53 protein-coding genes and 2 pseudogenes are annotated in these 54,330 nt (G+C 73.4%); 30 read left to right on the top strand and 25 right to left on the bottom strand.

Annotated elements, in window-relative coordinates; translation table 11 throughout:
• Both LE181_RS04850 and LE181_RS04845 read left to right on the top strand, forming a co-directional pair.
• A partial coding sequence (locus tag LE181_RS04850; protein ID WP_225659830.1) for a DUF397 domain-containing protein occupies window positions 1-167 on the top strand: 167 nt, incomplete at its 5' end.
• A gap of 4 nt (window positions 168-171) precedes the next feature.
• Window positions 172-372, top strand: coding sequence for a DUF397 domain-containing protein (locus LE181_RS04845; protein WP_225659822.1), 201 nt, complete (start codon window positions 172-174; stop codon window positions 370-372).
• Here LE181_RS04845 and LE181_RS04840 read toward each other — a convergent pair.
• Both LE181_RS04840 and LE181_RS04835 read right to left on the bottom strand, forming a co-directional pair.
• On the bottom strand, window positions 335-763 hold the full coding sequence (locus tag LE181_RS04840) for a MarR family winged helix-turn-helix transcriptional regulator (RefSeq protein WP_225659820.1): 429 nt from the start codon (window positions 761-763) through the stop codon (window positions 335-337). The genes LE181_RS04845 and LE181_RS04840 overlap by 38 nt on opposite strands.
• A gap of 14 nt (window positions 764-777) precedes the next feature.
• Entirely contained in the window at window positions 778-1,641 is an 864-nt protein-coding gene (locus tag LE181_RS04835) for an NmrA/HSCARG family protein (RefSeq protein ID WP_225659818.1), read from the bottom strand.
• Between the two features lie 98 nt (window positions 1,642-1,739).
• On the opposite strand from LE181_RS04835, the gene LE181_RS04830 reads away from it, so the two are divergent.
• Entirely contained in the window at window positions 1,740-2,228 is a 489-nt protein-coding gene (locus LE181_RS04830; protein WP_225659816.1) for a MarR family winged helix-turn-helix transcriptional regulator, read from the top strand.
• 32 nt (window positions 2,229-2,260) lie between these two features.
• Here LE181_RS04830 and LE181_RS04825 read toward each other — a convergent pair whose 3' ends face one another.
• Window positions 2,261-3,217 carry a GlxA family transcriptional regulator gene (locus LE181_RS04825; RefSeq protein ID WP_225659815.1) on the bottom strand — a complete coding sequence of 319 codons (957 nt, stop codon included), beginning with the start codon at window positions 3,215-3,217 and terminating at the stop codon, window positions 2,261-2,263.
• A gap of 80 nt (window positions 3,218-3,297) precedes the next feature.
• Here LE181_RS04825 and LE181_RS04820 point away from each other — a divergent pair, with 80 nt between their 5' ends.
• Window positions 3,298-4,230: an NADP-dependent oxidoreductase gene (locus tag LE181_RS04820; protein ID WP_225659828.1), complete on the top strand. Its 933-nt coding sequence runs from the start codon at window positions 3,298-3,300 to the stop codon at window positions 4,228-4,230.
• Here the strand turns inward: LE181_RS04820 and LE181_RS04815 are convergent.
• The gene (locus tag LE181_RS04815) at window positions 4,227-4,778 is read right to left on the bottom strand and encodes an RICIN domain-containing protein (RefSeq protein ID WP_225659814.1); all 552 of its coding nucleotides are present in this window, start codon (window positions 4,776-4,778) and stop codon (window positions 4,227-4,229) included. The two genes, LE181_RS04820 and LE181_RS04815, sit on opposite strands and share 4 nt — an antisense overlap.
• A gap of 153 nt (window positions 4,779-4,931) precedes the next feature.
• On the bottom strand, window positions 4,932-5,141 hold the full coding sequence (locus LE181_RS04810; RefSeq protein WP_225659813.1) for a hypothetical protein: 210 nt from the start codon (window positions 5,139-5,141) through the stop codon (window positions 4,932-4,934).
• A gap of 261 nt (window positions 5,142-5,402) precedes the next feature.
• Between LE181_RS04810 and LE181_RS04805 the strand changes: the two genes are divergently transcribed.
• Window positions 5,403-5,897 (top strand): cupin domain-containing protein, encoded by a 495-nt coding sequence (locus LE181_RS04805; protein WP_225659812.1) that lies wholly within the window; start codon window positions 5,403-5,405, stop codon window positions 5,895-5,897.
• Between the two features lie 26 nt (window positions 5,898-5,923).
• On the opposite strand, the gene LE181_RS04800 is transcribed toward LE181_RS04805, so the two are convergent.
• The 6 genes from LE181_RS04800 to LE181_RS04775 all read right to left on the bottom strand — a co-directional run bounded on the left by LE181_RS04800 (window position 5,924) and on the right by LE181_RS04775 (window position 9,818).
• Window positions 5,924-6,346, bottom strand: coding sequence for a hypothetical protein (locus LE181_RS04800; RefSeq protein ID WP_225659811.1), 423 nt, complete (start codon window positions 6,344-6,346; stop codon window positions 5,924-5,926).
• A 58-nt stretch (window positions 6,347-6,404) separates the two neighbouring features.
• Window positions 6,405-6,980 (bottom strand): nucleoside deaminase, encoded by a 576-nt coding sequence (locus LE181_RS04795; RefSeq protein WP_225659810.1) that lies wholly within the window; start codon window positions 6,978-6,980, stop codon window positions 6,405-6,407.
• A 44-nt stretch (window positions 6,981-7,024) separates the two neighbouring features.
• The gene (locus tag LE181_RS04790; protein WP_225659809.1) at window positions 7,025-7,465 is read right to left on the bottom strand and encodes a GNAT family N-acetyltransferase; all 441 of its coding nucleotides are present in this window, start codon (window positions 7,463-7,465) and stop codon (window positions 7,025-7,027) included.
• A 99-nt stretch (window positions 7,466-7,564) separates the two neighbouring features.
• Window positions 7,565-8,116 (bottom strand): DinB family protein, encoded by a 552-nt coding sequence (locus LE181_RS04785; protein ID WP_225659808.1) that lies wholly within the window; start codon window positions 8,114-8,116, stop codon window positions 7,565-7,567.
• An 80-nt stretch (window positions 8,117-8,196) separates the two neighbouring features.
• Complete coding sequence (locus tag LE181_RS32410; protein ID WP_225659806.1) at window positions 8,197-8,880, bottom strand: response regulator; 684 nt, start codon at window positions 8,878-8,880, stop codon at window positions 8,197-8,199.
• A 119-nt stretch (window positions 8,881-8,999) separates the two neighbouring features.
• A complete protein-coding gene (locus LE181_RS04775; RefSeq protein ID WP_225659804.1) occupies window positions 9,000-9,818 on the bottom strand; it encodes a response regulator transcription factor in 819 nt (272 codons plus the stop codon).
• A gap of 222 nt (window positions 9,819-10,040) precedes the next feature.
• On the opposite strand from LE181_RS04775, the gene LE181_RS04770 reads away from it, so the two are divergent.
• The 19 genes from LE181_RS04770 (at window position 10,041) to LE181_RS04680 (ending at window position 27,218) form a co-directional block, all read left to right on the top strand.
• The gene (locus tag LE181_RS04770) at window positions 10,041-11,000 is read left to right on the top strand and encodes an LLM class flavin-dependent oxidoreductase (protein WP_225659802.1); all 960 of its coding nucleotides are present in this window, start codon (window positions 10,041-10,043) and stop codon (window positions 10,998-11,000) included.
• Between the two features lie 122 nt (window positions 11,001-11,122).
• Window positions 11,123-12,199, top strand: a complete 1,077-nt coding sequence (gene mpaB / locus LE181_RS04765) for a daptide biosynthesis RiPP recognition protein (RefSeq protein ID WP_225659800.1) — start codon at window positions 11,123-11,125, stop codon at window positions 12,197-12,199.
• 7 nt (window positions 12,200-12,206) lie between these two features.
• Window positions 12,207-13,019 (top strand): daptide-type RiPP biosynthesis methyltransferase, encoded by an 813-nt coding sequence (mpaM, locus tag LE181_RS04760; protein WP_225659798.1) that lies wholly within the window; start codon window positions 12,207-12,209, stop codon window positions 13,017-13,019.
• Complete coding sequence (mpaD, locus tag LE181_RS04755; RefSeq protein WP_225659796.1) at window positions 13,016-14,344, top strand: daptide-type RiPP biosynthesis aminotransferase; 1,329 nt, start codon at window positions 13,016-13,018, stop codon at window positions 14,342-14,344. Before mpaM ends, mpaD begins: the two co-directional genes overlap by 4 nt.
• Complete coding sequence (gene mpaC / locus LE181_RS04750) at window positions 14,344-15,555, top strand: daptide-type RiPP biosynthesis dehydogenase (RefSeq protein ID WP_225659795.1); 1,212 nt, start codon at window positions 14,344-14,346, stop codon at window positions 15,553-15,555. Before mpaD ends, mpaC begins: the two co-directional genes overlap by 1 nt.
• A 77-nt stretch (window positions 15,556-15,632) precedes the next feature.
• Window positions 15,633-15,806 (top strand): daptide-type RiPP, encoded by a 174-nt coding sequence (locus tag LE181_RS04745; RefSeq protein ID WP_225659793.1) that lies wholly within the window; start codon window positions 15,633-15,635, stop codon window positions 15,804-15,806.
• Between the two features lie 89 nt (window positions 15,807-15,895).
• A complete protein-coding gene (locus tag LE181_RS04740; RefSeq protein ID WP_225659791.1) occupies window positions 15,896-16,057 on the top strand; it encodes a daptide-type RiPP in 162 nt (53 codons plus the stop codon).
• 46 nt (window positions 16,058-16,103) lie between these two features.
• Window positions 16,104-16,262, top strand: a complete 159-nt coding sequence (locus LE181_RS04735; protein WP_225659789.1) for a daptide-type RiPP — start codon at window positions 16,104-16,106, stop codon at window positions 16,260-16,262.
• 59 nt (window positions 16,263-16,321) lie between these two features.
• Window positions 16,322-16,477, top strand: coding sequence for a daptide-type RiPP (locus tag LE181_RS04730; protein WP_190110179.1), 156 nt, complete (start codon window positions 16,322-16,324; stop codon window positions 16,475-16,477).
• 140 nt (window positions 16,478-16,617) lie between these two features.
• Window positions 16,618-16,812 (top strand): hypothetical protein, encoded by a 195-nt coding sequence (locus LE181_RS04725; protein WP_225659788.1) that lies wholly within the window; start codon window positions 16,618-16,620, stop codon window positions 16,810-16,812.
• Window positions 16,809-17,564: an ABC transporter ATP-binding protein gene (locus LE181_RS04720; RefSeq protein ID WP_225659787.1), complete on the top strand. Its 756-nt coding sequence runs from the start codon at window positions 16,809-16,811 to the stop codon at window positions 17,562-17,564. The genes LE181_RS04725 and LE181_RS04720 overlap by 4 nt, the downstream gene beginning before the upstream one ends.
• Window positions 17,557-18,300, top strand: a complete 744-nt coding sequence (locus LE181_RS04715) for an ABC transporter permease (protein WP_225659786.1) — start codon at window positions 17,557-17,559, stop codon at window positions 18,298-18,300. Before LE181_RS04720 ends, LE181_RS04715 begins: the two co-directional genes overlap by 8 nt.
• A gap of 15 nt (window positions 18,301-18,315) precedes the next feature.
• Entirely contained in the window at window positions 18,316-19,977 is a 1,662-nt protein-coding gene (gene mpaP / locus LE181_RS04710) for a daptide biosynthesis intramembrane metalloprotease (protein ID WP_225659785.1), read from the top strand.
• Window positions 19,978-20,033: 56 nt separating this feature from the next.
• The gene (gene lanKC / locus LE181_RS04705; protein WP_225659784.1) at window positions 20,034-22,592 is read left to right on the top strand and encodes a class III lanthionine synthetase LanKC; all 2,559 of its coding nucleotides are present in this window, start codon (window positions 20,034-20,036) and stop codon (window positions 22,590-22,592) included.
• A gap of 1 nt (window position 22,593) precedes the next feature.
• Window positions 22,594-23,673 (top strand): glycosyltransferase family 2 protein, encoded by a 1,080-nt coding sequence (locus tag LE181_RS04700; protein ID WP_225659783.1) that lies wholly within the window; start codon window positions 22,594-22,596, stop codon window positions 23,671-23,673.
• Window positions 23,670-24,737: a glucose-1-phosphate thymidylyltransferase gene (locus LE181_RS04695; protein ID WP_225659782.1), complete on the top strand. Its 1,068-nt coding sequence runs from the start codon at window positions 23,670-23,672 to the stop codon at window positions 24,735-24,737. Before LE181_RS04700 ends, LE181_RS04695 begins: the two co-directional genes overlap by 4 nt.
• A gap of 47 nt (window positions 24,738-24,784) precedes the next feature.
• Window positions 24,785-25,753, top strand: a complete 969-nt coding sequence (gene rfbB / locus LE181_RS04690) for a dTDP-glucose 4,6-dehydratase (RefSeq protein ID WP_225659781.1) — start codon at window positions 24,785-24,787, stop codon at window positions 25,751-25,753.
• The gene (gene rfbD / locus LE181_RS04685; RefSeq protein ID WP_225659827.1) at window positions 25,750-26,637 is read left to right on the top strand and encodes a dTDP-4-dehydrorhamnose reductase; all 888 of its coding nucleotides are present in this window, start codon (window positions 25,750-25,752) and stop codon (window positions 26,635-26,637) included. Before rfbB ends, rfbD begins: the two co-directional genes overlap by 4 nt.
• Window positions 26,625-27,218, top strand: coding sequence for a dTDP-4-dehydrorhamnose 3,5-epimerase family protein (locus tag LE181_RS04680; protein WP_225659780.1), 594 nt, complete (start codon window positions 26,625-26,627; stop codon window positions 27,216-27,218). The genes rfbD and LE181_RS04680 overlap by 13 nt, the downstream gene beginning before the upstream one ends.
• Window positions 27,219-27,279: 61 nt before the next feature.
• On the opposite strand, the gene LE181_RS04675 is transcribed toward LE181_RS04680, so the two are convergent.
• The 4 genes and pseudogenes from LE181_RS04675 to hrcA all read right to left on the bottom strand — a co-directional run bounded on the left by LE181_RS04675 (window position 27,280) and on the right by hrcA (window position 31,931).
• Window positions 27,280-28,029: a 16S rRNA (uracil(1498)-N(3))-methyltransferase gene (locus tag LE181_RS04675; RefSeq protein WP_225659778.1), complete on the bottom strand. Its 750-nt coding sequence runs from the start codon at window positions 28,027-28,029 to the stop codon at window positions 27,280-27,282.
• A 66-nt stretch (window positions 28,030-28,095) separates the two neighbouring features.
• Window positions 28,096-29,161 (bottom strand): annotated as a pseudogene (locus LE181_RS04670) (nitronate monooxygenase).
• Between the two features lie 613 nt (window positions 29,162-29,774).
• A complete protein-coding gene (dnaJ, locus tag LE181_RS04665) occupies window positions 29,775-30,914 on the bottom strand; it encodes a molecular chaperone DnaJ (RefSeq protein WP_225659777.1) in 1,140 nt (379 codons plus the stop codon).
• On the bottom strand, window positions 30,915-31,931 hold the full coding sequence (hrcA, locus tag LE181_RS04660) for a heat-inducible transcriptional repressor HrcA (protein ID WP_190110165.1): 1,017 nt from the start codon (window positions 31,929-31,931) through the stop codon (window positions 30,915-30,917).
• A gap of 221 nt (window positions 31,932-32,152) precedes the next feature.
• Between hrcA and LE181_RS04655 the strand changes: the two genes are divergently transcribed.
• Both LE181_RS04655 and LE181_RS04650 read left to right on the top strand, forming a co-directional pair.
• Window positions 32,153-32,896, top strand: a complete 744-nt coding sequence (locus tag LE181_RS04655) for an MBL fold metallo-hydrolase (protein WP_225659775.1) — start codon at window positions 32,153-32,155, stop codon at window positions 32,894-32,896.
• A gap of 30 nt (window positions 32,897-32,926) precedes the next feature.
• Window positions 32,927-33,760: a DUF3097 domain-containing protein gene (locus LE181_RS04650; protein ID WP_225659773.1), complete on the top strand. Its 834-nt coding sequence runs from the start codon at window positions 32,927-32,929 to the stop codon at window positions 33,758-33,760.
• 108 nt (window positions 33,761-33,868) lie between these two features.
• Here the strand turns inward: LE181_RS04650 and hemW are convergent, their stop codons facing one another.
• From hemW to lepA, 4 genes are all read right to left on the bottom strand, one after another.
• The gene (gene hemW, locus LE181_RS04645; RefSeq protein WP_225659771.1) at window positions 33,869-35,101 is read right to left on the bottom strand and encodes a radical SAM family heme chaperone HemW; all 1,233 of its coding nucleotides are present in this window, start codon (window positions 35,099-35,101) and stop codon (window positions 33,869-33,871) included.
• A gap of 31 nt (window positions 35,102-35,132) precedes the next feature.
• Window positions 35,133-37,001 carry a SpoIIE family protein phosphatase gene (locus LE181_RS04640; RefSeq protein ID WP_372458241.1) on the bottom strand — a complete coding sequence of 623 codons (1,869 nt, stop codon included), beginning with the start codon at window positions 36,999-37,001 and terminating at the stop codon, window positions 35,133-35,135.
• Between the two features lie 147 nt (window positions 37,002-37,148).
• Window positions 37,149-39,038, bottom strand: coding sequence for an AMP-dependent synthetase/ligase (locus LE181_RS04635; RefSeq protein ID WP_225659769.1), 1,890 nt, complete (start codon window positions 39,036-39,038; stop codon window positions 37,149-37,151).
• Between the two features lie 221 nt (window positions 39,039-39,259).
• Entirely contained in the window at window positions 39,260-41,122 is a 1,863-nt protein-coding gene (lepA, locus tag LE181_RS04630) for a translation elongation factor 4 (RefSeq protein ID WP_225659767.1), read from the bottom strand.
• A 210-nt stretch (window positions 41,123-41,332) separates the two neighbouring features.
• Between lepA and rpsT the strand changes: the two genes are divergently transcribed.
• Entirely contained in the window at window positions 41,333-41,599 is a 267-nt protein-coding gene (gene rpsT / locus LE181_RS04625) for a 30S ribosomal protein S20 (RefSeq protein WP_225659765.1), read from the top strand.
• A gap of 362 nt (window positions 41,600-41,961) precedes the next feature.
• On the opposite strand, the gene holA is transcribed toward rpsT, so the two are convergent.
• Window positions 41,962-42,948: a DNA polymerase III subunit delta gene (holA, locus tag LE181_RS04620; RefSeq protein ID WP_225659763.1), complete on the bottom strand. Its 987-nt coding sequence runs from the start codon at window positions 42,946-42,948 to the stop codon at window positions 41,962-41,964.
• Window positions 42,949-43,002: 54 nt separating this feature from the next.
• Here holA and LE181_RS04615 point away from each other — a divergent pair, with 54 nt between their 5' ends.
• A complete protein-coding gene (locus tag LE181_RS04615; RefSeq protein WP_225659824.1) occupies window positions 43,003-43,296 on the top strand; it encodes a hypothetical protein in 294 nt (97 codons plus the stop codon).
• A gap of 143 nt (window positions 43,297-43,439) precedes the next feature.
• Here the strand turns inward: LE181_RS04615 and LE181_RS04610 are convergent.
• The 5 genes and pseudogenes from LE181_RS04610 to leuS all read right to left on the bottom strand — a co-directional run.
• Window positions 43,440-45,854 (bottom strand): annotated as a pseudogene (locus LE181_RS04610) (ComEC/Rec2 family competence protein); the annotation flags it as partial.
• On the bottom strand, window positions 45,851-46,768 hold the full coding sequence (locus tag LE181_RS04605) for a ComEA family DNA-binding protein (protein ID WP_225659762.1): 918 nt from the start codon (window positions 46,766-46,768) through the stop codon (window positions 45,851-45,853). The gene LE181_RS04605 and the pseudogene LE181_RS04610, both read right to left, overlap by 4 nt.
• A 121-nt stretch (window positions 46,769-46,889) precedes the next feature.
• Window positions 46,890-47,735 (bottom strand): DegV family protein, encoded by an 846-nt coding sequence (locus LE181_RS04600; protein ID WP_225659761.1) that lies wholly within the window; start codon window positions 47,733-47,735, stop codon window positions 46,890-46,892.
• Window positions 47,736-47,804: 69 nt separating this feature from the next.
• Window positions 47,805-48,572 carry a hypothetical protein gene (locus tag LE181_RS04595; RefSeq protein WP_225659759.1) on the bottom strand — a complete coding sequence of 256 codons (768 nt, stop codon included), beginning with the start codon at window positions 48,570-48,572 and terminating at the stop codon, window positions 47,805-47,807.
• A 200-nt stretch (window positions 48,573-48,772) separates the two neighbouring features.
• The gene (leuS, locus tag LE181_RS04590; protein WP_225659758.1) at window positions 48,773-51,622 is read right to left on the bottom strand and encodes a leucine--tRNA ligase; all 2,850 of its coding nucleotides are present in this window, start codon (window positions 51,620-51,622) and stop codon (window positions 48,773-48,775) included.
• Between the two features lie 290 nt (window positions 51,623-51,912).
• Between leuS and LE181_RS04585 the strand changes: the two genes are divergently transcribed.
• Complete coding sequence (locus tag LE181_RS04585) at window positions 51,913-52,662, top strand: ferric reductase-like transmembrane domain-containing protein (RefSeq protein ID WP_308103068.1); 750 nt, start codon at window positions 51,913-51,915, stop codon at window positions 52,660-52,662.
• Window positions 52,659-54,182, top strand: a complete 1,524-nt coding sequence (locus LE181_RS04580) for an NADH-quinone oxidoreductase subunit NuoF family protein (protein WP_225659756.1) — start codon at window positions 52,659-52,661, stop codon at window positions 54,180-54,182. Before LE181_RS04585 ends, LE181_RS04580 begins: the two co-directional genes overlap by 4 nt.
• Window positions 54,183-54,330 lie beyond the last annotated feature (148 nt).

Here is a 54,330-nt window from a genome sequence, read left to right as displayed (position 1 = left end):
GCGAAGAGGCATCTTCATGCGTCTACGTCGCCGCAGCGCCCAGGGGCGCAATACACCTCCGCGAGAGCGACGCCCCGAACGCCGTTCTCACCACGACGCCGGACAGACTCCGCCCCCTCATATCCGCCCTCAAGGCTGGCAGCCTCGACCGAGCCCTGGTGCACTGACGCCATGAGCTCACCCAAGTGGCAGAAGTCCTCGTACAGCGAAGCGGCTTCCTCTTGCCTCTACCTAGCCGCAGGCACGACCGGCGCAATCCACCTCCGCGAAAGCGACACCCCCGACACCGTCCTCACCACCACCCCCGGCAGACTCCGCCCCCTCATATCCGCCCTCAAGGCTGGCAGCCTCGACCGAGCCCTGGTGCACTGAGGTTGCGAGTCATCCGCTCCAGCACACGCACAGCCGTCCGGTACTCCTCCGGCGAGATACCGTCCGTGCACAGCGCGCGGAACGCGTCCACGCGCTCGGCGACCTCGGTCAGGCGCCGACGCCCGCCAGGGGTGAGGGCCAGTCGGCCGGGCGCAGGGCGGGTCGCCCAGCCGTCGGCCAGGACCGTCTCGATGGCTACGGCCAGCACGGAACGGTCCGCATTGGCGGCGAGAGCCGACAAAACACCCGCATCAGTGGCCTCCCCGGCATCCTGGACGACGTTCAGGACCTGCCACGCGAGCCGCGTGAGGCCGAACTCCCCCAGCATGGCGTCCATGTACCGCGTAAGGGCCTTGTCGGTGCGGTTGAGCCAGTAACCGATGGGCTTCATCGAAGGGTGCTCCCTCAGGACAGGAGGGCGGGCCAGTCCTGGGCGGCGGCCCAGTCGGCGAAGGTGTGCCAGCCGACCTCGGGGTAGTCGCGGCGCAGACCGGCGACATCCACGTCGAGGCCGGCCGCGGCGAAGTAGTCGAACATGGCGGCCAGGTCCTCCGACCGGCTCCGGACGTAGTCCAGCGGCACCTCGCGGTGGGCGACCGGGCGACCGAGGGCAGCCGCCAGGGCATCGGCGATGCCGGCCGGGGTGAGCTCGTCCGAGGCGATGTCGATGCGACGGCCGGCGAACTCGTCGCGGCGCTGCAGAACGAGGGCCGCGAAGGCGCCGATGTCGGCGGCAGGGATCAGGGTGAGCGGCTGATCCGTCGGCATGGGCCAGGCGAAGGTGCCGTCGCGCAGCCCGTCGAGGGTCCAGCCGCCGGCGTAGTTGTCCATGAAGGCCGCGGGGGCGATCACCGTCCAGGGCACGCCGGCCGCACGCAGGTGCTGCTCGATGGCGTGCTTGCTCTCGTAGTGCGGGACGCCGGTGCCGCGGTCGGCGTGGGCGGCGGAGGTGAAGACCACGTGGCCGAGACGGGCGGCCGCCGCGGCGTCGACGAGGGCCTTGCCCTGGCGGGTCTCGGTGGCGATGCCGGTGCCGAAGGGGGTGGTGACCGCGAAGAGGGAGTCCGCTCCGGCGAGGGCGGCGTCGAGGGAGGCCGGGTCGTCGAAGTCGGCGTGACGGACGTCGGCGCCGAGGGCGCGCAGGGCGTCGGCGGCGGGCGAGTCGGTCCGGCGGGTGAGCGCGCGGACGCGGTGGCCGGCGGTCAGCAGGGCGCGGGCGGTGGCCCCGCCCTGGGCTCCGGTGGCTCCGGTGACGGCGACGGTGAGCATGGAAGTGTCCCCCCTGGACTAGAGTTGCTGCGTGACGCATTAGCTGCGCCACGCAGAAGATTAGGGGACATTGCTGCGTCGCGCAGCGAATTTGGAGTGTGATCCAGGTGACAGAGCCGCGCCGGGCCCGGCTGTACGAGGAGTTGTCGAAGGAGTCCCGCCGCTACCTGGCGGCGTACGTGCTGTTCAACCAGGCCGTCGCCGATCACCTGGGGCTCCACCCGACGGATGTGCAGTGCCTGAGCCTGCTGACGGCGGAGCCCGGCCCGTTCACCGTCCGGCAGATCGCCGACATGACGGGGCTGACGACGGGCTCGGCCACCCGGCTGGTGGACCGGCTGGAGCGCGGGGGCTACGTCATGCGCGCCCCCGACCAGGAGGACCGCCGCCGGGTGCTGGTCAGCCCGGTGCCGGAGCGCATCGCCCGGGTCACCGCGGTGTGGGACGACCTCGGCGAGGCGTGGCAGGGGCTGCTCGACGAGCACACCGACGACGAACTGGAGGTGATCACCCGCCACATGCGGCGGGCGCACGACCTCAGCCACGCGCAGATGGAGCGTCTGCGGTCGCGGCCGAAGCCGGAGTGAGCCGCCCGACGGGCGACGGGGCGACGGGCCCGTCAGGCCCGGAACGTGCGGCGGTAGGCACCCGGGGAGACCCCGATCGCGGCGTGCAGCCGCTGCCGCAGCGTGGCGTCCGTGCCGAAGCCGACGCGTTCGGCGATGCGGGAGACGGGCAGGTCGCTGCTCTCCAGCAGGTGGCGGGCCAGGTCGACGCGCTGCTGGGTCAGCCACTGGCCCGGGCTGAGGCCCACCTCGGCGCGGAAGTGCCGGGTGAACGTGCGGCGGCTCATGCCCGCGTGCCGGGCGAGGTCGGTCAGCTGGAGCGGTTCGTGCAGGCGGTCCAGGGCCCAGGCGCGGGTCGCGGACGTTCCGGCGTCGAAGCTCTGCGGCACGGGCCGCTCCACGTACTGGGCCTGGCCCCCTTCCCGCTGCGGGGGGACGACGCAGCGCCGGGCCACCTGGTTGGCGACGGCGCTGCCGTGGTCCCGGCGGATCAGGTGCAGGATCAGGTCGATGCCGGCCGCGGCGCCCGCCGAGGTGAGGATGCGGCCGGCGTCCACGAACAGCACGTCGGGCGCGAGCTCGACCTCCGGGTAGAGCCGCTGGAAGCGGGCGGCCTCGTACCAGTGCGTGGCCGCGCCCTTGCCGTCCAGGAGCCCCGCCGCCGCCATCACGAACGTGGCGATGCAGATGCCCACGATGCGGGCGTCCGGCCGGATGAGGGCGAGCGCCTCGGCGGTGCGGCGCGGCAGGGCGTCGCGGTCGACGATCTGGCCGAAGTTCTCGGAGGCGGGGATGACGACGGTGTCGGCCGTGGCGAGCACCGACGCGTCGTGCTCGACGGCGATGGAGTAGTCGGCGTCCGTCCTGACCGGCCGGCCGTCCAGGGAGCAGGTGATCACTTCGTAGAGCGGCTGCAGGTCGGGGTCGGTGGCGACGCCGAACAGCCGCGCGGCGAGGCTCAGCTCGAACGGGATGACGCCGTCCAGCGCCAGGACCACTACACGATGCATGGCCCAATGCTTGCACATCGTGGCCCCCGGGCCACTGTTTTCCCAGGTCGTGGTCGACGGAGCATGGGCGCATGCACAAGATGAAGGCAATCAGCCAGAACACGTACGGCGGTCCCGAGGTCCTGCAGGCGGTCGAGATCGACCGCCCGCAGCCCGGGCCCTCGCAGGTGCTCGTCCGCGTCCGCGCGGCGGGCATGAACCCGACCGACTGGAAGCACCGCCGGTTTCCGGGCTTCCTCGACCGGTTTCCCCTGGTGCTCGGCTGGGACGTCTCCGGCGTCGTCGAGGCCGTGGGCATGGGTGTGACGATCCACAAGCCGGGCGACGAGGTCTTCGGCATGGTGCCGTACCCCTACGGGGCCGGCACGTTCGCCGAGTACGTGGTCGTCCCGGCGCGGGCCCTGGTCCGCAAGCCGGAGGGCGTCGACCACGTGCAGGCGGGCGCGGTCCCGCTGGCCGCGCTGACGGCGTGGCAGGCCCTGGTGGACACGGCGGACCTCCGGCCGGGCCAGCGGGTGCTGATCCACGCGGCCGCGGGCGGCGTGGGCCACCTCGCCGTGCAGATCGCCAAGGAGCGGGGCGCGTACGTGATCGGTACGGCCAGCGCCCCCAAGCACGCGCTGCTGCGGGAGCTCGGCGTCGACGAGGCGGTCGACTACCGGAACCAGGACTTCACGGAGATCGAGCCGGTCGATGTGGTCCTGGACACGATCGGCGGCGACACGGCCGCCCGTTCCCTCGACGTCCTGAAGCCCGGCGGGCAGCTGATCACCATCGCCATCACGTCGATGCCCGCGGACCTCCCCGCACGTGGCGCCGAGCGCGGCATCGAGGTGACGCCCGTTCTCGTCGAGGCCGACCAGGGAGGCATGCGCGCCATCGCGGACCTGATGGCCGCGGGGAAGCTCAAGCCCGTCATCGAGGCCACGTTCCCGCTGGAGCAGGCCGCCGAGGGCCACGCGCTGGGCGACACGAACCGGGTCGCCGGGAAGGTCGTCCTGACCCTCCCCTAGGCCGGGGAGATCTTCCACATCTGGTTGTTCCCGCCCCAGCAGGTCCAGTTGTGGACGTTGGCGCCGTTCACATTGCCACGGCGGGTGTCCACGTCCAGGCACTTGCTGTTGTGCCGTGACACCACGTAGTAGTAGCCATCGCCGATGTAGTCCAGTTTCCACTGCTGGTTCGCACCTCCCCAGCAGTGGTACTGGTGCACGTTGCCCCCGAAGTCGCCGTCGGCCTTGCGGGTATCGACGTCCAGGCACTTACCGCTGTGCTGAGCGGTGAGGTAGTAGTAGCCGTCACCGGTCGGTGTGAGCTTCCAGCGCTGGTTGGCGACGCCCACACAGTCCCACTGATGGATGTTCGCCTCGTCCAGATTGCTGCCACCCGCTACATCGAGGCACCGGCCGCTGTAGCGGGAGGTGAAGACGCTGTACGTATCGAGCGACCGCCCCTCGGCGGCGGGTCTCGCACCGGAGGTCGCAGCGCTGGCCACTCCCATGGTCCCCAGCGTTGCGGTCAGTGTTGCAACGGCGACGACGCCCCACCTGCGTTCGCGCATGAGCCTCACCCTTCTCGACAGACCATTCAGCGTCACAGTGGCCTGGGGAAGCGTCGCCCGGCAGCGCCGAAACCAGTCGAAGTGCAGCGCGGGGAAAATCCGTCCCGAGGGGCAGGTGTGTGCACGCACCTGCCCCTCGGCGTCGGGTACGGCTCAGAGGACCGGCGCCAGGGAAACGGGCAGGCTCACGAGCTGGCCACCCAGTGCGCCCACCGCGACAAGGGAGTTGGCGTGCCCCGTGACGAGATCGCCCAAGAGGCTCACGTCGGCGTCCGCCTGCGCCGGGGTCGCCAGTACGGCACTCCCCAACGCCAGCATGAGGGTGGCGGCGGCAATCGTTGCGATGCGGCGGACAGGCTTCATTCGCGGACTCCTCGTCTGCAGGGGCACGATCCGCGAGCGCCCTACCCCCGGAGGGCCGGGGCCCACGCCCCGCGTGCGCGCATGCGCTGCACCGCGCGCCGTGGCGCCGGAGGCCGGCCCGGGCCCGTACGAGGGGGCACAGCACCCCAGAATTGACCTTCGTTTTCCGGTGGGAATTGCACCCTTCACCGGGTCTTCCCGGTTCCTAGAGTGGTGATCACCACGAGGGCAGACGCCCCGTCCGGAACAAGGAGAGCCCTCATGACCAGCAAGAACAGCGACTTCGCCCCCGTCCTCACCCGCGCTGCGGAAGCCGAGGTCACGCGCGACCCCAGCAGCGTCATCACGCTGCTGGCCGACTCCGACACCACGGGCGGTCTGCTGACCAGCTACCGCTCCACGTTCGCCGAGGGAGCGCCCGGCGCGCCGGCCCACTTCCACACCCGGGCCGCCGAGATGTTCTACGTCATCGACGGCTCACTGCAGGTGCTGCTGGACCAGGAGATCAAGGTGCTGAACGCCGGCGACTTCCTCCTCGTACCGCCGCGCACCCACCACGCCTTCGCCGCCGCGCCGGGCTGCGAGGCCGACGTCCTGATCACCTTCACGCCCGGCATGGCGCGCTTCGACTACATGCGCCTGCTGAACCGGGTCATGCGCGGCGAGGCGAGCCCGCAGGAGATCAGGGACTCCTCCGAGCGCTTCGACAATCACTACGTCGACAGCCCGGTGTGGAACGCCGCCCTCAACGCGTGAGCGGGCGACGGCCCCACGCGCTGCCGCTACCGGCAATAGGCGTGCGCGGTGGCGACGATGGGCGTCGCCTGCTTGGGCGTGAGGTCGAGTTCCCGCATCGTCTTCTTGGCCTGGTCACCGAGGGCCTGACCGCGGGCGGCGCAGAACGCGTCGCCGTGCTCGACGAGGACGTCGTCGCTGATGCGGTCCAGGTCCGGGTAGTTCTTCCGCAGGGTCCGGAGGTAGACCTCGCGCATCGGCCCCGTCAGCCGGCGCGCCTCGGCCGGGCTGTCCGACGGACTTCCGGAGGGAGCGGCGGCGGGCGTCGAGGCAGCCGCCGAAGCGGACGCCGACGCGGAAGCCGACGCCGCCGGGGCACTGGAGCGGCTGTCACCGGATGCGTCGCACGCCGAGGCCCCGAGAGCGGCGGCCGTCAGGCAGAGGGCGAGCAGGGGCAGGCGCTTGTACATGAATCTCCAGATCCACAGATATACACAGATACACAGGGAAAGCAGAGAACATTCTCCCCTATGTCCGGTAGAGCGGATCCGTGAGCCCGGCCCGTACGTCGTGGGCCAGTGCCGGGTGCGGCAATCCGCGCGTCCTGCGGACGAGTTCGTCAACGGAGACGTCGATCTGAGGCATCCCCCAGGCGATGAGCTTGGCCACCGACGTGCCGTACGCGATGCCGCGGACTCCGCCCCACAGCAGGGCGCCCGCGCACATCGCGCAGGGCTCGGCGGTGGTGACCACGACGTGCCCGGACAGGGCGAGGCCGTCCGCTGCGGCCAGGCGCACGAGGTTCGTCTCCGCGTGAGCCGTGGGGTCACCGCTCTCGGTGGTGTTCCCGGCCCCGGGCCCCACCGCACCGGTGGCCGCGTCGACGAGCACCGCGCCGAAGGGCCACTTCACCGACGACCGGGCGTACTCGACGGCCGCGGGCATCGCCCGCCGGACCGCCGCCCGCAGCTGCGGCGGCCAGTCCCCGGTCCAGCCGGTGCCGGCGCTCGCGGCGGGCGCGAGCGGCAGCGGAGCGGCGGCAGCCCCGGCCGCGGCCGTCGTGAGGGTCAGGAACGTTCGCCGCGACGGGGTGAGGGAGGTCACGGCGTCACCCTAGGCCGTACCGGGGCCGTCCGGGCAGAGCGCCGCTACGGGTGCGTCGTCAGCGACTTGAACAGGTACACGTCGGCGTGTCCGCCCGGCACGCCCGGCACGCGGCCGACCTCCGTGTAGCCGTGCCGCTGGTAGAAGCCCGGGGCCTGGAAGGTGTACGAGGAGACCATCACCCGGTCGCAGCCGCGGCGCACGGCCTCCGCTTCGGCGGCCCGCAGCAGCTTCGCGCCCCAGCCGTCGGCGCGGCTGGACTCGCGCACCCAGAGCAGGTCGATGCCGCACAGGCCGCCCCAGGTCCAGGCGGTGAGGCCGCCGATCAGCTCGCCGTCCTCGTCGGTGACCTTCACGGACAGCTCGCCGTGCGGGGCGTGGCCGGTGGCGGCTTCGTTGAAGTCGTCGAGTTCGTTCTCCAGGCGCGCGGTGAGGCCGGCGTCGCCGTCACCGACGGCCAGGACCGGCTTGTGCACAGTCGTCATGGTCCGCAGTAAGGCACACGGCACGCGACGGACGCCACCCCAATTCCTGCGTCCGGGATTCCTGCGTCCGGGCCGGGGTGCGTTCCGCGCTCCCCGCGCCTACATCCCCACGCGACCGTCGATCCGTTCGCGCAGCAGGTCGGCGTGGCCGTTGTGGCGGGCGTACTCCTCGACCAGCACCAGCACCTCGCGCAGGGAGAGCTGCCCGTGCCAGGGGTCCCGGCACGTGACGTCGAGGGTGGGCGCCTCGGCGACGAACCGTTCGCTGAAGGCGACTTCGTCCCGCCACGCCCGCCACGCCTCGGCGACGACCTGGGGGTCGGGCACCGCGCCGTCGAAGTCGCCGTCGGGGTCGTTGTCGGAGCGGAAGAGCGGCGGCACGTCCTGCAGGGACAGCCGCCGCCGGAACCAGATCCGCTCCACCTCGGCCATGTGCCGCACCAGCCCCAGCAGCGACATCGTCGACGGCTCGACGGCCCGCCGTGCGAGCTCGTCGGCGCCGAGGCCGGCGCACTTCAACTCCAGCGTGAGGCGCTGGCACCGCAGGAACTCGACGAGCGTGGCCCGCTCCCCCGCCGGGGAGGTCCCGCCCTCCCGCGGATCGTCCTCGGCCTCGACGAACCTCTGCGCGCGCTGCCTGGGGCTGCCCATGCGGTCCATCGTGACCGACACATCACCCGCCCGGCCAGACCTCGTCGGCCCGAACGATGGGGGGGACGGCACCGGCCGGATCACGCCACCGCCGCCGCCAGACCCGCTGCGCTGGCCATCACCGCCGCCTGCACGCGGTTGTTGACGCCCAGCTTGGCGTAGGACGCCTTCACGTGGTCCTTCACCGTGTTGGTGCTGAGCATCAGCATGCGGCTGATCTCGGTGTTCGACATGCCCGCCGCCAGCAGTGCGAGGACCTCCTGTTCGCGGCCCGTCAGGCGTGGGGCCACCGGGCGGGTGGCCCGGGAGGGTGCGGGGGCGGGGGGTGCCGCCGGGGTCGTCCAGGGGCTGTCGTCGTGCATCGCGGCCGCCGCCGTGCGGGAGAGGATGAAGCCTCCCGAGGCCAGCAGGCAGACGGCGTGGACGAGTTCGGACGTCGTGATGTCCTTGACGAGGTACGCGGCCGCCCCCGCGCCCAGCACGGCGTTGATCTGGTGGCGTTCGGCGCCGGCGGTCAGGGTCGCGACGGCCGGCGGGTGGTCGAGGGAGCGGATGGCCTTGAGGACGGCCGGCCCGTCGGGGCCGTCGGCGGCGAAGAGTTGGAGGTCCAGGAGGACGACGTCCGGCCGGTGGCGTTCCACCGCCTCGACCGCGCCCAGGCCGTCGCAGACCACGGGGACCTCCATACCGGGTTCACCCTGAAGGATCTCCCGAAGCCCCGAACGCACCAAAGCCTCATCACTGATGACAATTACCCGTATCACAGGCTCCCCCGAGCGTGCCTTTGATTGGCCGAAGTCAATCGAACTTTACCATCACTTTGCATGACTCCTCGGCCAAGGAGCCTGCGAATGCCAGGTCTTGCGCCCTGTGCGCCCTACCGCTAGGCGGCCGCGAGCGCCGGCGCGGGCGGTGCGCCCGCCCCGGTGAGGCCCGCCTGCCAGGCGATCGCCGCCGCGCGCACGCGGTTGTCCGCGCCCAGCTTGGTGAGGACTCCGCCCACGTGGTTCTTCACCGTCTCCGCGCTGATCACCAGCCGGTCGGCGATCTCCCGGTTGGACATCCCGTCCGCCAGCAGCACCAGAACTTCCCGCTCCCGTGGTGTGAGAGAGGCAAGTCGCGGGCATGCGGACTCGCACGGCACCTGAACCCCTTCCGCCACCCCGGTCACAGAGGAGGACGAGGAAGACGGGGAGGACCCGGTCCGTACGACGCCTGCCGCCACGACACCCGACGCCTGCGCGAGAGCCGATGCCCCCGCAAGACCCGATGCCTGCGCAAGGCCCGTTGCCTGCGCTATGCCTGACGCCGCCGTGCACGCCTCCGGTTCCACTCCGGCGCACGCCAATGCGCGCACCGCGTGCAGCAGTTCCTGCGGGTCGCTCCCGCGGCCCAGGCAACCGGCCGCCCCCGCCGCCAGTGCGCGCGCTCTGTGGTCGGCAGAGACGGGCACGGGCGTGAGGAGGAGCACCTTGGGCGCGGGCGTCAGTTCCCGCAGGCGTTCGATCAGGGCCAGGCCGTCGGTCTCCCCCGACGGTCCGGCACTCAGGAGAACCACGGCGGGGCGTACCGCCGCCATGCGGGCGAGCGCCTGGCCGCTCCCGCCCTCCGCCACGACGCTCAGCGTCTCGTCCGTCTCCAGCACGGCCCGCAGGCAGGCACGGAAGAGCACCTCGTCATCGATTATCGCGGTCCTTATCACGCTGCGATCCCCCTCGCTTGTGATCACGCACATCTCCCACGTCGGCGTGGTGGGAGCGAGAGTAGCGGACGCTCATCCTCCTCTACCTCCCCCCGGAGGGTGGGGCTCCGCCTAACCGACCCCCCGATCGAGGGGGAACAAACCCCCAGGTCAGGGGGTAGTGGCAGAGCTTGCCCGGACAGCAGGATGGAGTCATCGCCCCACCCGAACGGATTTCAACCGATGACCGCCTACTCAGTCCTTATGCCCTTTCTGCCCCGTCGGCCGGAGCAGGTCCTGCCGTACGCGGCGATGGTGCACTGGACCCACGCCGAGCGGCTGTGGCAGGGTCAGGCGCTCATGGTCGAGCCGCACCAGGGCTTCGCCTACGCGGCCGGCGCCGGCTTCCGGGTGCCGGTCGGACTGGGCGTCACGCTCATGCCGCTGCGGCACCCGTACGAGGCGGCCCTCCAGGCCCGCTCGGTGGCCCTGACCACCGGACACCCGGTGGTCGCGGGCTTCGGCCCGGGGGCACGGCCCTTCCAGCAGAGCCTGCTGGGCGCGCCGTACCGCAGCCCGCTGACGCTGGCCCGCGAGTACCTCACGGCGGTGCGCGGACTGCTCGACGGGAAGACGGTCGAGTCCCAAGGGGAGTACTTCTCCGGCCACATGGCCCTGCCGCCGTTCCCGGCGCCCAAGGTCGAGGTGGGACTCGGGGTGCTGCGGCCGGGCATGGCCCGGCTCGCCGGTGAGGTGGCCGACCGGGCCATCACCTGGCTGACGCCGGCCTCCTACCTGCGCGACACCGTCGTCCCGGCGATGACGGAGGGCGCCGGGGCGGCGGGCCGCACGCGGCCCAGGCTGACGGCCATGGTGCCGCTGGCCCTCGCCCGCCCCGGCCGCAACGCCGCCGAACTGGCCCTGGCCAGCAACGGGGCGCACATGAAGGGCCCGCACTACATCGACATGCTCCGCAGGTCGGGCATCGACGTCACCGGGACGGACGAGAAGGCCAACGCCGAGGCGCTCGTCGCCGGCGGGGCGTTCCTCTACGGGGACCGGGACGAGCTGGCCGTCCAGCTCAAGGCGTACGAGGAGGCCGGCGTGGACGAGATCGTCCTGAACGTCACCGGCGTCTGCAACGCCCAGGGCCCGCAGGCCGCGATGGACGAACTCAAGACTCTGCTGGCCGCGTTGGCCTGAACCACCCGCTCCTGCACGGCACCACCGGCACCGAGCACGTACGTCGACCCGGCGCATCCCGCGAGCAGTGCGACTTCCGCACGCTCCGCGAGGCGATGTGCTGCACCACGAAGGGGGAATCAATGTCCGAGATCAAAGAACGCCTGATGTCCTGGGCCACGGGCCGGACCGTCCCGGGGACGGCCACCGCCGCCGCGACGGACGGCAGTTGCCGCACCGTCGTCCTGGAGAGCGCCGAGCACCTGGAGCAGCTCCTCGCCTCGGACGTCGTCGGTCCGGGCACCACGGTCCTCGCCCCCGAAGGGGCCACGGCGGACGACGGCACCGCCGGCGCGGTCGTCGCGTACGGCGGCTCGGCCGCCGAGTCCGGCGCCGAGTTCTCCCTCGGCACCGACTTCTACCTGCAGGTGCAGAGCTACGGCATCAGCGGCTACATGTCGGTGATCGGCCCCACCCTGGTCCGCATCGCCGACACCGCGGACTTCGAGGCGTACGTGGCGGACGCCGAACTGGCCCGCCAGGACGGCACGTTCCCCGAATTCCTCACCTCCCCCGTCATCCAGCTCGCCGACCTGCCGGCCCTCGGCACCGGGCACGCCGGCTCCGGTCCTGCGCTGCGGCTGTACGTCGCGGCGACGGGCGCCGTCTCCACCTCCCCCGGCGGCCTCCCCCTGGGCACGGCGGGCGACGGCCTGGCCGCACTCACCGCACGGTGGCAGCAGCTCAACGACGACGCCGGACACCCCTGCGCGGTCAGCCTCGGCACGGCCGTACCGGAGGAGATCCGCACCGCCGCGCTGGCACAGCGCCCGTGGCTCGGCCGCTACCTCGCCGCGCTCGACGCCCTGCGGAACCTGGCCGGCCGCCAGGTGACCGGCGTGCGCGTCTCCGGCTTCGGCGGCCGGTCCGTACCGGCGCTCGCCGACGTCACCGACCCTGCGGACGCCACCGGCACCGACGTGCCGCTGCTGCTGTGGACGGACGAGGCGGCCTACGTCTACGCGCCGGAAACAGACCGGATGCTCGGTCTGCGACGGGAGGCCGTCGCGCTCGTCGAGCCGCTGCTGGTCGCCGGTTCCGTCGAGGCCGCGGCCGCGTACGCGGACCGGGAGGCGCTGGAGCAGGTGGAGCGGGCGTTCGCCGACGCGGGCGTGCCCCTCACGGCCCGCACCCCCGCACTCGCCACGGCCGGACGGTGACCCGGCCATGACCACGATCACCACGACCATTCCCGGGCGCGCCGGCGAACTGCTGGCGGCACTCGGTGACCGCGCGGTCCTGCACGACATGTACGACCCGTACGGCTCGCAGGTCTACCACGGGCTGTCCCAGCACGGCGATCACGAGATCCGCGAGCTGCTGGGCATCATCCGGCAGCTGCCCGGGCCGGTCCTGGACCTGGCGGCCGGCTCCGGCCGGCTGACCATGCCCTTCCTGGCCATGGGCCGCGAGGTGACGGCGCTGGAGCTGTCGCCGAGCATGCTGGAGCTGCTCGGGGCCCGCCTGGACACCGCACCGGCGGCGCTGCGCGAGCGGTGCACGGTGGTCCCGGGCGACATGAGCGACTTCTCCCTCGGCCGGCGCTTCGGCGCGGTCGTCCTGGGCACCACCACCGTCTCGCTGCTGGACGAGGCCGGCCGGCCCGGCCTGTACCGCTCGGTGCGCGAGCACCTGGTGGAGGGCGGCCGGTTCCTGCTGTCGACCGTGGAGATGGACGCGGCACGGTCCGGCGAGAACGAGGCCGAGATGATCGTCCCCGCGGGCGAGTCCACCCTCCGCATGTTCGAGTACTGGGCGCCCGGCGACGCCGCGCGCACCGTCACGGTCTTCCCCGGCGAGCTCGACGAGGCCGGCGAGGGCGAGGTGCACGTGTGCACCACCACCATCGGAGTCCTGCCCGCCGACCGGCTGGAGGCCGAACTCGCGGAGGCCGGCTTCGCCGTGCGCGCCCGGCATCCGCTGCCCATGGCGGGCGTGCGCCACCCGAGCGTGCTGCTGGAAGCGGAGGTCATCGCATGACGGACGACGGCATGACGAACGACATCATGACGGAGCCCCCCGCGTCCCCGCGGACGATGCATCCGCTGTGGCCCTCCCTCCTCGCCCCGGAGCTGCAGGGCAGCGACGAGCTGTGCGCGGTGTCGGCGGAAGGCGTCCGCGTCCGCTTCACCGACGGCCGGGAACTGCTCGACGGCTCCAGCGGCCTGTGGAACACCAACATCGGCTACGGCAATGCGGCCATCGCCGACGCGGCCGCCCGCGCCCTGCGCGACGCCTCGTACCTGAGCGTCTTCCGCTACGAGAACGTCCACGCCCGTGAGGCCGCGACCGCCCTGCTCGACGTGTGCGGCGCCGACCACTACGGACGGGTGCTGTTCTCGACGTCCGGCGGCGCGGCCAACGACCTGGCGATGAAGGTCGCCCGGCACTACCACGCCCTGCGCGGCGAGGAGCGGCGCAAGGTCGTCGTCGGCCTGCGCGGCAGCTACCACGGCCTGACCTACGGCAGCTTCGGGCTGACCGGCGAGAACCTGGGCCAGCAGCTGTACGGTGTGGACCAGCGGCTGATCCGTCACGTGACGCCCAACGAGCCCGGCGACATCGCCGAGCTGATGAAGCGTCAGGGCTCGCAGGTCGCGGCCGTCGTGGTCGAGCCCGTGCTCGGCAGCGGCGCGGTGCCGCTGACGGAGGAGTACGTCGCCGAGCTGCTGCGGCTGCGCGAGGAGTACGGCTTCCTGCTGGTGGCCGACGAGGTGGCGACCGGCTTCGGCCGGACGGGTTCCTTCTTCGCCTCCCAGGAGTGGGCCGGGCAGCCGGACCTGCTGATCGCGTCCAAGGGGCTGACCAACGGCACCAGCGCGGCGGCCGTCGTGGTCGCCGCCCGCTCGGTGGCGGCCGCCTTCGAGGACGGCGGGGCGGTCCTGACGCACGGCGAGACGCAGGCGGGCACGCCCGTCACCTGTGCGACGATCCTCGCCACCATCTCCGAGATGCGGCGCCTGGACGCGGTGGCGAAGGGCAAGCGGCTGGCCGCGCACCTGGACACCCTGCTGTCCGGGCTGGTCGCCTCGCACCCGCTGGTGGCGGACACGACGGGCCTCGGCCTCTTCCGCTCGCTGCGGCTCCTCGGCGCCGACGGCTCACCGCTGCCGCAGGCAGAGGTGCCGGCGCTGGTCGCGGCGATCCGGCGGGCGGGTGCGATCGTGCACCCGGGCGTCAACGGCGTCCAGCTCTTCCCGGCCCTGACCTACACCGAGGCGGAGCTGGCGGAACTGCTGGAGTGCATCCTGGCGGGGCTGGCCGCGCACGTCGCGGGCACCGGGACGCGGGCCGGAGCGCGCTAGTGAGCGACGACACCGGCGGGGCCACCTCGCTGCTGTACGGCTGTGCGACGTTCGGCCGCTGGCTCGCGGGGCGGGAGGAGCGCAGGATCACCCTGCTCGTCGACTCCGCCCTCGTGGACACGGACGTCGTCGCGACGGTCCGCACGCTGGTGGCGTCGCCGGGCCGGCACACCGAGCTCGTCCCGCTGAGCGGGCCGGGCGACGTGGACAGCGTCCTCGCCCTGGCCGGCCGGCTGGACGGCAGCGAACTGGTCGTCGGCATCGGCGGCGGCTCGCTGCTGGACCAGGCGAAGCTGGCGACGGTGGCCCGGGACGACCGCGACGTGCGCACCCGCCTCTCGCTGCCGCAGCGCAGCGGGCTGGTCGTCCTGCCGGAGTTCACCGGCCGGGGGCTGCCGCTGGCGGCGGTCCCCACCACGGTGGGCACCGGCACGGAGGTCAGCGGGGTGGCCTGCCTCGCGCACCCCGGCGGCAAGCGGCTGGTACTGGGCATGTCCCTGCAGCCCGAGGTCGCGGTGCTGGACGCGGCGGCGACCGCCACCCTGCCCGGCGAGCTGCTGGCCGAAGGGGTGCTGGAGGCGCTGTTCCGGGTGACGAGCCCGTACATCGGCGACCACCGGGCCACGCCGACGGAGGACGCGCTGGTCGAGACCGTCGCCGAACGCCTGGTGACGCTGGGGCACGCCCTGGCGGCCGCCAGGGCGGCGGCGCCGCCGCAGGCCCCCGTGGCCGATGCCGCGCTGCGGCTGGAGATCGCCAAGGTCAGCGGCCTGAGCCACAACGCGTGGCTGCACCACGGCCGCGACCCGTACGCGGTCAAGGGCTGGCTCCTCGCCAACGAGCTGTCGTGGGCGCTGGGCGTACGCAAGATGACGGCCGTGGCCGCCCTCCTGCCGCCCCTGTGGCGGGCCATCTCGGACGACGAGGACCGGCTCGGATCGGCGGCACGGCTGGAGCGGTTGTGGTCCCGGCTGCGGACGGCCGGACCCGAACCGCTGCCGGCCGAACCGGCGGCGGGCGTCCGGGCCCTGATCGACGCCTGGCGCGTGGACGGCCGTCTGACGGCCGACGCCGCCGCGCTGGACGCCGTCGCCCGGCGGACGGTGCGGGCCTGGGGCGCCGGACTGCCGATGCTCGGCGGGCTCACCGCCGGCGACGTGCGCCGGCTGCTGGCGGCCGCCGTGCACGCCGGCCCCGCCGCCGGCGCATAAGACTTCCGTGCCCCGACGGGGCGCGGATGAATACGGGACCCGACGGGTCCCGACGGAAAAGGGAAAGGGGAAGAACTATGCAGAACGAGCGCGTCGCCACGGCGACCGAGACTGCGGTCAACCTGGAGCTGGGTCTCCAGGAGCTGGAGGCCATGGAGGCCCCGGGCTTCTGGTCCACCGCCGGTGGCGTCGCCACGGGCATCGGCGTGGTGTCGATCGTCGGCTACGCCGCGGTTTCCCTCGCCACCTGATTCCCCCCGGCCGGCCGGCCGTCATGCGGTGAATGCCGCTGCGGGCCGGCCGGCCCGAATACCCCGAACGTCAGGAAAGGAGGTGTGACATGCAGGAGAACTTCCCCATGGAGGCCGCCGGTTTCGAGCCGGTTCTGGAACTCGGTCTTCAGGAGCTGGAGGCCATGGAGGCCCCGGGCTGGTGGACCGTCGGTGCCGTGGCCAGTGCGGTCGGCAGTGCCGCTCTGAGCATCGCGTCCGTCATCACCTGACGCATTCGGGTGGATCAACCCACGGAAAACACAAGGGGGGTGTGACATGCAGGAAATTTCCCTTCAGGAGACGGCCGCCTTCGAGCCGGCTCTGGAGCTGGGCCTCCAGGAGCTGGAGGCCATGGAGGCGCCGGGCTGGTGGACGGTCGGCGCGGCCGCGGTGACGAGTGCCGCCGTCGGCATCTCGATCAGCATCGCCACCTGAGGCGCCTGATCCATCGGTTGTTTTCCGTTTTCGACTGAAACATAGAAAAGGAGCGTGACATGCAGGAGAACAAGTTCGAGCAGGAGCTGGAGCTCGGTCTGCAGGAGCTGGAGGCCATGGAGGCCCCTGACTTCTGGTCCGGTTTCAAGCAGGGCGCGACGATCAGCCTCGGCTCCCTCGTGCTCTACAGCACGGTCGCCTCGATCGCCACCTGAGCCGTCACCACGCGGTTCGTCACCCGGTCCTCCCAAGGACCTGTGTGTGATTAATGTTTGACACCGGGGTTCCGCGGCAACGATGTGCCGTTGCCGCGGAACCCCGCAAGCACTGAACGCGAGAAGCAGAAGGATTCGATATGAGCGACAACCAGCAGAACCGGCAAATGAACGTAAAACTCTGTATCGCGTCCATGATTCTCGTGTTGGTGCTTCTGGTCGGGAATGCCGTGTTCACCGGCCTCGCCCAGTGGATTTTCCTCGCCGTGATGGCCGTCGCCATCATCGGCTGCGTCGGCCGTGTCGTCGCGAATATCCAGGCGGACCGCCGATGACCGGCGACGCCGTCGTCGAACTCCGCGGCCTGACCAAGCGGTTCGGCACCATGACCGCGGTGGAGGACGTCTCCTTCGAGGTGCGCTCCGGCCGCATCGTGGGCCTGCTCGGCCGCAACGGCGCGGGCAAGACGACCTCGCTGCGCATGCTGCTCGGCCTGATGCTCCCCACCTCGGGCACGGCCACCGTCTTCGGCCACCGCTACCAGGACCTGCCGCGCGCCGCCCACCGGGTCGGCGTCAGCATGGACGGCATCAACCCGCTGCCGGGCACCACCGCCCGCCGCGAACTGCGCATCTGGGCCCGCTCGCTGGGGCTGCCGGCCGCGCGCGCGGACGAGGTGCTGGGCCAGGTCGGGCTGGACGACCGGGCCGACCGGAAGGTCAAGGGCTATTCGACGGGCATGAAGCAGCGCCTGGCCCTGGCCACCGCCCTGCTGTCCGACCCCGAGCTGCTGGTGCTCGACGAGCCCGCCAACGGCCTCGACCCCGACGGCATCCGCTGGCTGCGCACGATGCTGCGCTCGCTGGCCGACGAGGGCCGCACCGTGCTGGTCTCCAGTCACCTGCTGGCCGAGATCGAGCAGACCGTGGACGACGTGGTCGTCGTGCAGCGCACCCTGCGCTACGCGGGGCCGCTGAGCGACCTCACCTCCGATGGCACCGAAAGCCTGGAGGATCGTTTCTTCTCGCTGGTCGGCTCCCCCTCGGGCGCCACCGGCACGACGGCCAAGGAGCGCGTCGATGCGTGACCTGCTTCCCGCCGAGTGGATGAAGGCGTGGGCCGGCCGGACCTGGCTGATCTGCGCGGCATCCGGCTCCTTCATGTCGCTGCTGGCGTCCCTCGGCTACGCCAGCGACACCGACAAGAAGATCACCGAGCAGCACATGGACCTCGCCACCATCACCAATGACTCGGTGCGTGCGTGGATGATGACCTTCCTGTTCGCCTCGCTCTTCGGTGCGATCTTCGTCGTCCGCGAGTACACCGCGGGCACCATCGGCCGCTCGGTCCTGCTGAGCGGCACCCGTAGCCGCCTGTTCGCCGCCAAGGCGCTGGTGGGCACGGCGATGGGCGCGCTGTCCGGACTGCTCGCCGTCGCGCTGGCGTTCGCCGCCACCTACGGCGCACTCGCCTCGAACGGCCACAGCCCGGAGATCACCCGGGAGACCTGGCTGATCGCCGCGGGCATCTTCGCCTGCAACGTGCTCGCCGGCCCCTGGGGCGTCCTGTTCGGCTGGATCATCCGGCACCAGGTCGGCGCCGTGACGACGCTGCTCGCCCTCACGCTGATCGTCGACCCGGCCCTGCAGCGGCTGGTCCCCGACGTCGGCAAGTTCCTGATGACGATCGCCATGAGCTCGGTGTACCGGGACGGCAAGCCCGAACTCCTCTCGGAGCCCATCGCGTTCCTGGTCATCGCCGGCTGGCTGGCCGCCGCCTGGTTCGGCGCCCGCAAGCTGTTCCTCACCCGCGACATCACCTAAGGCGGGACCGTAGCCATGTCCTCCAGAACCGCAACCGCGACCCGTGAGCCGTCCCCCGCCGCGCTGGCCCGGCCACGCATCGCCGATGACGTGACCGTCCACGCACCGGACCGGGACGGCGCCCCCTGGGTCATCCAGCGCGGTCGCCACCAGTACTTCCGGGTGCAGGCCGACCTGGCGCGGCTGGCCCGCGCCGTGGACGGCACGCGCGACCACTCGGGCCTCGCCGAGGTCCTGGGGCCGCCGTGGACGCCCGAGGTCGTGAGCGTCGCGGTGCGCAAACTGGCGGACTCCCGGCTGCTGGACGACGGCGCGGAGGCGGGACGCAAGCGGAAGAACCGGGGTACCTGGATCCGCTTCGTCCCGCCCCTGACCGTGCAGTTCACGCTCCTCAAGCCGGAGCGCGTGCTGCGCCGCCTGACGCCCCTGCTCAACGCCCTGGCCACCCGGGCCGCCGCCGTGGTGGCGGCGGTGGCCGTCCTGGGCGGCCTGCTCGCCCTCGCCGCCCAGGGCGCCGAGCTGCGCACCGCGCTCGGCCAGCCCCTGCCGGTCCCGGTCTACCTCGCGGTGGCCCTCGGGATGCTCGCCACCACCTGTGTGCACGAGATGGGGCACGGCGCGGTCCTCACCTACTACGGTGGCCGCCCGAGCCGCATGGGCGTGATGCTCTTCTACCTCTCCCCGGCCTTCTTCTGCGACGTCTCCGACGGCTGGCGGCTGTCGGAGAAGGCGCACCGCGTGCGCGTCGCCCTCGCCGGCATCGCCACCCAGACGGTGATCGCGGGCACCACGGGCATCACCACGCTGTTCGTGGACGACGCCTCGGTCCGCGCCGGCATGCTCGTCTTCACCGTGTCCACGTACGTGACCGGTCTGCTGAACCTGCTGCCCTTCATCAAGCTCGACGGCTACATCGCGCTGATGAGCCACCTGGACCTGCCGCACCTGCGGGACCGTGCCATGACCGACGGCCGCCGCTTCATCGCCAAGGTCCTCTTCGGCGGCCGCTACGAGCGCGAACTGCCCCAGCTGCCCTGGTCGGTCGCCTACGGCCTGGCCTGCATGGCCTTCCCGTTCTACATCGTCACCAGCGCCATGAGCCTGTGGTCCGACACCGCCCAGCGCCTCGGCCCGGTCGGCGCCTCGCTCGTGCTGTGCGGCATGGCCTACTTCCTCTACCACCTCGGCCGCGGCTTCACGCGGCTCCTGGGCGAGGCGCGCAGGGCGGGCGCCCGCACCTGGCGCACCGTCGTCGCCACGGCGCTGACCGTCGCGGGCATCGGCGCGCTCCTGCTGTGCGTCAAGCTTCCCTACGCCGTCTCCGGCGGCTACGTCCGCGACGCCCGGGGCGACGTCCGGCTGGTCCTGCCGCCCTCGGCCGACCGCTCCGTGATCGTCAAGGGCACGACCGTGCAGCTGTTCCGCTCGGGCGTGACCACCAAGGAGCGCACGGGCACGGCCGTCGTGACCGACGCCCGCGGCAAGGACACCACCGCACCGCTGTCGGCCTTCCTGCCCGTACGGACCGACGGCCTGCCGCAGATCGTCGTCGGCTACCGGCTCCACGTGACCCAGGCCCCCGCCGACCGGACCGGCACGGCCGAGGTGAACGCCGGGAAGCTGCCGCTGTGGGACTGGCTCTACAGCAAGTACGTGGCGCCGGCCTGGCGCTGGTGACGCCGGCCCGCACCACCGGCCCCACGGGGCCACCGCACTTCTAGGGGGAAACCACCATGATGCTCCAGTACCTGAACTACTGCCGGCCGGGCGACGTCTTCTACGACAAGCCCGTCGTGGACGAGGACTCCGCGACCGCCTACGGCGCCGGCCTCGGCCTGCCCGGACAGTGGCGGCGCGAGACCAACGCCGACTGGGCCATGGTGATTCCCCCCGGCACCGACCTCCCCCGGCAGGGCTGGAAGATCCACGTCTCCGCCACCCCGGCCAACGCCGAGCAGGTCCTCAAGACCGTCTGGGACCACTGCGTGCCGCGCGGGGTGACCTTCAAGTACATCCGCAACGGCCAGGTGCTGTTCCGTCGCAACAGCAAGTACGGCGACCGCAGCGCCAGCGGCAAGTTCATCACCGTCTACCCCCTCGACGAGGAGCACCTGGCCGCCCTGCTCGGCGAGCTGGGCGAACTCCTCGACGGCAGCGACGGCCCGTACATCCTCAGCGACCTGCGCTGGCGCGCCGGCTGCCCGCTCTACGTGCGCTACGGCGCCTTCGTCGAGCAGACCGTCCGCAACGCGGCCGGCGAGATCGTGTACTGCGTCACCGACCCCGACGGCAACCTGGTGCCCGACCACCGCGGCCCCGGCTTCCGCCCGCCGGCCTGGGCGCCCCTGCCCGCGTGCCTGGCCGACTCGCTCGCCGCCCGCAGCGCGGGCACGCTGCGCGACTTCCCCTTCCGCGCCACCAAGGCACTGCACTTCTCCAACGGCGGCGGCGTCTACGAGGCCACCGACATCCGTGACGGCGCCACCGTGCTGCTCAAGGAGGCCCGCCCGCTGGCCGGCCTGGACGACACCGGCGCCGACGCGGTGGCCCGCCTGGAGAGCGAGCACTGGGCACTGCAGCAGCTGGCGGGCCTGGCCCGTACGCCCCGGCTCATCGACTACCGCATCGGCAGCGAGCACTACTTCCTGGCGCGCGAGTACATCGCGGGAACGCCGCTCTTCAAGGCGATGGAGCAGCGCAACCCGCTGCTCAACCGCGACCTGCCCGCCGAGGAGGCCGCGCCGTACGCGCGGTGGGCCCTGCACGTCCTCGACGAGATCGAGACAGGCGTGCGGGAGATGCACGAGCGGGGCGTCGTCTTCGGCGACCTGCACCCGAGCAACGTGCTGGTCCGCGAGGACGGCGGCGACGGTGCTCCCCGCATCGCCTTCATCGACTACGAGGCCAGCAGCGAGACCAGCGCCGAAGCCGGCCAGCCCATCGGCGCACCCGGCTTCCGGGCGCCCGCCGGCTACACGGGCACGGCGGTCGACCGCTACGCCCTGGGCTGCCTGCGGCTGGCGCTGTTCGTGCCGCTGACCATCATGTTCCCGTGGTCCCCGCGCAAGGTCGACCAGCTCATCGACGTCGCCGTCCGCCACTTCCCCCTCCCCGCCGACTTCGCCGACCGCGTCCGCGCCGACCTCGGCACCGGCGCCCACCCCGACGCACCCGCCGCCCCGGCGGAGCGGCCGGAGCCGTCCTGGGAGCCGTCCGGCCTGCCCGCCCTGCGCCGGGCGATCGCCGACGGCATCACGGCCTGCGCCACCCCCGGCCGCGAGGACCGCCTGCACCCCGGTGACATCCAGCAGTTCCTCGCCCCCGACGGCGGCGTGACCTTCGCGTACGGCGCGGCGGGTGTGCTGTGGGCGCTGGCCGCGGCGGGCACCCCGGCCCCTGCCGAGCACACCGACTGGCTGCTGCGCGCCGCCGGCCGCCTCACCGCGCCGCGGCCGGGCTTCCACGACGGCCTCGCCGGCATCGCGTACGCCCTGGACCACCTGGGCCGGACGGACGAGGCGCTGGGCCTGCTCGGCCGGGTGACGGGCGCGGCGCTCGACGCGGCCGACACCACGTTCCACAGCGGCCTGCCGGGCATCGGCCTGACGTGGCTGCACTTCGCCGGCCGCACGGGCGACGGGGCGCTGCTGGACGCGGCCGCGGGCATCGCCGACCGCCTCGTCGACGGCGCCGGCAACGGGGCCGCGGGCCGGCCCCGGCCCGGTCTGCTGCACGGTCACGCGGGCACCGCCCTGTTCCTGCTGCGGCTGTACGAGCGGACGCAGGACGCCAAGCTGCTGCACCACGCGGTGGAGGCGCTGCGACAGGACCTCGCGGACATCGGCCACCCGGGGCAGGCGCCCGGCGACGCGCCCTGGCGCTCGCCGCTGCTGGGCGCGGGCAGCGCGGGCCTGGGCATGGTCCTGCACGACGCGCTCGCCCACCACGACGAGCCCGGGTTCGCCGCGGCCCGCGACGCCATCCGGGACGTGACGAAGCCGCACTTCGTGCAGCACGCCGGCCTCTTCCACGGCCGGGCCGGCATGACCCTCGCCCTCGCGCACATGCGGGACGGCGACCCGGAGGCCGGGGCCGCGCTGCAGCGGCACGTCGCCGCCTTCGCCTGGCACTCCCACCTCATCGACGGCCGTCCCGCGTTCCTCGGCGACCAGCTGCTGCGGCTGTCCGCCGACCTCGCCACCGGCGCCGCCGGCGTCCTGCTCGCCACCCACGCCGTGCACGCGGACGCCGCCGTGGCCCTGCCCTTCTTCCGTCCGAGCCAGGAGCGCTGACGTGACCGGTTCCCGCCCCCTGGTGTCGGTGATCTGCCCCACCTACAACCGCTCCGAGGCCATCGTGCGCACGCTCGACTCGGTGCGGAACCAGTCGGTGACCGACTGGGAGCTGCTGGTCCTGTCGGACGGCAGCACCGACGACACCGAGGACTGGGTGCGTGCCGCCGCCCACGAGGACCGGCGCATCCGTCTCGTCCGCACCGCGCGGCACGGGCACCCCAGCGGCCCCCGCAATGAGGGCCTGGCCCTGGCCCGTGGCGCGTACATCGCCTACATCGACCACGACGACGTGTGGCGCGAGAACCACCTCGCCGTAGTGCTCTCCCTCTTCGAGGAGGGCGGCGAGCTCGTCGCCACCGGCTTCGAGTGCCGCAACCGGAACGACGAGGTGACCTCCGTCTCCGACGCGTTCGGGCTGTGCTGGCACCCCGAACTGCAGCTGCTCGGCCCCGTCTTCGAGCCCTCGCGCGTGGCGCACCGCGCCGGGCTGGCCGAACGGGTCGGCGGCTGGCGGGCCGGTTACGGCCTGGAGGACTGGGACCTGTGGCTGCGCCTGGCCGACGCGGGCTCGGTGTTCACCACCGCGCAGGACCGCACCACCGAGCTCTTCGACGACCCCGGGACGCGCCGCTTCGCCACCCCGCTGCGCCACCGGCTGCCCGTGGCGTCCTTCCACGACCCCCGGCACGCCCAGACGGTGCTGCGGGAACTGCAGGGCGGCCGGCACGAGGCCGCCTTCCGGGACGCGGCCGCCGCGGACACCCGCGCCTGGTTCGCACGGCTGCGCACCACCGCGGAGTTCACCACGCCCCGCGGCTGGGACCCGGACGCCGACCTGGACGCGGTGATCGCCAAGGCCGCGGCCGACGCCCCGTCGCCCTGGCCCGACCTGGTCCTCGTCCCCGAGAAGGGCCGCTTCGTCGTGGCCCAGCGCCTGTGGTGCTCCACCGCCGAGCACGCCGCCCGCGTCGTCGAGCTGACCCATCGCACCCAGCGCGAACAGTTCGCCCTGGTGGAGGAGATCGTGCGGGAGACGGCCGGCTCCGTGGCCGTCTCCGCGGGAAGCGGTGCGCGGTGAAGGCCCTCGTCCTGGCCGGCGGCACCGGCAGCCGGCTGCGGCCCCTCACCCACACGGCCGCCAAGCAGCTCGTGCCGGTCGCCAACAAGCCGGTGCTGTTCTACGGCATCGAGTCGATCGTCGAGGCCGGCATCACCGACATCGGCGTGGTCGTCGGCGACACCGCCGCGGAGATCCGCGCCGCGCTCGGCGACGGCTCGCGCTTCGGCGCCCGCGTCACCTACCTGCCGCAGGAACGGCCGCTGGGGCTGGCGCACGCCGTCTCGGTGGCCCGCGACTGGCTGGGCGAGGACGACTTCGTGATGTACCTCGGCGACAACTTCATCGTCGGCGGGATCACCGGCTTCGTCGAGAACTTCCGTGCGCAGCGCCCGGACGCCGGGCTGCTGCTCACCAAGGTCGACGACCCGCGCGCGTTCGGGGTCGCCGAGCTCGGCCCGGACGGCGCCGTGGTGCGGCTGGAGGAGAAGCCGAGCGCGCCGCGCAGCGACCTGGCCCTGGTCGGCGTGTACTTCTTCACCAGCGCCGTGCACGCCGCCGTGGCCGCCCTGACGCCCTCGGCGCGCGGCGAGCTGGAGATCACCGACGCCATCCAGGGGCTGATCGACGCGGGCCGCACCATCCGCGCCACGACGATCACCGGGTACTGGAAGGACACCGGCAACGCCCACGACATGCTGGAGGTCAACCGCTCGGTGCTGGAGGGTCTGGAGCGGTGCGTCGAGGGCGAGGTCGACGACACCAGCAAGATCATCGGCCGGGTCCGCATCGAGCGCGGCGCGCGGATCGAACGGTCCCGCATCGTGGGCCCCGCGGTCATCGGTGCCGGCACGGTCGTCCGCGACTCCCGCATCGGCCCCTCCACCTCCATCGCCGAGGACTGCACGATCACCGGCAGCGAGGTGGAGTCGTCCATCATTCTCCGGGGCGCCGGCATCGACCGGGCGGGCCGCATCGAGGACTCCCTCATCGGCCGGTCCGTGCAGGTGACGGGCGTCGCCGAGGCACCGCGGGGACACCGCCTGGTGCTCGGCGACCACAGCCGCATCCACATCGCCGCATGAGCCCGCCCACGGCCGGCACGAGACGCGAAAGACCCCGGAAGACCTCGATGAGACTGCTCGTTACCGGTGGTGCCGGATTCATCGGCTCCCACTTCGTCCACGGCCTGCTGGCGGACCCCGCCGGCCCCTCGGCCGTCACCGTCCTGGACGCCCTCACCTACGCCGGCAACCGCGCCAACCTGCCCACCGCGCAGCAGGCGCCGCGCCTGGACTTCGTGCACGGCGACATCCGCGACGCCGCGCTCGTCGGCGACCTGATGGCCCGGCACGACGCGGTGGTGCACTTCGCCGCCGAGTCGCACGTCGACCGGTCCATAGCCGACGGCACGGAGTTCACCTCCACCAACGTCCTGGGCACCCAGACGCTGCTGGAGGCCGCGGTGCGCACGGGCGTCGGCACCTTCGTGCAGGTGTCCACGGACGAGGTGTACGGCTCGATCGCCACCGGCTCCTGGACCGAGGAGCAGCCGCTCGCCCCCAACTCCCCCTACGCCGCGTCCAAGGCCGCGGCCGACCTCATGGCCCTCGCCTACCACCGCACGCACGGCCTGGACGTCCGCATCACCCGCTGCTCCAACAACTACGGCCCCCGCCAGTTCCCGGAGAAGCTGATCCCCCTCTTCACCGGCCGCCTGCTGGACGGGCGGACCGTCCCGCTCTACGGCGACGGCGGCAACGTGCGCGACTGGCTGCACGTCGAGGACCACTGCCGTGCCGTCCGGCTGGTGCTCGACGGCGGACGCCCGGGCGAGGTCTACAACATCGGCGGCGGCACCGAGCTCACCAACAAGGAGCTCACCGGCCGGCTCCTGGCCGCCTGCGGCGCCGGCTGGGACCGTGTGGAGCACGTGGCGGACCGCAAGGGACACGACGCCCGCTACTCCGTCGACTGGTCGAAGATCCACCGCGAGCTCGGCTACGCCCCCGCGCACTCCTTCGACCAGGGGCTCGCCGCGACCGTGGCCTGGTACCGCGACCACCGCACCTGGTGGCCGACGCCGGCGGCCGCCGCATGAGCGGCTGGCTGATCACCGGCGCCGGCGGCCTGCTGGGCGGCGAACTGCGCGCCCTGCTGCCGGCGCACACCACCACCGCCCTCACCCGCCACGACCTGGACGTCACCGACCCGGACGCCGTCGCCGACGCCGTCGCCGGGCTGCGCCCCTCCGTGGTCGTCAACTGCGCCGCCTGGACGGACGTCGACGGCGCCGAGGCCCACGAGGCCGGGGCCCTGGCCGTCAACGCCACCGCCGTGCACGCCCTCGCCCGCGCCTGCCGGCACACCGGCGCCCGGCTGCTGCACGTCTCCACCGACTACGTCTTCGACGGCACCGGCCGCACCCCCTACGCCGAGGACGCCCGCCCGGCACCACGCACCGCCTACGGCCGCACCAAGCTCGCCGGCGAGCACGCGGCCCTGACCGGGCACCCGGACGGCGCGACGGTGGTCCGGACGGCGTGGCTCTACGGCGTCGCCGGCCGCACGTTCGTCGGCACCATGGCCGAACGGGCCCGCGCCGGCGAGCAGGTGCGCGTCGTCGACGACCAGCACGGCCAGCCCACCTGGGCCCGGGACGTCGCCGGACGCCTGCTGGCCCTCGGCACCGGCCCCGCCCGCCCCGGCATCCTCCACGCCACCGCGGGCGGCCGCACCACCTGGTACGAACTGGCCCGCGAGGTGTACCGGCTGGCGGGCGCCGACCCGGCGCTGGTGACCCCCATCGGCAGCGCCGACCTGAACCGGCCGGCCCCCCGGCCCGCCTGGAGCGTCCTCGGCCACGCGGGCTGGCAGGCGACCGGGCTGCCTCCGCTGCGCCACTGGCGGACCGCCCTGCACGACGCCTTCCCCGCCTTCACCCCCGCCACCGACCACCCGAGGAGCCCCGCATGCGCCCGCTGACCATCGACGGGGCCTGGATCCACGAACCAGTCGTCCACCGCGACGACCGCGGCGCCTTCCACGAGTGGTTCCGCGCGCCGGACTTCCTCGGCGCCACGGGAGCCCCCCTGGAGCTCGCCCAGGCCAACTGCTCCGTCTCCCGCCGCGGCGCACTGCGCGGCATCCACTTCGCGGACGTCCCGCCGGGCCAGGCCAAGTACGTCACGTGCCTGCGCGGCGCCGTCCTCGACGTCATCGTCGACGTGCGCACCGGCTCCCCCACCTACGGGCAGTACGAGACCGTGCGCCTGGACGACACCTCGCGGCACGCCGTGTACCTCTCGGCGGGGCTCGGGCACGCCTTCCTGGCCCTGACCGACGACGCGACCGTCATCTACCTCTGCTCCACGGGCTACCGGCCCGGGCGCGAGCACGGCGTGCACCCGCTCGACCCGGCCCTCGGCATCGACTGGCCCGAGGAGGCGGGCGTTCCCCTGCTGTCCGCCAAGGACGCCGCGGCACCCACGCTGGAGGAGGCGCGCCGGGCCGGCATCCTGCCCGCCTACGCGGCCTGCCGGCCGGCGTACACGCCCACCCCCTGAAAACGGGGCGCGCCCGGCACCGGTCTCCCCCGTGACCGGCGCCGGGCGCGCCCGCTGCGCGTCAGCCCCAGCGGCCCGTGCGGCCCAGCAGCAGTGCGGCCGCGGCCGTGCCCGCCGTGGACGTGCGCAGGACGCTCGGGCCCAGGCGGTAGGGGTGGGCGCCCGCCTCCGCGAACGCGGCGAGCTCCTCGGGCGAGACGCCGCCCTCCGGGCCCACGACCAGCACGATGTCACCGTCCGCCGGCAGCTCGGCCGTGGCCAGCGGCGTGCTGCCCTCCTCGTGCAGGACCGCCGCGAAGGCGGCGCCGGCCAGCAGCCCGGCCACCTGCCGGGTCGTCATGAGGTCCGCGATGTCGGGGAAGCGCAGCCGGCGGGACTGCTTGCCCGCCTCGCGGGCGGTCGCCCGCCACTTGCCGAGCGACTTCAGGCCGCGGTCGCCCTTCCACTGCGTCACACAGCGGGAGGCCGCCCACGGGACGACCGCGTCGACGCCGGTCTCGGTCATCGTCTCGACGGCGAGCTCGCCCCGGTCGCCCTTCGGCAGCGCCTGCACCACCGTGATGCGCGGCCGCGGCTCGGGCTCGGAACGGACCGAGGTCACCGAGACGTCGAGGTGGTCCTTGCCCTCGACAGCGGCCACCGTGCCGTGGACGCCCGTGCCGTGGCCGTCCGTCAGGACGATCTCCTCGCCCACCCGCAGCCGCCGCACCGAGACCGCGTGCCGGCCCTCGGGGCCGTCCAGCGGGAAGACGGTGCCGGGGAAGACGCCCGTGAGGGAGTCTTCTTCGACGAGGAAGACCGGCGCTGTCATGACGTACTCGCTCTCTCGGTGCTGCAGTGGGTGGTTCGGTGGGGCGGGCGTGCCCGCCCCGGGGGGTCAGTGGTTCAAGGAGTCGCGGGCCGCGTCCAGTTCGGCGACCAGCAGGGCCGTCAGCCCGGCCGCCGGGAGCGTCCTCGCCAGCCGGTGGCCCTGGCCGGCCCACAGGGCCATCGCCTGCGGGTCGCCCACCGCGGCGGCCGCCCTGCGCAGGCCGGACGTCATGTGGTGGATCTGCGGGTACGCGGCCGGGGCGTACGGGCCGTGCTCCCGGATGAAACGGTTCACCAGCCCTCGGGCCGGGCGGCCCGAGAAGGCCCGGGTCAGCTCGGTCCCCACGTAACGGGGGTCGGTCAGGGCCCGCTTGTGCAGCTCGTGGGCGCCCGACTCCGGGCACGGCAGGAAGGCCGTGCCCAGCTGCGCGGCCCAGGCGCCGGCCGCGAGCACGGCGGCTATCTGCTCGCCGCGCATCAGCCCGCCCGCCGCCACGACCGGCAACTCCACCGCCGCACGGACCTCGGCGAGCAGGGGCAGCAGACCGGCCCCCGCGCCCGCGCCGTCCGCGTGCGGATCGTCGCGGTGGGTGCCCTGGTGGCCGCCGGCCTCCACGCCCTGCACGCAGACCGCGTCCGCGCCCGCCGCCTGCGCGGCGCGGGCCTCGGCGGCCGAGGTCACGGTCACGACCGTCACCGAGCCGGCCGCCGCCAGGGCGTCCACCGTCGTACGGGAGGGGCACCCGAAAGTGAAGGGAGACGACCGGCACCGGGTCGTCGAGGAGGATGGCGAGCTTGGCGTCGTACGCGTCGTCGCACGCCTGGTCCGTCTCCCCGAGCGGGGTGCGGTACCAGGTGGCTTCGCCCGCGAGCTGCTCGGCGTACAGCTCGACGGCCGCCGGGTCGGCGGCGGGCGGCTGCGGCATGAAGAGGTTCACGCCGAAGGGCCGGGCGGTACGGGCGCGGAGCTGCTTGATCTCCTCGTACATGGCCGCCGGGGTCTTGTAGCCCGCGGCGAGGAAGCCGAGGCCGCCGGCCTCGCAGACGGCCGCGGCCAGGGCCGGGGTGGAGCCGCCGCCGGCCATGGGCGCCTGCACGATCGGGTGCTCGAAGAGTCCGGTCAACGGAGCCATGACCACATCGTGTCACAAACGCACCGGCCGCCCCCGTGCCCGGGGACGGCCGTCAAGTGTGGGGGGCGACCGGCGCCCCGTCGAACGCACTCCGAGGGCGCGCCTACCGCCCGTTGAACGCATCCTTCAAGCGCGAGAACAGCCCCTGCTGCCCCGGCTTACCGTACTCACCCGGGGGACAACCCCCGGGCCCCCGGCCGCGCGCCTACCGCCCGTTGAACGCATCCTTCAAGCGCGAGAACAGCCCCTGCTGCCCCGGCTTACCGTACTCACCCGGGGGACAACCCCCGGGCCCCCGGCCGCGCGCCTACCGCCCGTTGAACGCATCCTTCAAGCGCGAGAACAGCCCCTGCTGCCCCGGCTTACCGTACTCACCCGGGGGACAACCCCCGGGCCCCCGGCCGCGCGCCTACCGCCCGTTGAACGCATCCTTCAAGCGCGAGAACAGCCCCTGCTGCCCCGGCTTACCGTACTCACCCGGGGGACAACCCCCGGGCCCCCGGCCGCGCGCCTACCGCCCGTTGAACGCATCCTTCAGCCGCGAGAACAGCCCCTGCTGCCCCGGCTTACCGTACTCACCCGGGGGACAACCCCCGGGCCCCCGGCCGCGCGCCTAGCGCCCGTTGAACGCGTCCTTCAGCCGCGAGAACAGCCCCTGCTGCCCCGGCTTGAACTCGCCCATCGGGCGCTCCTCGCCGCGGATCTTGGCCAGCTGGCGCAGCAGGTCCTCCTGCTGCGGGTCCAGCTTGGTGGGCGTGGTGACCTCGACGTGCACGATGAGGTCGCCGCGGCCGCCGCCGCGCAGGTGGGTGACGCCGCGCTGGTGCAGCGGGATCGACTGGCCGGACTGCGTGCCCGGGCGGATGTCGATCTCCTCGACGCCGTCCAGCGTCTCCAGCGGGACCTTCGTGCCGAGCGCGGCCGCCGTCATCGGGATGGTGACCGTGCAGTGCAGGTCGTCGCCGCGGCGCTGGAAGACCGGGTGCGGGGTCTCGTGGATCTCCACGTAGAGGTCGCCGGCGGGGCCGCCGCCGGGGCCGACCTCGCCCTCGCCCGCGAGCTGGATGCGGGTGCCGTTGTCGACACCTGCCGGGATCTTCACCGTCAGGGTCCGCCGCGACCGCACGCGGCCGTCGCCGGCGCACTCCGGGCACGGGGTCGGCACGACCGTGCCGAAGCCCTGGCACTGCGGGCAGGGACGGGAGGTCATCACCTGGCCCAGGAAGGACCGCGTGACCTGCGAGACCTCACCGCGGCCGCGGCACATGTCACAGGTCTGCGCGGAGGTACCGGGGGCCGCACCCTCGCCGCTGCACGTGGTGCAGACGACGGCCGTGTCGACCTGGATCTCCTTGGTCGTGCCGAAGGCCGCCTCCGTCATGGAGACTTCGAGCCGGATCATGGCGTCCTGGCCGCGGCGCGTGCGCGAGCGCGGACCGCGCTGCGACGCCTGGCCGAAGAAGGCGTCCATGATGTCGGAGAAGTTGCCGAAGCCCGCGCCGAAGCCGCCGGCACCGGCGCCCGCGCCGCCCGAGGAGGACAGCGGGTCGCCACCGAGGTCGTAGACCTGCTTCTTCTGCGGGTCGGAGAGCACCTCGTAAGCGGCGTTGATCTCCTTGAACCGCTCCTGCGTCTTCGGGTCCGGGTTGACGTCCGGGTGCAGCTCGCGCGCGAGACGGCGGAAAGCCTTCTTGATCTCGTCCTGCGAGGCGTCGCGCCGTACGCCCAGGACCGCGTAGTAGTCCGTGGCCACTTACGACTCCGCCAGGATCTGTCCGACGTAACGTGCCACTGCGCGTACCGCTCCCATCGTTCCGGGGTAGTCCATGCGGGTCGGTCCGACCACGCCGAGTTTGGCGACGGCCTCGTCGCCCGAACCGTAGCCGACGGCGACGACGGATGTGGAGTTCAGTCCCTCGTGGGCGTTCTCGTGACCGATGCGCACGGTCATCTCCGAGTCCTTCGCCTCGCCGAGCAGCTTGAGCAGCACGACCTGCTCCTCCAACGCCTCCAGCACGGGCCGGATCGTCAGCGGGAAGTCATGACCGAAACGAGTGAGATTGGCGGTACCGCCGATCATCAGCCGCTCCTCGGTCTCCTCGACCAGCGTCTCCAGCAGGGTGGCGAGGACCGTAGAAACGGTTCCGCGGTCGTCCTGCTCGAAGGATTCGGGGAGGTCCTGCACCAGCTGCGGCACGTCCGTGAAGCGCCGGCCCACGACGCGGCTGTTCAGCCGGGCGCGCAGGTCGGCCAGCGCGGTCTCGCCGAACGGGGCCGGGCAGTCGACCATGCGCTGCTCGACCCGGCCGGTGTCCGTGATCAGCACCAGCATCACGCGGGCCGGGGCCAGCGCGAGCAGCTCCACGTGACGCACCGTCGAACGCGTCAGCGAGGGGTACTGCACCACCGCGACCTGCCGCGTCAGCTGCGCCAGCAACCGCACCGTGCGGGCGACCACGTCGTCCAGGTCGACGGCACCGTCCAGGAAATTCTGGATGGCGCGCCGCTCCGGGGTCGACAGGGGCTTGACGCCCGCCAGCTTGTCGACGAAGAGACGGTAGCCCTTGTCGGTGGGGATGCGACCGGCGCTCGTGTGGGGCTGGGCGATGAAGCCCTCGTCCTCCAGTGCGGCCATGTCGTTACGCACCGTGGCCGGTGAGACGCCGAGGCGGTGCCGCTCGGTGAGGGCTTTGGAGCCGACGGGCTCCTCGGTGCCCACGTAGTCCTGAACGATGGCGCGCAACACCTCAAGCCTGCGTTCGCTCAGCATTGCGCGCACCTCCAGTCCAGTTGGTCAAGCCGTCGTACGGGGTCCCGCGGGCTGTGCGGCTCACAGCGTCCGCGCCCCTGGCACTCAAAGGTCACGAGTGCCAGAACCCTTCAGCCAGTGTACGGCCGGGCCCCACGGCCAGGGCAAGGGCCGCCCTCACCGCGAGCCACCGGCAGCGACCCGGGCAGGCAACGGTACCGCTCTGCGGCTAGCGTCGCGGTATGGAGAATCACGGGGATCCCGGCGCTGCGGGGGCGCGCTGGGAGCAGCTCGCGCCGGGTGTCGCGCGCCGCAGGCTGCCGGGCTGGGACGCGACGGTCGGCGCGATCGCGGGGACGGACGGGGTCCTGGTCGTCGACACGGGCTCCTCCCTGCGCGAGGGGGTGGAGATCCGGCGCGAGGTGCAGGACCTCTTCGGGCTGCCCGTGACGCATATCGCACTCACGCATCCGCACTTCGACCACGTGCTGGGCACGGCGGCGTTCGCGGGCGTGCAGGTCCACGGGGCCGTGGGCGTCGCCGAGCTGATGCGGCGCGAGCGCGCCGGGCTGCGGCGGGACGCGGTGCGGCACGGCCTGGATCCGGAGGTGGCGGCCGAGTCCGTCGAACTGCTGGTGCTCCCCCACCACCCGGTCACCGGGGAGGTGACGGTCGACCTGGGCGGCGGACGGCACGTACTGCTGGCCAACGTGGGGCCCGGGCACACGGCCCACGACCTCGCCGTACTGGTGGCCGGCGCGGGCGGTGCGCCCGAGGTCGTCTTCTGCGGCGACCTGGTCGAGGAGTCCGGCGTGCCCCAGGCCGGTCCGGACGCCCTGCCGCACGCCTGGCCCGCGGCGCTGGACCGGCTGCTCGCCCTGGGCGGCGAGGACGCGGTGTACGTGCCGGGGCACGGGGCGGTGGTCGGCGCCGCCTTCGTACGGGCGCAGCGGGACGGGCTGGCGGACGTGTTCGGCCTGTCGTGATCCGGCCTGCCGTGATCCACAATGGCGCGCATGCGCAGCAGAGAGTACGGACCCGACCTGACCCCGCCGTGGAAGCGGAGCGCTCCCGCGCCCGAGGTGCCGGCGGAGGTGGACCTCGTGGTGGAGGAGGTCACGACGGGCTTCTGCGGTGCCGTGATCCGCTGCGAGAAGACGGCGCAGGGGCCGGTGGTGACGCTGGAGGACCGCTTCGGAAAGCACCGTGTCTTCCCCATGGAGCCCCGCGGCTTCCTCCTGGAAGGGCGCGTCGTCACCCTCGTCCGCCCGGCCCCCTCCACGGCCGCCCCGCAGGGCCCCGCACGGACGGCCTCCGGGTCCATCGCCGTCCCCGGCGCGCGGGCGCGCGTGGCGCGCGCCGGGCGCATCTACGTGGAAGGCCGCCACGACGCGGAGCTCGTGGAACGGGTGTGGGGTGACGACCTGCGCATCGAGGGCGTGGTGGTGGAGTACCTGGAGGGCATCGACGACCTGCCGGCGATCGTCCGCTCGTTCGCCCCGGGCCCGGACGCACGGCTGGGGGTGCTGGTGGACCACCTCGTCCCCGGCACGAAGGAATCGCGGATCGCGGCCTCGGTCACGGGCGACGACGTACTGGTCGTCGGCCACCCGTACGTGGACGTGTGGGAGGCGGTGAAGCCGGCGTCGGTGGGCATTGCGGGGTGGCCGCGGGTGCCGCGGGGGCAGGACTGGAAGACGGGCGTGTGCGAGGCCCTGGGCTGGCCGCCGAACACGGGTGCGGCGTGGCAGCGGATCCTTGCGGGCGTGCGCTCGTACAAGGACCTGGAGCCGGCGCTGCTGGGGCGCGTGGAGGAGCTGATCGACTTCGTGACGGCACCGGCGGGGTGACCGGGGGGCTTTTCCCCGTGCCGCTCCGGTTGTGGGCAGTCGTTCCGCTGGGGCGGAACGGGTGGGCACAACCGGCCCGCACCCGAACGGCGGCCGCAACCACCCCGCTCAGTCCACCAGGTCCCGCACCACCGCGTCGGCCAGCAGCCGCCCCCGCAGGGTGAGCACCGCGCGCCCCGCCTCGTACGCCTCGCGCTGCAGCAGGCCGTCCGCCAGCGCCCGGGCCGCCGCCGCGGTCCCCGCCGGCTTCAGCAGCGACAGCGGGCAGCCGTCCTCCAGCCGCAGCTCCAGCAGGATCCGCTCGACGCGCCGGTCCTCCTCGACGAGGACCTCCCGGCCCGCCCCCGGCGACCGCCCCTCCGCAAGGGCCTGCGCGTACGCGCCCGGGTGCTTGACGTTCCACCACCGCACGCCCCCCACGTGGGAGTGCGCCCCGGGGCCCGCGCCCCACCAGTCGGCGCCGCGCCAGTAGAGCTCGTTGTGGCGGCAGCGGGCAGCGGCATTCGTGGCCCAGTTGGAGACCTCGTACCAGGCGAAGCCGGCGGCCGAGAGGGCCTCCTCGGCGATCAGGTAACGGTCGGCGTGCACGTCGTCGTCCGTCATCGGCACCTCGCCGCGCCGGATGCGCCGGGCGAGCTGCGTGCCCTCCTCGACGATCAGGGCGTAGGCCGAGACGTGGTCGGGGCCGGCACCGATGACGGCGTCCAGGGAGGCGCGCCAGTCGTCGTCGCTCTCCCCGGGCGTGCCGTAGATCAGGTCCAGGTTGACGTGCTCGAAGCCGGCCGCGCGGGCCTCGGCGACGCACGCCTCGGGGCGGCCGGGGGTGTGCGTGCGGTCGAGGATCTTCAGGACGTGCTGGCGGGCGCTCTGCATGCCGAAGGAGACCCGGTTGAAGCCCGCGGCCCGCAGCTCTTCCAGGTAGCGGGGGTCGACCGACTCGGGGTTGGCCTCGGTGGTGACCTCGGCACCCTCCGCGAGGCCGAACTCGTCGCGGATCGCGGCGAGCATCCGGCCCAGGTCCGCGGCGGGCAGGAGCGTGGGCGTGCCGCCGCCGACGAAGACCGTCTCGACGGGCCGCGGGTCGTCGCCGAGCACCTTGCGGGCCAGGCGGATCTCCTCGGCGACGGTGTCGGCGTAGTTGTCGCGGGAGGCGAGGGCGCCGCCGGAGCCGCGCAGCTCGCTCGCGGTGTAGGTGTTGAAGTCGCAGTACCCGCAGCGGGTGGCGCAGTAGGGGACGTGCAGGTAGAAGCCGAGGGGCCGCTGCCCGGAGCCGTCGAGGGCGTGGCGGGGCAGTGCCCCGTCCTCGGGCATGGGCTCGCCGTCAGGCAGTACGGAAGGCATGGGGTCCATTGTCCGGCATCGCCGGAGATGCTCAGGTGGCGCGGAGGACCAGCAGCGCCAGGTCGTCGTCCAGGGGGGTGCGGGAGAAGCCGTGGACGGCGCGCCGGATGCGCCCGGCGACGGCTTCGGCCGTCAGGCCCGTGCAGCCGGCGAGGGCGGTGGCGAGGCCGTCGCCGTCGTCGAAGAGGCGGTTGCCGGACTTGCGCTCGGTGACGCCGTCGGTGACGCACAGCAGCGTGTCCCCGGGGGCCAGGTCGAAGGTCTCGCTGCCGTAGCCGACGTCCTCGACGACGCCGAGCAGGGTCTGTGGTGCGGCGGCGGGCCGGACGGTGCCGTCGGGGCGCAGGAGCAGGGGCAGGGGATGGCCGGCGCTGGCGAGGGTGCACCGGATGCCCTGGGCGTGGGGGACGAGCTCGCCGTGGAGCAGGGACAGGAAGCGGGGGGACGTGCCGCTCTCGGCGGCCTCCGCGGCCTCCTCGCACAGGAGGCGGTTGAGCCGGTTCAGGACGTCGGCGACGCCGTAGCCCTCCTTGGCCAGCAGCCGCAGCCAGGGGCGGACGAAGCCGGTGGTGACCGCAGCCTCGGGGCCGCTGCCGCAGACGTCGCCGAGGGCGAAGCACCAGCGTCCGTGGCCGGCGCCGAAGACGTCGTAGAAGTCGCCGCCGGCGGAGGCGCCGCCCCGGGGTTCGTAGACGACGGCCTTCTCGATGCCGGGGATCTCGGCGACGCCGCGCGGCAGCAGGCCGCGCTGGAGGATGCGGCTGATGGTGGCCTGGCGGGTGTACTGGCGGGCCGAGGCGAGGGCCAGGGCGACGCGACGGGCGAAGTCCTCGACGAGGCAGGCGACGTCGTCGGCCATGGCGGCGGAGGCGCCGCGGCCCAGGAGCAGGGTGCCGATGCCGCGGCCGCCGGCGACGAGGCGGCAGGCCAGCGCGGTGCCGTCGGCTCCGTCGGGGCGGTGCGTGCCGTCCTGGCCGCACCGCCCGGACGGGCCGTGCGGCCAGGGGACGGCGTGGCCGGCGGCGGGCAGGGCCGGTGGGGTGCGCTGGAGGGCGAGGCGGAGGGGCTCGATGCGGCTCTCGCGGGCGTGCCAGACGCGGGCGAGGCGGGGGACGGGCCGGAGGGTGCCGGGCGCGGCGTCGGCGTCGAGCCACACGGCGCACCAGTCGGCGAGGCGGGGGACGGCGAGCTGGGTGGCGAGGGAGGCCACCATGTCCTCGTCGAACTGGCCGGCGAGCAGTTCGGACGTCTCGGCGAGGAAGGACAGGGCGCGGTGGCTGCTGCCCCGCTCGCCGGTGCGGCGGCCGGCCGGCTCGCCGGTGCCGGGGGCGAGGATCTCGGCGACGCGCAGGTCGCGCAGGAGGGCCTGCTCGGAGAGGGTGCCGGTGCTGTGGGCGGCGGGGCTGGTCGGCAGGTGGAACCAGACGGTCTTGTCGGTGCGGCGGTAGGCGGTGCCCCAGGTCTCGGCCAGCTCGGCGACCAGGCGCAGGCCCTGGCCGCCGTGGGCGGGGCCGTCGCGGTCGCCGCAGCCCTGGCGGGGGCGGGCCCGCAGCTCGCGGGCGGGGTGGTGGTCGGTGACCTCGACGACGAGGCTGCCGCCGGGCGCCGGGTCGAGCCGGCACTCCAGGTCGACGGAGGTGCCGGCGTGCACGACGGCATTGGTGACCAGCTCGCTGACCAGCAGCGTCGCATCGTCGGTGACCACGGCGTGGGCGTTCCAGCCGGCGAGGACCGTACGGACGAACCGGCGGGCGGCCGAGGGCGCGCGGGCGTCGCCGGGCAGGCTGGTGCGGGCTGTGGGCGGGCCGTCGGCGCCACTGGGGCCGGTCGTCGCATGGGGCGTACGGGCCGGTGTGCGCGCTACCGGCCCGTCCTTGCCCGCGGCTGCTGATGTCCTCACGGTGACGCTCCTGACCGCTCACGGCATGGTGCGGGGATTCACCACGGACAGAGTGACAGACCGTCTGCGCCCAGGGGGGAGGAGTCGGGTAAGTGAGCCTTACGAGTGGTCGGCACGCGTGACCGGCACGCGTACGGGTACGTGTGGTCAGCCCTCCCGCGCGCCCTCGTACATCTCCTCGATCAGGCCCTTGTACTCGCGCTCGACGACCGGCCGCTTGAGCTTGAGGCTGGGCGTGAGCTCACCGTGCTCGACGTCGAGGTCGCGCGGCAGCAGCCGGAACTTCTTGATCGTCTGCCAGCGCTGCAGCCCCTCGTTGAGCCGCTGGACGTAGCCCGCGATGAGCTCCTCGGTCTCCTTGGCGGCCACCACGTCCGCGTACGACCGGTCCCCCATGCCGTGCTCCTTGGCCCAGCCCAGGATGGCGGGGCCGTCGAGCGCGATGAGGGCGGTGCAGAAGTTCCGGTCCGCGCCGTGCACCAGGATGTTGGAGACGAACGGGCACACGGCCTTGAACCGGCCCTCGATCTCGGCGGGCGCGACGTACTTGCCGGCCGAGGTCTTGATCAGGTCCTTCTTCCGGTCGGTGATGCGCAGGTAGCCGTCCGGGGAGAGCTCGCCGATGTCGCCGGTGTGGAACCAGCCGTCGGATTCGAGGACTTCGGCGGTCTTCTCGGGCTGCCCGTGGTAGCACTCCATGACGCCGGGGCTGCGCAGCAGGATCTCGCCGTCGTCGGCGATGCGGACCTCGGTACCGGGCAGCGGCTTGCCGACCGTGCCCGTCCGGTACGCCTCACCGGGGTTGACGAGGCTGGCGGCGCTGGTCTCGGTGAGGCCGTAGCCCTCCAGGATGTGGATGCCGGCGCCGGCGAAGAAGTAGCCGATGTCGGGGGCGAGGGCGGAGGCGCCGGAGACGCAGGCCCGCAGCCGGCCGCCGAACGCCTCGCGGATCTTGCCGTAGACGAGGGCGTCGGCGGCACGGTGCTTGGCGGCGAGGGCGAAGGGCACGGACGCGCTGCCGGTGCGGCGGAAGTTGTCCTGGGAGACCTTGGCGTACTCGCGGGCGACCTCGACCGCCCAGCGGAAGATCTTGTACTTGGCGCCGCCGCCCTCGCGGGCCTTCGCGGCGACCCCGTTGTAGACCTTCTCGAAGATGCGCGGCACGGCGGCCATGTACGTCGGCCGGACGACCGGCAGGTTCTCGATTATCTTGTCGACCCGCCCGTCGACGGCGGTGACGTGCCCCACCGTGATGTGGCCGGCGGTGAGCACCTTGCCGAAGACGTGCGCGAGCGGCAGCCACAAGTACTGGAGGTCGTCGGGCCGGGCCAGCCCCGTCGCCTGGATCGCGCGGGCCATGTACGACCAGGCGTCGTGCCGCAGCCGGACGCCCTTGGGGCGGCCGGTGGTGCCGGAGGTGTAGATGAGCGTGGCGAGCTGGTCGGAGCGCAGGCCGTCGATGCGCTCGCGGACCGCGTCGGGCTGCCGTTCGAGGAGGGCGGCGCCGCGCTTCTCCAGGTCGGCGAGGGAGAGCACCCAGCCCTCCGGGTCGCCCTCGGCGGGCACCGCGTCGGCGGCGTCGATGACGACGACGTGGTCGAGGGCCGGCAGGTCCGCCCGGCGCAGGCGGGCCTTGGCGAGCTGGGCGGCGTCCTCGGCGACGAGGACGCGGCACTCGGCGTCGGAGAGCATGAACGCGGTCTCGTCGGCGTTGGTGCTCGGATAGACGGGCGTGGTGGCCGCTCCGGCGCACATGATGCCGAGGTCGGCCAGGATCCACTCCAGGCGGGTGGCGGAGGACAGGGCGATCCGCTGCTCCGGAAGGATGCCGAGGTCGATGAAGCCGGCCGCGACGGCGAACACGCGGTCGGCCGCCTGGCGCCAGGTGAGCGAGGCCCAGTCGTCGGGTCCGGTGCCGGAGGCCGGGGGCACGGGGTACCGGTACGCCTCGGCGTCGGGTGTGGTCTCGACCCGTTCGACGAACAGGGTCGCCACGGACGGCGGCCGGTTCTCGATCAAAGCCTGTGTGTCCGTCACGGCATCCTCCGGGGCCCGCTTCGTTGCTGGTGACTCGCGAGTAACCTTCCGAGCAGTGATCAGGGTAGAGCCGAAGGGGCCGTCGCGTAAGAGCCCGTCGCCGGAATAGGGGGAGCGGACGGGGGAGGCAGCGCAAAAGTGCCCGCCCCCTGACGGGAACGGGCACCTTGCGGACCGGGCTGCTCCGGCCCTCGCGGGGAGGTCCGGAGCCGGGGCCGGTGTTACTTCTTGCCCTTCTCGCCGCCCTCGTCGCTGGACAGCACCGCGATGAAGGCTTCCTGCGGGACCTCCACGCTGCCGACCATCTTCATCCGCTTCTTGCCTTCCTTCTGCTTCTCCAGCAGCTTCCGCTTACGGGAGATGTCACCGCCGTAGCACTTGGCGAGGACGTCCTTGCGGATGGCGCGGACCGTCTCACGGGCGATGACCCGGGAGCCGATGGCGGCCTGGATCGGCACCTCGAAGTTCTGCCGCGGGATGAGCTCGCGCAGCTTGGCGACGAGGCGGACGCCGTACGCGTACGCCTTGTCCTTGTGCGTGATCGCGGAGAAGGCGTCGACCTTGTCGCCGTGCAGCAGGATGTCGACCTTGACCAGGTCGGCGGTCTGCTCGCCGGTGGGCTCGTAGTCGAGGGAGGCGTAGCCGCGGGTCTTGGACTTCAGCTGGTCGAAGAAGTCGAAGACGATCTCCGCGAGGGGCAGGGTGTAGCGCAGCTCGACCCGGTCCTCGGAGAGGTAGTCCATGCCCAGCATCGTGCCGCGGCGGGACTGGCAGAGCTCCATGATCGCGCCGACGAACTCGGTGGGCGCGAGGACGGTCGCCTTGACGACCGGCTCGTGGACCTCGGCGATCTTGCCCTCGGGGAACTCGCTCGGGTTGGTGACGACGTGCTCGGCGCCGTCCTCCATCCGCACGTTGTAGACCACGTTGGGCGCGGTGGCGATGAGGTCGAGGCCGAACTCGCGCTCCAGCCGCTCGCGGACCACGTCCAGGTGGAGCAGGCCGAGGAAGCCGACGCGGAAGCCGAAGCCGAGGGCGGCCGAGGTCTCCGGCTCGTAGACGAGCGCGGCGTCGTTGAGCTGGAGCTTGTCGAGGGCCTCGCGCAGCTCCGGGTAGTCCGAGCCGTCCAGCGGGTACAGGCCCGAGAACACCATCGGCTTGGGGTCCTTGTAGCCGCCCAGCGCCTCGGTGGCGCCGTTCTGCTGCGAGGTAATCGTGTCACCGACCTTGGACTGCCGCACGTCCTTCACGCCGGTGATGATGTAGCCCACCTCACCGACGCCGAGGCCGTCGGCGGGCGTCATCTCGGGCGAGGAGACGCCGATCTCCAGCAGCTCGTGGGTGGCGCCGGTCGACATCATCTTGATGCGCTCGCGCTTCTTGAGCTCACCGTCGACGACCCTGACGTAGGTGACCACGCCGCGGTAGGAGTCGTAGACCGAGTCGAAGATCATCGCGCGGGCGGGGGCGTCCTTGACGCCCACCGGCGCCGGGACGGTGGCGACCACGCGGTCGAGCAGGGCGTCGACGCCCACGCCGGTCTTGGCGGAGACGCGCAGCACGTCCTCCGGCTCGCAGCCGACCAGGTTGGCGAGCTCGGCGGCGAACTTCTCCGGCTGGGCGGCCGGCAGGTCGATCTTGTTGAGGACCGGGATGATCGTGAGGTCGTTCTCCATCGCCAGGTAGAGGTTGGCGAGGGTCTGGGCCTCGATGCCCTGGGCGGCGTCCACGAGGAGGATGCAGCCCTCGCAGGCGGCGAGCGAGCGCGAGACCTCGTAGGTGAAGTCCACGTGGCCCGGCGTGTCGATCATGTTGAGGATGTGGGTGTTGCCCGGCTCCTCGGTGGGCGCCCACGGCAGCCGGACGGCCTGGGACTTGATCGTGATGCCGCGCTCGCGCTCGATGTCCATGCGGTCGAGGTACTGCGCGCGCATCTGCCGCTGGTCGACCACGCCGGTCAGCTGGAGCATCCGGTCGGCGAGCGTCGACTTGCCATGGTCGATGTGCGCGATGATGCAGAAGTTACGGATCAGAGCCGGGTCGGTACGGCTCGGCTCCGGCACGTTGGTAGGGGTCGCGGGCACGCAGGATCCATTCGGTGACTTCGGCGTTTGAACGCTGGTCTCGGCGGGAGTCGGGTATGACGACCCCACCATGGTCCCATGAGCGGCGGGTACCGTCCGGTTTGGGACGCCGTCGGGCGTACTGGTAGCCTGGTCCACTGTGCCTGTCGTGCCCTCTCTCACGACTCCCGGCACTCATCGAAATCCAACGAACCTGAAAAGGCTCTTTTCGTGGCGAACATCAAGTCCCAGATGAAGCGGATCAAGACCAACGAGAAGGCGCGCCTGCGTAACAAGGCCGTCAAGTCCTCGGTCAAGACCGCGATCCGCGCGGCCCGCGAGGCCATTGCCGCCGGCGACGCCGCCAAGGCCGACGCCGCCGTCGCCCTGGCCGGCAAGAAGCTGGACAAGGCCGCCAGCAAGGGCGTCTTCCACAAGAACGCCGCCGCCAACAAGAAGTCGGCGCTGGCCAAGCAGGCTGCCTCCCTCAAGGGCTGAAGCCTCTCCGGGGCGTGAGCCCCGGCCCCCTCGCCGGTAACGGATCCAGCGGCCCCTCTACCGCTCCGGACCGGCACCCCGCCGCCCCCGGTCGTTCGCCACGCGGGTGCGGCACGAGCCTCCGGGCTCACCAGAACGCTCCAGAGGCCCCGTGCCGCCCTTCCCCAGGGCAGCACGGGGCCTCTGTGTTTTCGCAGGGGAAGGGGGCGCGGTTGCGCAGTGCGTTCCCCTCCCCTAAGAGAAGGAGAACGCACGACGGGCTACGGGCTACGGGCTACGGGCTACGGGCTACGGGCTACGGGCTACGGGCTACGGGCTACGGCAAGGGCTACCGGGAACGGCAAGGGCTACCGGGAACGGCCTCAGCCGCGGCTGCGGGCGGCGCGGGCCACGGCGACGACGGCCTTCTCCAGGGCGTACTCGGGGTCGTCGCCCCCGCCCTTGACGCCGGCGTCGGCCTCGGCGATGGCCGTGAGCGCCACGGCCACCCCGTCCGCCGACCAGCCCCGCATCTGCTGCCGCACCCGGTCGATCTTCCACGGCGGCATGCCGAGCTCCCGGGCGAGATCGCCCGGCCGGGCGCCCCGCGGGGCCGAGGCCAGCTTGCCGATGGAGCGCACGCCCTGAGCCAGGGCGCTGGTGATCAGCACGGGGGCCACGCCGGTGGACATGGCCCAGCGCAGCGCCTCCAGGGCCTCTGCCGCCCGGCCCTCCACGGCACGGTCGGCGACCGTGAAGCTGGACGCCTCGGCGCGGCCCGTGTAGTAGCGGGCGACGACGGATTCGTCGATGGTGCCCTCGACGTCGGCGACGAGCTGCGCGCAGGCGCTCGCCAGCTCGCGCAGGTCGCTGCCGATGGCGTCGACCAGGGCCTGGCACGCCTCGGGGGTCGCCGAGCGCCCGGTCGCCCGGAACTCGGACCGCACGAACGCCAGCCGGTCGGCCGGCTTGGTCATCTTGGGGCAGGCGACCTCGCGGGCCCCGGCCTTGCGTGCCGCGTCCAGCAGTCCCTTGCCCTTGGCCCCGCCGGCGTGCAGCAGGACGAGCGTGATCTCCTCGGCGGGCGCGCCGAGGTAACCCTTGACGTCCTTGATCGTGTCCGCGGACAGGTCCTGGGCGTTCCGGACGATCACGACCTTGCGTTCGGCGAAGAGCGACGGGCTCGTCAGCTCGGCGAGCGTGCCGGGCTGGAGCGCGTCGGAGGTGAGGTCACGGACGTCGGTGTCGGCGTCGGCCGCACGGGCCGCCGCCACCACCTCCTGCACGGCGCGGTCGAGGAGGAGATCCTCCTGACCCACGGCGAGCGTGACGGGGGCGAGCAGGTCGTCGGTTGCAGTCTTCCTGGCCATCGCCTCCAGCATCCCATGCGCCCATGACACTCCCCTCGCAACGGCCGTCGGGGCATGCCGCACAATGAGCGGGTGAGCAGCGCTTTCTCCTTCTCCGGTACTTCCGAACCCGTACGGCACCTGCTGGTGCTCCCCGACCGCGACGCCGCCGGCGAGGCCGCCGACGAGGCCGGCGAGCGCTTCGGCCTCGACGAGGAGCCCCAGATCGTCCGCGAGGCCCTCGCCGGCGAGGACGACGCCGAGGACGCCCAGTGGCTGGTGGTCCTGGAGGACCCGAACGGCGACCTGGACCTCACCGCCCTGCGCGAACTGGCCGAGGAGTACGACGGCTGGGTCGAAACCACCTGAGCCCTCCGGGGGTGCGCCTCTCCGGGCCGGCCGCGGGGGCACCGCCGAGGCCCGAGGGGCCGGGCGGTGGGTGAGCGGGCACGGTGGTGGCGGTGGCCGGGCCGGGGCCGTCTGCGGTGGTTCGCGGGGGTGCGGCCCGGTGTGATGGCCGTTGCCGTGGCCGTTACCGCGATCGGGCCGTCCGTGTCGGTGCGCAGGACCACGGCGCCCTCGGCCCTCAGCGCCGTGAGCGTGCGGGCCGCCGGGTGGCCGTAGGGGTTGCCGGCGCCGGCCGAGACGACGGCCAGGCGGGGGCGCAGGCCGTGCAGCAGCCGTGGGTCCTGGTAGGCGGAGCCGTGGTGGGCGACCTTGAGGACGTCCACCGGCGGCAGGTCCGGGTGGGTCTCCCACAGCTCCTGCTGGGCCGGCGGTTCGAGGTCGCCGAGCAGGGCGAGCGTGAGGCCGGCGGTACGGACCAGGAGGGCCACGCTGGCATCGTTGGGCCCGTCCTCGGCCACGGCGGACCGCCCCGCGGGCGGGGGCCACAGCACCTCCCAGGACAACTCCCCGATCCGCCGCCGCTCCCCCGGCCCGGCCTCGACGACCGGCACGCCCGCCCGTCCCGCCTCGCGCCGGACGAACGCTGCCCGGCCAGCCGGCTCGGCGAACCCCGTCGTCTCGACGACCCCGACCGCCCGGCCGCGCAGCACGCCGGGCAGGCCGTCGACGTGGTCGGCGTGGAAGTGGCTCAGCAGCAGGAGCGGTACGCGCTCGACGCCCAGGTCCCGCAGGCAGCGGTCGACGGCGCGCGGCTCGGGGCCGGCGTCCACGACCACCGCGGTCCGTGGACCGGCGGCCAGAGCAAGGGCGTCCCCCTGGCCGACGTCGCACGCCACCAGCCGCCACCCGGGCGGCGGCCACCCCGTGACGAACCGCGTCAGCGGTACCGGGCGCACGAGCGCCAGCAGCAGGAGTACCGCGCAGCCGGCACAGGCCCAGGGGCGGCGCACGAGCGGCCGGGCCACAAGAACGGCGGCCCCCGTGACCGCGGCCAGCAGCAGCCCGCCCCGCCAGCTCCCGGGCCAGTCGAACCCCGCCCCGGGCAGTCCGGCGCCCGAACGGGCCACCGTCGCCGTCCACGCGGCGGGCCATCCGGCCAGCCAGGCGAGGGCCTTGGCGAGCGGCAACGCCACGGGGGCGGCCGCCAGCGCGGCGAAGCCCAGGGCGGTGGCGGGGGCCACGGCCGGCTCCGCGAGGAGGTTGCACGGCACCGCCACCAGGCTCACCCGGGCCGCCAGCACGACGATCACCGGCGCACACACCGCCTGTGCCGCCCCCGCCGCCGCCAGGGCTTCCGCCAGGCGCGGCGGCACTCCCCGTCGTCGCAGCGCCGCACTCCAGCGCGGCGCCAGGGTCAGCAGGGCGCCGGTGGCGAGGACCGAGAGCAGGAAGCCGTAACTCCGCGCCAGCCACGGGTCGTAGAGCACCAGCAGCAGGACGGCCGCCGCGAGGGCGGGCAGCAGGCTGCGGCGCCGGCCCGTCCCGATGGCCAGCAGCGTGATCAGGCCGCACACGGCGGCCCGCAGCACGCTCGGCTCGGGCCGGCACACCACCACGAAACCCAGCGCCAGCCCGCCGCCAAGCACCGCCGTCAGCCGCAGCGGGATGCCCAGGCGGGCGGCCAGGCCGCGCCGCTCGGCGCGTGAGGCGAGGTGCGGCGGCCCGATGAGGAGCACGAGGAGCACGGCGAGGTTTCCCCCCGACACCGACAGAAGGTGCGTCATGTCGGTGGCCCGGAACGCCTCGTCCAGGTCGGGGGGCACCCGGGAGGTGTCGCCCACGACGAGCCCCGGCAGCAGTGCCCGGGCGTCCGGAGCCAGCCCGTCCGTGGCGGCCCGCAGGCCCTCCCGCAGGCGGCCCGCCGCACGCTGGACGGATGACGGCCCGCCGAGGACCTCGGGCGGGTCCTGCCCGCTGACGCGCAGCACGGCCGCCAGACGCTCCCCGGCCCGCACCGGCGGCGCGAGCCTGCCCTCCGCCCTCAGCCGGGTGGACGGCAACAGTCCCCGCCAGGACTGATGAGCCATCAGCAGCACGGGCGTGCGCACCGTAACCGCTCCACCCTCGGTGACGAGCCGGGTGGCCTCCGCCTCCACGACCACCGCCGGCGCGGTGTGGGCCGACCCGTGCACTCGGGGCCGCGTGGCCCGCGGATCACCGGTGACCGTCACCTCGACGGTCACCTGCTCGTGGCGGCGCGCCAACTCCGGCAGGGGCCCCCGGCGCACCTCCGCTCCCGCCAGGCCGCCGGCCGCCCCGCCCGCGGCGGCGCAGAGCAACACCGCCGCCACCGCGCCCGCCGCCCCGCGCCGCACGACGGCCGCCAGGAGGCAGGCCACTGCCACGGCCGCAGTGCACGCGAGTGCCACCCCGGCACCGTCCGCCGTCAGCGCCGTCGCCGCCGCTGCCCAGGCGGCGAGCGCGGGGACGACCAGCCGGAGGTCGGCCCCGCCCGGCCGGCGCCCCTCCGTCACCGCACCTGCCGCGGCCGCGGTTGCGGCCGGCCCGCCCGGCCTCATGGCTGGACCAGCGGCTTGAGGTCGGTGAAGCGCCGGGCGCCGATGCCGTTGACCTTGCGGAGGTCGGCGACGGAGCGGAAGCCGCCGTGCCGGGTGCGGTAGTCGAGGATGTGCTGGGCGAGGACCGGGCCAACGCCCGGCAAGGCGTCCAGCTGCTCCAGCGTGGCGGAGTTGAGGCTGACGGGCCCGCCCGGCGCCTTCCCTGCGCCTGCCGCGCCCGGCCCACTGTCCCTACCTGCCCCGCCGTTCCCACCAGGACTGCCGTTCCCGCCCGGCGCCCCGGGCCCGCCGACGGTCGCGCCCGGGCCGCCACTGCCCGCCACTCCCACCAGGATCTGTTCGCCGTCGCTGAGCACCCTCGCCCGGTTGAGACCGGCCGTGTCGACGCCCGGACGGACTCCCCCGGCCGCCGCGAGCGCATCGGCGACCCGCGACCCCGGTGGCAGCTGCTGGATGCCGGGATGCAGCACCTTGCCCGCCACGTCCACCACCACGCCCCGCACGCCGGCCGATGCCGCGGCCGTCGCGTCCGGAGCCGGGGCCGGCCCCTCGCCCGTGCCCGGAGGCGGCGCCGCTCTCGCGGCCGCCGACCGGTCAGCCGCCGGGGCCATCGCCGCAGGCCCCTCGCGCACCGGCGCCCGCACCGTCTGCGGCCGCCCGGCCCAGAAGTGGTACCCGGCCAGGACGACGGCCGCCACGAGCACCAGCGCGAGCGCTGCCAGCGTCTTCGGCTCGATGCCGCACCGCAGTTGGACCCAGAGCGGCATCCTCTCCCGCATCGCGTGCCACCAACGGACGTACGCAGGCGTGGCGTTCGGCTCAGGAGGAGGCGATGTCCCGGCCCGCAGCGAGCCGAAGTCCTCGGCGAGCGACGGGGAACCGGCGACATGCACAGCGTGTGATCGAGGAGTCATGAGCGCGACCGTAGCCGCGTTCGCCATCCCATGGGACGAGGGTCCGATTCCGGTGGATAACACGGCAGTTGTGGAAAAGACCGTCACCCTCAAGAGCAACAGACGGTCACCGCTGCCTCCGCTACCGCAGGGAGACCACCGCGCCCAGCAGACCCGGCCCCGTGTGCGCCCCGATGACCGCGCCGACCTCGCTCACGTAGAGCTCCACCAGCCCCGGCACCCGCTCGCGAAGCCGGTCGGCAAGCAGACCGGCCCGGTCGGGAGCGGCCAGGTGGTGAACGGCGATGTCGACGGGCGCCGCCCCCGCCCGCTCCACGGCGAGCTCCTCCAGACGCGCGATCGCCTTGGAGGACGTGCGGACCTTCTCCCGCAACTCGATGCGGCCCTCGTCCAGCTGCAGCAGGGGTTTGACGGCGAGCGCCGAGCCCAGCAGCGCCTGTGCGGTACCGATGCGGCCGCCCCGCCGCAGGTAGTCGAGGGTGTCGACGTAGAAGTAGGCGGCCGTGCCCTGGGCGCGCTTCTCGGCGGCGGCCACCACCTCGTCCAGCGTGCCGCCGGTCCGCGCCGTCTCCGCGGCGGCCAGCGCGCAGAAGCCCAGGGCCATGGCGACCATGCCCGTGTCCACGACCCGCACCGGCACGGGTGCCTCGCGGGCAGCGAGCACGGCGGCGTCGTAGGTGCCGGAGAGCTCGGCGGACAGGTGCAGGGAGACGATGCCCTGGGCGCCGGCCGCGGCGGCGGCGCGGTAGGCCGCGGCGAAGACCTCGGGTCCGGGCCGGGACGTGGTCACCGGCTTGCGCTTCTGCAGGGCCTGGGCGACCGACCGGGCCGAAATCCCGGTGCCTTCCTCCAGCGCCTCGTCACCCAGGACGACCGTCAGCGGTACGGCCTCGATCCGGTGCCGCTCCATCTCCTGCGGCGGCAGGTAGGCCGTTGAATCGGTGAGGATCGCGACATGACGGGACATGCACCGGAGGGTACCCGCCGTGCCGTGACCGCGGCAGGCCGAGCCGCTCCTACCCGCCCGGCCCGGCCCTCACGCGGTGCTTTCCGGCCGCTCGGCCTTCTGCCAGGAGTACCCTGCCTGCCACCGCTTGTCCCGGCCACTGAGCGCGGGCCGCTCCCGCTCCCCCGCAGCCGCGGCACCGGCCCCGGCCGCCCCCGCGGAGGGCGCGGCCGCAGAGGACGCAGCCGTGGAAGACGCGGCACCAGAGGACGGCTTGGCCGCGGTTCCCGCCGGCTTGGACGTCGTCTCCGGCTCGTCCTCCCAGTGCCGCAGGGCCCCGGACTCCATGCGGATCTGCTCGCTGAGGACTGCCAGGTCGTCGTCCGCGAACTGCCGCGCCCGGTCCTGCGCGGCCCACCGCAGCGAATCCGCCGAGTGCGTCACGCGCTCCACGCGCTCGCGCAGCTCCGGCAGCCGCGCGGCCACCCGGCCCTTGTCGGGCTCGGTCTCCAGCTTGCGCAGGTCGTCGTCGAGCTCGTGGCCGTGCGCGCTGAGCCGCTCGAAGAGGGCCAGGGACTCCGACAGGGACGGGTCGTCCGCGAGGCCGGCGTGCAGCACGTCCTGGGTGGCGCGCATCGACGTGCGCAGGGAGAGCCGCAGCTGCGCGACCTCACCCGCCGCACCCGGCTGGACGTACTGCCGGGCCTTGAGCCGCGTGTCCTCGACCGTGCGCCGCGCCTGGGTGACCGTACGGTCCACACCGCGCTTGACCGCCCGCACCGTCCGGACCGCGGCGATCACAGCGAACGCGACGAGGATCGCAAAGATCACGGCGAAGATCGCGGCGGCGACGTCCATATGCGCTCCTCCACAGGGCTCGACCGGCCCGGCACGTCAACGGCAGGGTCCGTCCCCACCCCTCCACCGTAAACGCAACGGGCAGGCCGGGGGTTCCGGAAGAACCCCCAACCTGCCCGTAGGGACAAACCCCTAGCCCAGGCGCCCGGACCTATGCCCGGACCAGGCCCACGGCCCCGCGCATGGCGTTACGCACGGCATTACGCAGGGACGATGTTCACCAGCTTCGGCGCCCGCACGATCACCTTGCGGATGCCGGCGCCGCCCAGCGCCGCGACGACCGCCGGGTCGCCCAGGGCAACCTTCTCCAGCTCCTCGTCGGAGATCGACGGCGCGACCTCCAGACGGGCCTTGACCTTGCCCTTGATCTGAACGACGCAGGTCACGGCCTCGTCGACCAGGTACGCCGGGTCGGCGACGGGGAAGTCGCGGTGGACGACCGAGTCGGTGTGGCCGAGCTTGCGCCACAGTTCCTCGGCGATGTGCGGGGCCAGCGGGGCGACCAGCAGCACCAGCTGCTCGGCCACGGTCCGCGGGACCTCGCTGAGCTTGGTGACGAAGTTGTTCAGCTCCGTCACCTTGGCGATGGCGGTGTTGAAGCGCAGGTTCGCCATGTCCTGGCCGATGCCGTCGATGGCCTTGTGCAGGGCGCGCAGCGTCGCCTCGTCGGGCTCGGCGTCGACGACCGTGAGCTCGCCGGTGTTCTCGTCGACCACGTTGCGCCACAGACGCTGCAGCAGGCGGTACTGGCCGACGACCGCGCGCGTGTCCCAGGGGCGGGAGACGTCCAGCGGGCCCATCGCCATCTCGTACAGGCGCAGCGTGTCGGCGCCGTACTCGGCGCAGATCTCGTCCGGCGTGACGGCGTTCTTCAGGGACTTGCCCATCTTGCCGAGCAGCCGGCTGACCTTCTCGCCCTGGTAGTAGTACGCGCCGTCGCGCTCCTCCACCTCGGCGGCCGGGACGGCGATGCCGCGGGCGTCGCGGTAGACGTACGCCTGGATCATGCCCTGGTTGTAGAGCTTGTGGAACGGCTCGGCCGAGGAGATGTGCCCCAGGTCGAAGAGGACCTTGGACCAGAAGCGGGCGTACAGCAGGTGCAGCACGGCGTGCTCGGCACCGCCGACGTACAGGTCGACGCCACCGTGCGGCTGGCCGTCGCGCGGGCCCATCCAGTACCGCTCCGCGTCGGCGGAGACCAGGCGCTCGTCGTTGTGCGGGTCCAGGTAGCGCAGCTCGTACCAGCAGGAACCGGCCCAGTTGGGCATGGTGTTGGTCTCGCGGCGGTACGTCTTCGGGCCGTCGCCGAGGTCCAGCTCCACGTTGACCCAGTCCTCGTTGCGGGACAGCGGGGTCTCCGGGGACGTGTCCGCGTCGTCCGGGTCGAAGGTGCGCGGCGAGTAGTCCTCGACCTCGGGCAGCTCCAGCGGGAGCATCGACTCCGGCAGCGGGTGGGCGACGCCGTCCTCGTCGTAGACGATCGGGAAGGGCTCGCCCCAGTAGCGCTGACGGCTGAACAGCCAGTCGCGCAGACGGAAGTTGACGGTGCCCTCGCCGATGCCGCGCTCGCTCAGGTGGGCGATGACGGTGCGCTTGGCCTCGTCGACCTGCATGCCGTTGAGGTCGATCTCGTCGTTGGCGGAGTTGATCGCCGGGCCCTGACCGCCGTACGCCTCGCCCTCCCAGCCCTCGGGCGGCTGAACGGTGCGGACGATGGGCAGGTCGAAGGCGGTGGCGAACTCCCAGTCGCGCTCGTCCTGGCCCGGCACGGCCATGATCGCGCCGGTGCCGTAGCCCATCAGCACGTAGTCGGCGACGAAGACGGGGACGCGCTCGCCGGTCAGCGGGTTGAGGGCGTACGCGCCAGTGAAGACGCCGGTCTTGTCCTTGCCCTCGGTCTGGCGCTCGACGTCGGTCTTCGACTGCGCCTGCTTGCGGTAGGCGGCGACCGCCTCGGCCGGGGTGGACGCGCCGCCGGTCCAGATGTCCTTGGTGCCCTCGGGCCACTCGGCGGGGACGATGGAGTCGATCAGGTCGTGCTCGGGGGCCAGCACCATGTAGGTGGCGCCGAACAGGGTGTCGGGGCGCGTGGTGAAGACCGTGACCTTCGCCTCGGCGCCGTCCGCCACCGCGAAGTCGACGCGGGCGCCCTCGCTGCGGCCGATCCAGTTGCGCTGCTGCAGCTTGATGGCCTCGGGCCAGTCCAGCGCGTCCAGGTCGTCGATCAGGCGGTCCGCGTAGGCGGTGATCCGCATGTTCCACTGGCGCAGCTTGGACTTGAAGACGGGGAAGTTGCCGCGCTCGGAGCGGCCGTCGGAGGTGACCTCCTCGTTGGCCAGCACCGTGCCCAGGCCGGGGCACCAGTTCACGGGCGCGTCGGAGGCGTACGCCAGGCGGTAGGTGCCCAGGACGTCGGAGCGCTCGGCGGCGCTCAGCTCGCTCCACGCGCGCGTGCCGGGAACCTCCCGCTGCCCGCTCTCGAACTCCTCGACCAGCTCACTGATCGGCCGGGCCTTCTTGGCGTCCGCGTCGTACCAGGAGTTGAAGATCTGCAGGAAGATCCACTGCGTCCACTTGTAGTACTCCGGGTCGATCGTCGCGAACGACCGGCGCTTGTCGTGGCCCAGGCCCAGGCGGCGCAGCTGGGCCTTCATGTTGTCCATGTTGGCCTCGGTGGACACCCGGGGGTGCGTGCCGGTCTGCACCGCGTACTGCTCGGCGGGCAGGCCGAAGGCGTCGAAGCCGAGGGTGTGCAGGACGTTGTGGCCCGTCATGCGGTGGTAGCGCGCGTAGACGTCGGTGGCGATGTAGCCGAGCGGGTGGCCGACGTGCAGACCCGCACCCGAGGGGTACGGGAACATGTCCATGATGAACTTCTTGGGCCGGGCGACGACGGCCGGGTCGCCCGCCAGCTCTCCGCTGGGGTTGGGCGCGTCGTACGTGCCGTCCGCGTCCCAGAAGTCCTGCCAGCGCGCCTCGATGTCAGCGGCCAGCGCGGCCGTGTAGCGGTGCGGGGCAGCCACCTCGGCGGCGGCGGGGGTCTCGCTCATCGTCCTCAAAGCTCCATCGATCGTCGTCTCTGCCTGCGCTGCAAATGAAAAAGCCCCTCGCACAGGAGGGGACGCCGCGCCGATGCCGACCGGAAGTCACCGGTCGGTGCTGATCAGCGCGGCTCGCTAAGCAGGAGGCGTACGGCACGCATGGGGTCAGGTTACCGCAGCGGCGTAAGGGCCCGCACCGGGACAAGGGCCCTGCAGACGTTAGCAGCGGCGCGCCGCCGCCCACCGGGGTTGCGCGAAGCGGGTCTGCGTCGGCGGGCGGCTGCCTAGCGTGCCGGGGCATGGACCTCCACCGCTTCCTCGACGGGACCGGGGGCGTGCTCGCCCTGGTCTCGCTCACCGCGACCGTCGTCTGGGGACTCGCCGCCACCGACCGGCACGTCCTCGGCCCGCGCTCCCGGCTGGTCGCCCAGGCCGTGCACCGGGCGACCGCCGTCTGCGCGCTCGGCTTCCTGCTGGTGCACGTGCTCGTCAAGGTCGCCGAGGCGCACGCGCCGGTCCCGGCGGCGCTGCTGCCGTTCGGCTCCGGCGTGCTCCTGGGGCTGGGTTCGCTGGCCGGGTACCTGCTGGTGCTGTCGGCGGCGACCGGAGTGCTGCGCAGCGCGTTCGCGGGGCGGGGGCGGGCGCGCTGGTGGCGGGTGCTGCACGGGTGCGCGTACGGGGCCTGGTGCGCGGCGCTGGTGCACGGGCTCAAGGCGGGGCGGGCCCCGGCCGGTTGGGTGACGGCTTCCTACGGGCTCTGCCTCGCCGCGGTCACCGGGGCGCTGCTCGTGCGGTTGCGGATGCGGCGCGGGCCGGTACCGGTGCCCTTACGGACCCGGCCGCGGGCCGCGCACACCCGTCGGACCGAGGCCGAGCGCGCCGCCCGAGGGGCCGAAGCCGGCCCTGCCGCCCGCCGGACCCACGCCGGGCCTGCCGCCGCACACTGGCCCGAGCGCGGCGCCCTCCCCAGCGCCCCACAGCCCGGCACCGGCCCTACCACCCTGACGTCCGGCACCGGCCGCGCCTCCCGACGGGCGGACGTCCTGTGAGCGCCCCCTCCACCCCGCTCCCCCGTGTCCTCGCCCTCGGGCCGCCCCGCCTCACCGCCGGCTTCGACGAGGCCGCCCGGCTGGACCGGCGCGCGCACCTGGCCGTGCACGGCTCCGCCCCGCGGTGGAGCGAGGACGAGCTGGTCCGGCTCGCGGAGGCCGTCGCTCTCCGCGGGCGCGGCGGGGCCGGGTTCCCGTTCGCGCGGAAGCTGCGGGCGGTGGGCCGGGCGGCGCACCGGCGCGGGGTGCGGCCGGTGGTCGTGGTCAACGGGTGCGAGGGGGAGCCCGCCTGCCGCAAGGACGAAGTGCTGATCGAGCGCGCACCGCACCTCGTGCTCGACGGCGCCCTGATGGCCGCCGAGGCGCTCGGGGCGCGCACGCTGGTGATCGGCGTGACCCGCCCGGGCACGGAGGCGTCGGCCCGGGAGGCGCTGGCGGAGCGCGGCCTGTCCGAGCGGCGCGGCCGGGCGGTGCGCGCCCGCGTCGTGCGCCTGCCCGAGCGGATGGTCTCCGGCGAGTCGTCCGCCCTGCTGCGCGCCGTCGCCGGTGGGCCCGCGCTGCCGCCGGGCCGGCGGGAGCGCTCTGCCGAGCAGGGGCTGGGCGGCCTGCCGACGCTGCTCTCCAACACCGAGACGTTCGCCCAACTCGCCCTGGCCGCCCGCCTGGGCCCGGACCGGTACGCCACGACGGGGACACCGGACGAGCCGGGCACGGCCCTGCTCACGGTCTCCGGAGCCGTGCCGGAGACGTGCGTGGTGGAGGCACCGGGCGGGGTGGCGCTGTCGTACGTCCTCGACCTGTGCGGGGCGGTGCCGGCCCCGCAGGGGGTGCTGGTCGGCGGGTACCACGGCGGCTGGCTGGACGCGCCGACGGCGGCCGCCGCGCACCTGTCGCGGGCGTCCCTGGCGGCCTGCGGCGCGAGCCTGGGCGCGGGGGCGGTGCTGCCGCTGCCCGGGGACACCTGCCCGCTGGGCGAGACGGTCCGGGTGGCGCACTGGCTGGCGGCCGAGTCCGCGGGGCAGTGCGGGCCCTGCCGGCTGGGCCTGCCGTCCCTGGCGGGCGCGCTGGCCGCCGTGGTGGCGGGGGGTGGCCGCGGCGCCCTGGAGGTCGTGCGGGAGGCCGCGGGCGCCGTGCGCGGGCGCGGGGCGTGCGGGCATCCGGACGGGGCGGCGCGCTTCGTGCTGAGCGCCCTGGCGGCCTTCACGGACGATCTTGCCGCCCACGTGCTGGGCAGCGGCTGCGGGCGCCCCACGGCCGGTCTGCTGCCCCTGCCCGGCGCGGCCGGACGGGCGCCGGACGGCGGGCGCGCGGAGCGACTGGCGGTGGACTGGACGCTGTGCGAGGGGCACGGTCTGTGCGAGGGACTGCTTCCCGAGCTCGTACGGATCGGCGGGGACGGCTACCCGGTGCTCGCGGACGCGGGCGTGCCCGGGCACCTGCGGGAGCGCGCACGGCGCGCCGTGCGCCGCTGCCCGGCGCTGGCCCTGCGACTGGACCGGGACCGGGGCCAGGACCGGTAGAAGGCGGCGGGGCGAAGGAGAAGGACGAGGAGGGAGCGAGGAGACGAGCAGACGAAGAGGCGAGGGAAGACGGGGAAACGACGAGAGGGCCGTCCTCGCGGACGACCCTCTCATTTCCTGTGGAGCTAAGGAGAATTGAACTCCTGAC

This window comes from Streptomyces sichuanensis (genome assembly GCF_020328095.1).
GTDB classification, from domain to species: domain Bacteria; phylum Actinomycetota; class Actinomycetes; order Streptomycetales; family Streptomycetaceae; genus Streptomyces; species Streptomyces cinnamoneus.
This window is presented reverse-complemented; position numbering and strand designations above follow the sequence as displayed.

Excerpts from the sequence above, each read along its gene's own strand:
- LE181_RS04805 (WP_225659812.1), top strand. The coding sequence starts at position 5,403 with ATGACCAGCAAGAACAGCGACTTCGCCCCCGTCCTCACCCGCGCTGCG.
- LE181_RS04820 (WP_225659828.1), top strand. The coding sequence starts at position 3,298 with ATGAAGGCAATCAGCCAGAACACGTACGGCGGTCCCGAGGTCCTGCAG.
- LE181_RS04840 (WP_225659820.1), bottom strand. The coding sequence starts at position 763 with ATGAAGCCCATCGGTTACTGGCTCAACCGCACCGACAAGGCCCTTACG.
- LE181_RS04720 (WP_225659787.1), top strand. The coding sequence starts at position 16,809 with ATGACCGGCGACGCCGTCGTCGAACTCCGCGGCCTGACCAAGCGGTTC.
- rfbB (WP_225659781.1), top strand. The coding sequence starts at position 24,785 with ATGAGACTGCTCGTTACCGGTGGTGCCGGATTCATCGGCTCCCACTTC.
- LE181_RS04845 (WP_225659822.1), top strand. The coding sequence starts at position 172 with ATGAGCTCACCCAAGTGGCAGAAGTCCTCGTACAGCGAAGCGGCTTCC.
- LE181_RS04615 (WP_225659824.1), top strand. The coding sequence starts at position 43,003 with ATGCCGCACAATGAGCGGGTGAGCAGCGCTTTCTCCTTCTCCGGTACT.
- LE181_RS04735 (WP_225659789.1), top strand. The coding sequence starts at position 16,104 with ATGCAGGAAATTTCCCTTCAGGAGACGGCCGCCTTCGAGCCGGCTCTG.
- hemW (WP_225659771.1), bottom strand. The coding sequence starts at position 35,101 with ATGCCTTCCGTACTGCCTGACGGCGAGCCCATGCCCGAGGACGGGGCA.
- leuS (WP_225659758.1), bottom strand. The coding sequence starts at position 51,622 with ATGAGCGAGACCCCCGCCGCCGCCGAGGTGGCTGCCCCGCACCGCTAC.
- LE181_RS04725 (WP_225659788.1), top strand. The coding sequence starts at position 16,618 with ATGAGCGACAACCAGCAGAACCGGCAAATGAACGTAAAACTCTGTATC.
- LE181_RS04650 (WP_225659773.1), top strand. The coding sequence starts at position 32,927 with ATGCGCAGCAGAGAGTACGGACCCGACCTGACCCCGCCGTGGAAGCGG.
- hrcA (WP_190110165.1), bottom strand. The coding sequence starts at position 31,931 with ATGCTGAGCGAACGCAGGCTTGAGGTGTTGCGCGCCATCGTTCAGGAC.
- LE181_RS04835 (WP_225659818.1), bottom strand. The coding sequence starts at position 1,641 with ATGCTCACCGTCGCCGTCACCGGAGCCACCGGAGCCCAGGGCGGGGCC.
- LE181_RS04745 (WP_225659793.1), top strand. The coding sequence starts at position 15,633 with ATGCAGAACGAGCGCGTCGCCACGGCGACCGAGACTGCGGTCAACCTG.
- LE181_RS04655 (WP_225659775.1), top strand. The coding sequence starts at position 32,153 with ATGGAGAATCACGGGGATCCCGGCGCTGCGGGGGCGCGCTGGGAGCAG.
- LE181_RS04605 (WP_225659762.1), bottom strand. The coding sequence starts at position 46,768 with ATGACTCCTCGATCACACGCTGTGCATGTCGCCGGTTCCCCGTCGCTC.
- LE181_RS04800 (WP_225659811.1), bottom strand. The coding sequence starts at position 6,346 with ATGTACAAGCGCCTGCCCCTGCTCGCCCTCTGCCTGACGGCCGCCGCT.
- LE181_RS04585 (WP_308103068.1), top strand. The coding sequence starts at position 51,913 with ATGGACCTCCACCGCTTCCTCGACGGGACCGGGGGCGTGCTCGCCCTG.
- LE181_RS04825 (WP_225659815.1), bottom strand. The coding sequence starts at position 3,217 with ATGCATCGTGTAGTGGTCCTGGCGCTGGACGGCGTCATCCCGTTCGAG.
- LE181_RS04680 (WP_225659780.1), top strand. The coding sequence starts at position 26,625 with ATGCGCCCGCTGACCATCGACGGGGCCTGGATCCACGAACCAGTCGTC.
- LE181_RS04810 (WP_225659813.1), bottom strand. The coding sequence starts at position 5,141 with ATGAAGCCTGTCCGCCGCATCGCAACGATTGCCGCCGCCACCCTCATG.
- mpaB (WP_225659800.1), top strand. The coding sequence starts at position 11,123 with ATGTCCGAGATCAAAGAACGCCTGATGTCCTGGGCCACGGGCCGGACC.
- lanKC (WP_225659784.1), top strand. The coding sequence starts at position 20,034 with ATGATGCTCCAGTACCTGAACTACTGCCGGCCGGGCGACGTCTTCTAC.
- mpaP (WP_225659785.1), top strand. The coding sequence starts at position 18,316 with ATGTCCTCCAGAACCGCAACCGCGACCCGTGAGCCGTCCCCCGCCGCG.
- LE181_RS04790 (WP_225659809.1), bottom strand. The coding sequence starts at position 7,465 with ATGACGACTGTGCACAAGCCGGTCCTGGCCGTCGGTGACGGCGACGCC.
- mpaM (WP_225659798.1), top strand. The coding sequence starts at position 12,207 with ATGACCACGATCACCACGACCATTCCCGGGCGCGCCGGCGAACTGCTG.
- LE181_RS04770 (WP_225659802.1), top strand. The coding sequence starts at position 10,041 with ATGACCGCCTACTCAGTCCTTATGCCCTTTCTGCCCCGTCGGCCGGAG.
- mpaD (WP_225659796.1), top strand. The coding sequence starts at position 13,016 with ATGACGGACGACGGCATGACGAACGACATCATGACGGAGCCCCCCGCG.
- LE181_RS04595 (WP_225659759.1), bottom strand. The coding sequence starts at position 48,572 with ATGGACGTCGCCGCCGCGATCTTCGCCGTGATCTTTGCGATCCTCGTC.
- LE181_RS04815 (WP_225659814.1), bottom strand. The coding sequence starts at position 4,778 with ATGCGCGAACGCAGGTGGGGCGTCGTCGCCGTTGCAACACTGACCGCA.
- LE181_RS04675 (WP_225659778.1), bottom strand. The coding sequence starts at position 28,029 with ATGACAGCGCCGGTCTTCCTCGTCGAAGAAGACTCCCTCACGGGCGTC.
- rfbD (WP_225659827.1), top strand. The coding sequence starts at position 25,750 with ATGAGCGGCTGGCTGATCACCGGCGCCGGCGGCCTGCTGGGCGGCGAA.
- LE181_RS04740 (WP_225659791.1), top strand. The coding sequence starts at position 15,896 with ATGCAGGAGAACTTCCCCATGGAGGCCGCCGGTTTCGAGCCGGTTCTG.
- LE181_RS04715 (WP_225659786.1), top strand. The coding sequence starts at position 17,557 with ATGCGTGACCTGCTTCCCGCCGAGTGGATGAAGGCGTGGGCCGGCCGG.
- LE181_RS04600 (WP_225659761.1), bottom strand. The coding sequence starts at position 47,735 with ATGTCCCGTCATGTCGCGATCCTCACCGATTCAACGGCCTACCTGCCG.
- LE181_RS04730 (WP_190110179.1), top strand. The coding sequence starts at position 16,322 with ATGCAGGAGAACAAGTTCGAGCAGGAGCTGGAGCTCGGTCTGCAGGAG.
- holA (WP_225659763.1), bottom strand. The coding sequence starts at position 42,948 with ATGGCCAGGAAGACTGCAACCGACGACCTGCTCGCCCCCGTCACGCTC.
- LE181_RS04785 (WP_225659808.1), bottom strand. The coding sequence starts at position 8,116 with ATGGGCAGCCCCAGGCAGCGCGCGCAGAGGTTCGTCGAGGCCGAGGAC.